Here is a 56936-nt window from a genome sequence, read left to right as displayed (position 1 = left end):
GACCGGGTAGGCGCGCATCAGGCCCGGCGGGGGCGGGGCGAGGAGATCGCGCAGGTCGTCGAGGTCGGTGCGGGAGGGGTCGAGCCAGGAGTCCCAGCGGTCAGGCGTCAGCATCAGCGGCATCCGGGGGTGGATCTCGGCGAGCGCGTGCGGTCCCTCGGCGGGGGCCACGGCGAGGGGGCTCGTCTCGGCCTCCGTGGTGATGACGGAGCAGGTCACCCACCAGGACTGCGGGTGGTCGTCCGGCAGGGTCTTGTCCCGCCAGAACTCGTACAGCCCGGCCATCGCGAAGACCGACCCGTCGGCGGGCAGCACGAAGTAGGGCTGCTTGCGGGGCCGCTTCTTCTTCCCCTCGACCTCCAGGTCCCGCTCGCCCTTGCCGGTGACCCACTCGTAGTAGCCGTCGGCGGGGATGATGCAGCGCCTCGACATGAAGGCCTTCTTGTACGACGGCTTCTCGTGGACGGTCTCCGCGCGGGCGTTGATCATCCGCGCCCCGCCCTCGGGGGTCTTCGACCAGCTCGGCACGAGCCCCCACTTCAGCTTCCGCAGCTGCCGAACCGGTCGCGGGTCCGCCACGTCCTTAAGAGGGCGGTCGAGGACGGCGTAGACCTCCTTGGTCGGGGCCACGTTGTAGTCGGGCGCCAGGGTCTCCTCCGGCTCCCACTTCTCGATCTCAAAGATTCCTGCGAGATCCTCTGGCCCACGACTTGCTGCATACCGTCCGCACATACGTGCCACACTGCCAGATTCGACGAGACCTACGGGAGCCACCGCCGACAATGGACAGCACCGCTATCGCCTCGCTCTCCTCCCTCTGGGACAGGGTCTTCGGCACCCAGCCCGACCCCGACATGTGGGTGGTGATCGCGACCCTCGTCGCCGCGCTCGCCGTGATCGTCCCGCAGGGTCTGTGGCGCCTCTTCCGCAACGCCATCACCATCGCCCACGAGGGCGGCCACGGCCTGGTCGCGCTCCTCACCGGCCGCCGGCTCACGGGCATACGCCTGCACTCCGACACCAGCGGCCTCACCGTCAGCCGCGGCAAGCCGCACGGCCTCGGCATGATCCTCACCGCGGCCGCCGGTTACACCGCTCCCCCACTCCTCGGCCTCGGCGGTGCGGCCCTGCTCGCCGCGGGCCACATCACCCTGCTGCTGTGGCTGGCGACGGCCCTGCTGGTGGCCATGCTGGTGATGATCCGCAACGCGTACGGCGCCCTGACGGTGGTGCTGACGGGCGGCACGTTCCTGCTGGTGTCGTGGCTGGCGGGACCGCAGGTGCAGGCGGCGTTCGCGTATGCGGTGGTGTGGTTCCTGTTGGTGGGCGGGGTGCGACCGGCGTTCGAGCTGCAGGCGAAGAGGATGCGGGGCGGAGCCGGGGACTCGGACGCGGACCAGCTGTCGCGACTCACACACGTACCGGCGGGACTCTGGCTGTTCCTGTTCCACGCGGTGAGCTTGTGCTCGCTCATAGGTGGGGGACGTTGGTTGCTGGCGGTATGACCAGCTGCCTTCAGAGGCGCGGGACTGTGAATTTGCGGCTCCGCCGCGGCGCGCGACCAGCCACGATGGCGCCGCACCCGTACGACGGCCTGTACAACCCCCTGCTACTAAAGTGAACCCATGGCCCAAAACCCCGCCGCACAAACCGCCCTCTGGCCCGCCCCCCACGCGAGCGGAGCCGTCGACGCGACGGTCCACGTGCCGGGGTCCAAGTCGGTCACCAACCGCGCCCTCGTCCTTGCCGCCCTGGCGAGCGAACCGGGCTGGCTGCGCCGCCCCCTCCGCTCCCGCGACACCCTGCTGATGGCCGGCGCCCTGCGCGCCATGGGCGTCGCCATCGAGGAGGGCGTGGGCCCCGACGGCACCGGCGAGACCTGGCGCGTCCTCCCCACCGGCCTGCACGGCCCGGCCACGGTCGACGTCGGCAACGCCGGCACCGTGATGCGCTTCCTGCCCCCCGTCGCCGCCCTCGCCGACGGCGAAATCCGCTTCGACGGCGACCCGAGGTCGTACGAGCGCCCCCTGAACGGCGTCATCGACGCCCTGCGCGTCCTCGGCGCCCGTATCGACGACGACGCCCGCGGCACGCTGCCGCTGACCGTGCACGGGGGCGGGGCGCTGGACGGCGGCCCCGTGGAGATCGACGCGTCCTCGTCCTCCCAGTTCGTGAGCGCCCTCCTGCTGTCCGGCCCGCGCTTCAACCAGGGCGTGGAGGTCCGTCACGTCGGCTCCTCGCTGCCCTCCCTGCCGCACATCCGTATGACCGTGGACATGCTGCGCGCGGTCGGCGCCCAGGTGGACACCCCGGAGTCGGGCGGCGAGCCCAACGTGTGGCGGGTGACGCCGGGTGCGCTGCTCGGCCGGGACCTGACCATCGAGCCCGACCTGTCCAACGCGCAGCCCTTCCTCGCCGCCGCCCTGGTCACCGGCGGCAAGGTCGTGATCCCCGACTGGCCGGCCCGTACCACCCAGCCCGGCGACAAGCTGCGGGAGATCTTCACCGAAATGGGCGGTTCCTGCGAACTCACCGAGTACGGGCTGGAGTTCACCGGTTCGGGTGCGATCCACGGTATCGACGTGGACCTGGGCGAGGTCGGCGAGCTGACCCCGGGCATCGCGGCGGTCGCCGCCCTCGCGGACTCACCGTCCACCCTCCGGGGCGTGGCCCACCTGCGGCTGCACGAGACGGACCGGCTGGCCGCGCTCACCAAGGAGATCAACGAGCTCGGCGGTGACGTCACCGAGACCGCCGACGGCCTGCACATCCGCCCGCGCAAGCTGCACGGCGGGATCTTCCACACGTACGAGGACCACCGCATGGCGACGGCCGGCGCGATCATCGGTCTCGCGGTCGAGGGCGTGCAGATCGAGAACGTGGCGACGACGGCGAAGACCCTGCCGGACTTCCCCGACCTGTGGACCGGGATGCTCGGGGCGTAGGGACTTCCGCCATGCGCCGCTACGGCAAGCACACCGACGAGGACGACATCCGCTCCCGCCCGAACCGCAAGGGCAACCGGCCCCGTACGAACATCCGGCCCAAGCACGAGGACGCCGCCGAGGGCATGGTCCTCACCGTCGACCGGGGCCGCCTGACCTGCCTGGTCGACGATCGGATCGTACTGGCGATGAAGGCCCGCGAACTGGGCCGCAAGGCGGCGGTGGTCGGCGACCGGGTGGCCCTGGTCGGCGATCTGTCCGGCAACAAGGACACGCTCGCGAGGATCGTCCGCATCGAGGAGCGCACCTCGCTGCTGCGCCGCACGGCGGACGACGACGACCCGTACGAGCGCGTGGTCGTGGCGAACGCCGACCAGCTGGCGATCGTCACCGCCCTCGCCGATCCCGAGCCGCGCCCGCGCCTGATCGACCGCTGCCTGGTCGCGGCGTACGACGGCGGGCTCACCCCGCTGCTGGTCCTCACCAAGTCGGATCTGGCCTCCCCCGACGAACTCCTGGAGCTGTACGGGACGCTGGGTGTGCCCTACGTCGTGACCAGCCGCGAGGAACTGGAGAGCGGAGACGCGGTGGAGCGCGTACGCAAGCAACTGGACGGCAAGATCACGGCGTTCGTCGGCCACTCCGGCGTGGGCAAGACGACCCTGGTCAACGCGCTCGTGTCGCAGGAGCGGCGGCGCAGCACCGGCCATGTCAACGCCGTGACGGGCCGCGGCCGGCACACCACGACGTCTGCGCGCGCGATCCCCCTGCCGGACACCAGCGGCTGGGTGGTCGACACCCCGGGCGTACGGTCCTTCGGTCTGCACCACATCGACCCGTCCCGTGTCATCCACGCCTTCCCGGACCTCGAACCCGGCACGGAGGGCTGCCCCCGCGCCTGCAGTCACGACGAGCCGGACTGCGCGCTGGACGAGTGGGTGGCCGAGGGCCACGCGGATCCGGCGCGCCTGTACTCGCTGCGCCGGCTGCTGGCGACGAGGGAGCGCAAGGAGGGCGACTGACCTCCGCGTTGTTTGTGGGGCCGCGAGTCCGGTAAGTGCATAATCGCACCGAGCCGGACATACGGGAGGACAGCACATGGCGTGGCTGCTGGTGGTGGTGGCCGGGTTGCTCGAAACGGGTTTCGCCGTGTGCCTCAAGCTCTCCCACGGCTTCACCCGCCTGTGGCCGACGATCGCGTTCTGCATCTTCGCCCTGGGCAGCTTCGGCCTCCTGACCCTCTCCCTGAAGAAACTCGACGTCGGCCCCGCCTACGCGGTGTGGACCGGTATCGGCGCTGCGGGCACGGCGATCTACGGCATGATCTTCCTCGGCGACCTGGTGTCGACCCTGAAGATCGTCTCGATCAGCCTGGTCATCGTGGGCGTCATCGGCCTGCAGCTCTCCGGTTCCTCCCACTAGACGACCTGGCGTACGCGCGAGAAGTGGCACGCCACCCCGTCCCCGTCGAACTCCGGCACCTCATGGGCACACCGATTTCCGCTCCTCCTCGGCGAGCGTGGCGTACAGCGGGCAGCGCGCATGGAAGCGGCAGGCCGTCGCAGCGGAGGGTCGGGCTCGGTGGATCGCCGGGCAGCAGGCTCCGCGTCCGCTGCCGCCCTCGTTCCCGCTTCGGGTCGGGCTGGGGTACTGCGGAGAGCAGGGCCTGGGTGTAGGGGTGGCGGGGGCGTTCGAAGACCTCGTCGACGGGGCCCGCCTCGACCGTACGGCCGAGGCCGAGTTCCTCCTTGAGGCGCTGCAGCAGCTCCAGCACCCCTGCCTGGGCGGAGACGTCCAGCGCCGAGGCCGGCTCGTCGAGGACGAGGAGTTCCGGTTCGACGGACAGGGCGCGGGCGATGCCGATGCGCTGGCGCTGCGGTGGAGGGCGTGGACGCGGCCAGCGGGTCCTGGAAAACCATGGCCGCGGTTGCCGCGGATCCGGGTCAACTCCCGTTACCCGGCGCCGACGCGCTCCTGCCCGTCGAGCCGTACGGAGCCTCGTCCGACGGCGTTGCACGGCAGCAGATCGAACGCGGCGGGCGCGGTCGCCGACTTGTCGGACCCCGACTCCCCGACCGGGCCCAGGACTTCGCCCCGCTCCAGTGCGAGGCCGACCCCCCGCACGGCCGGTCTGGCGTCGAAGTCGACGTCCGGACCGCTCACTTCGAGCAGTGGACGCAGCAAACTCATCGGGACGCCCCTTCGAGGTCGGGTCGAGCGCGTCCCGCAGCTGGGCCCTCGGCCACTCCATCCCGCTCTACCAGCGGCCGGAGATCTCGCCGAACGTTCCGACCTGGAGAACTCCGACTGGCGGACCGCGACTACCCGAAGGTGAGCCGCCTGAAGTGGCCGACCGGCTCACGTAGTTGGTCGGATCGGGCAGCCGTCACACCATCTGCCGCGGCAGCGCCGTCCGCACCAGCTCCCCCACCCCGCCCTCACCCGGCGGCGCCGCCACGCACGACAGCGCCAGCCGGACGACCAGTTCGCAGGAGCGGGCCAGGTCCGCGGCGTCCGACTTGGGCGTCCCGGGCCCGGCCAGCACCGCCACGGCCCGGTCGCGGACGATCGCCACGAAGTCGCTGGGCGAGGGCAGCGGGCCGTCCGCCCGCCGCTGCGCCGGCACGGCCGAGGAGGACGGCACCGCGGACAGCGTCGGCGAGGGCAGGCGCTCGCTCCAGCAGCCGGTGAGCATGGCCCGTACGAGCCCGTTCTCGCGGGCCGTGGCCGCGGTCCACTCGGCGGTGGCGGTCAGCCGTTCGCGGGCGTCGCCGTGCGTGGCGAGCGCACGCTCGACGCCGGCGAGATAGCCGTCCGCCTCCCTTCTCACCAGCGCCCGGGCAAGGCCCTCCTTGCTGCCGAACTCGTTGTAGAGGGTCTGCCGGGACACTCCGGCCGCCGCGGCCACGTCCACCATCCGTACGGCGGACCACGGTCGGCGCGCCAGCGCCGTGTACGCGGCGTCCAGTAGGGATTCCCGCGCTGCAGGCATCATCGCCTCCCTGGGGCGAGCGGCTCTGCGCCCAGATTTGACGCGCACGGGGGCACTGTCAAGGGTTCGCGAGCGCACTCGGGGGCGCCCTTCGGGCACCGTGTGCCGCCACCCCGTCGATCACCGTGTGCCGCCAAGTGCGGCCAAACCGTGAGCAAGGCCCGGTGGCCCCGTGCCGACCTCGCCGGATAGCGTTCGTTCCATGCCGGACTACCTCGACGATCTCCGTTTCGCCCACGTCCTCGCGGACGCCGCCGACGCGGCAACGATGTCGCGCTTCAAGGCCCTCGACCTCAAGGTCGAGACGAAGCCGGACATGACTCCAGTGAGCGAAGCGGACAAGGCGGCGGAAGAAATCATCCGCGGCCACCTCCAGCGCTCCCGCCCCCGGGACGCGATCCTCGGCGAGGAGTACGGCGTCCAGGGCACCGGCCCCCGCCGCTGGGTGGTCGACCCGATCGACGGCACCAAGAACTACGTACGGGGCGTCCCCGTCTGGGCCACGCTCATCTCCCTGACGGAGGCCGCCGAGGGCGGCTACCAGCCCGTCATCGGCGTGGTCTCCGCCCCCGCGCTGGGCCGCCGCTGGTGGGCCGCCAAGGGTCACGGCGCGTTCACCGGCCGCAGCCTCACCTCGGCCTCCCGCCTGCACGTCTCCCGTGTCTCGAAGCTGCAGGACGCCTCCTTCGCGTACTCCTCGCTCTCCGGCTGGGAGGAGCGGGGCCGCCTGAACGGCTTCCTGGACCTGACCCGGGAGGTGTGGCGCACGCGCGCGTACGGCGACTTCTGGCCCTACATGCTGGTCGCCGAGGGCGCGGTCGACATCTGCGCCGAGCCGGAGCTCTCCCTGTGGGACATGGCCGCCAACGCGATCGTCGTGACCGAGGCGGGCGGCTCCTTCACCGGCCTCGACGGCCGCCCGGGCCCGCACAGCGGCAACGCGGCCGCGTCGAACGGCCTGCTCCACGACGAGCTGCTGGGGTATCTCAACCAGCGCTACTGATCCACCCGGCGCTACTGAGCAGTACCCGTAAAGACACAGATGAGCGCGTGCGCCCTCAATTGGCCGCACGCGCCCTCTTGTTGACCCCCGCTTTACCTGCGACTCTGAGAGTCCCCCCACTTGTGAACTTGTGAATCCCTGAACAAAGTGGATTCCTTTGGAGGTGGCTCCGTCCATGCTCGTCCGCGACGCCATGAGCACGGTGGTTCTGACCATCGGCCCCGACCACACCCTCCGCCAGGCCGCCGCCCTGATGTCCGCACGCAGGGTCGGCGCGGCCGTGGTCCTCGACCCCGACGCCGGCGGCATCGGCATCCTCACCGAACGCGACATCCTCAACTCGGTCGGCCTCGGCCAGGACCCGGACTCCGAACGCGCCCACGCCCACACCACCAACGACGTCGTCTTCGCCGCCCCGTCCTGGACGCTGGAGGAGGCGGCACACGCCATGGCCCACGGCGGCTTCCGCCACCTCATCGTCCTCGACCGCGGCGAGCCCGCGGGCATCGTCTCGGTCCGCGACATCATCCGCTGCTGGGCGCCGGCCCGACAGCACGTGCCCGCCTGAGCACGCAGGGGGACCAGAAAACTACATTGGACTTGATCCAAGTCGAGCAGGCATCCAAACTCACACCTGTTCGGAAAATGGTCCCCCTGCTGTTAGGCTGGGCTTCATGAGCGACCTTCTGGAACGACTGCGCGGCCGCGGATGGCGGATGACCGCGCAGCGGCGTGTCGTGGCCGAGGTCCTCGACGGCGAACACGTCCATCTGACGGCCGACGAGGTCCACTCCCGGGCCGTCGCCAAGCTGCCGGAGATCTCCCGGGCCACCGTGTACAACACCCTCGGCGAGCTGGTCTCCCTCGGCGAGGTGCTCGAGGTCTCCACGGACAAGCGCGCCAAGCGGTACGACCCGAACGCGCACCGGCCGCACCACCACCTGGTCTGCGCCCAGTGCGGCGCGATCCGCGACGTCCACCCGAGCGGCAACCCGCTCGCCGACCTCCCCGACTCGGAGCGCTTCGGCTTCAAGGTCTCCGACGTCGAGGTCACCTACCGCGGCATCTGCCCGAACTGCGCGGCGGCGTAGCACTTCCACCGAAGCCCCGGCCCCTTCTGGGCGCCGGGGCTTCGTGCTGTCTACAGGCTTCCCGAATCTGACGGTCCGTCATATCGTCGTGCGGCACCCCCCTCTCCGTACCGAACTCCGCAAGGAGCAACCGTGGGAGATCCGCACCCAAAACTCCACGCCACCGATCTGACCCGTACCTTCGGCCGTCCACCCCACACCGTCGACGCCCTCGGCCCGCTCGATCTCACCGTCGCCCCGGGCGAGTTCGTCTGCCTGGTCGGCCCGTCGGGCTGCGGCAAGTCGACGCTGCTGCGCATCGCCGCGGGCCTGCTCCGCCCGAGCACGGGCACCCTGACGATCCGCACCGACAGCCCGCGTCCGGCGGCCATGATCTTCCAGGACTACGGCATCTACGACTGGAAGTCGGTCCGCGCCAACGTCCGTTTCGGCCTGGACATCGGCCGCGTCCCGCGCCGCGAGGCGAACGCACGCGCCGACACCTGGCTGGCCCGTATGGGCCTGTCCGACTTCGCCCACGCCTACCCGGCGACCCTGTCGGGCGGCATGCGCCAGCGTGTGGCGATAGCCCGTGCGCTCGCCGTCGAGCCCGAACTCCTGCTGATGGACGAGCCGTTCGCGGCGCTCGACGCCCAACTCCGCACGATCCTCCAGGACGAACTCCTGGAGCTCACCCAAACGACCCGCACCACAACGCTGTTCATCACGCACAGCCTGGAGGAGGCCATCGTCCTCGGCGACCGCGTTCTCGTGATGTCCGCCCGCCCGGGCCGGATCATCGCCGAACACCGCCCGCCGTACCCGCGGCCGCGCACCGGCGACATACGCACCATGCCCTCGTTCACGGCCCTGAAGAGCGAGCTGTGGGACCTGCTGCGGAAGGAGGCTGCACCGGCATGACCACCATTGCCCCGGACCGGGAATCGGTCCTGGTACGCCGCCCGGGCCCGGAGGAACTCCACCCCGTACGCGCCCACCGCCGCAGGCGGGCCCTGGAGGTGTCCCTGGCGGCAGCCGTCCCGGTCCTCCTGGTCCTCCTGTGGCAGCTGGCCGCCGCCCGGGCCTGGATCGACAGCCGCGTCTACCCGGCCCCGTCCACGATCCTCGCCGACGGCTGGGACCGGGCCGCGGCCGGCGAGTTGTGGCCGGACGTGTGGGCGACGCTCAAGCGCGTCCTGGCGGGCTATGCGATCGGTACGGTGGCGGGCTACGCGCTCGGCCTCCTGATGGGCTCCCTGTCCCTGGTCCGCGCGGCCCTCGAGCCCCTCCTGGACGCCCTGTACGTCGTCCCGAAGCTGGCCCTGCTGCCGATCTTCCTCAACATGTTCGGCCTGGGCGAGGGTCCGCAGGTGGCCCTGGTGGCGGCGACGGTCTTCTTCTTCGTCTGGATCTCCACGATGTCGGCGGTGATCGCGGTCCCGTCCGGCCACCGCGACGCGGGCCGCGTCTTCGGGGCCTCCCCCTGGCAGATGTTCCGGCACGTCCTGCTGCCCGCCTCGCTCCCCTCCGTCCTGGTCGGCGCGCGGATTGCGGCGGGCGTGGCGGTACTGGTGATCGTCGCCTCGGAACAGATCGCCGCGACCAACGGCCTGGGCCACCTGATCTTCGACTCCCGCGCACTGTTCCAGAACGACGTGATGTTCGTCGGCATCGTCTGCGTGGCCGTACTCGGGGTGCTCTTCTCCGAACTGGTGCGGATCGCGGGCCGCTTGCTGACCCCATGGGCACCACGCGACCGCGGAAGGGGCCAGTCATGAGAAGGCGCACGTACGGCGGTGCGGTCGCCATGGTCGCCGCGCTGCTCGCGTCGGCGGCCTGCTCCTCGTCACCGTACTCGGACGACACCGGAGCGAAGGCAGGCGCCGGAGCCCGCACGATCCGCCCGGTCGACGGCTGCGGCAAGACGTCCTGGACAAACCCCGCCGACCTCTCGGCGGACCGCGTACCGGCCCGCTGCGAGGCGCTCGCCCCCGCCGCACAGCCCCTCCCCAGGACACGGAAGCTGACGATCGCGACGGGAACACTGAGCGCCGAGTACGTGGCCCCGCTCGAAGTCGCGCTGGACAAGGGCGAGTTCAAGGCGGAGGGCCTGGACGTCACGCTCAAGGTGCTGCCGACGCCGGACGCACTGCCGCTGTTGGCCAAGGGCGACATCGACGCGCTCTGGGCGGCCCCGGAGGCGGCGGTCATGAACGGCATCAAGGGCGGCTTCGACATCAAGTGGGTCGCGGGGAACTTCTCACCGGACCCGAAGTCGAAGAGCGGCCTGTGGGCACGGCTGAAGAAGGGCGAGACCGCGACGCAGGTCCCGATGGCGGGCCGCACGCTCGGCACGATGATCGGCAAGGGTTCCGTGATCGCGTACCCCATGCAGAAGGCCCTCGCCCGGCACGGCGGCGGCCTGGACAAGATCCAGTACCGGCAGCTGGGCTCCGCGGACGTCCTCACCGCGCTGCAGAACGGCGGCGTCGACTCGGCCTGGCTCCTGGACCCGGTCTGGCGCAAGGTCGACGGCAAGGCGGGCTACGCCTTCCTCGGCGGCCAGCCGCCGGGCGAACCACTGGGCGGCATGCTGTACGGCCGCACGCTGCTGAACGACGACGTGGACGCGGGCGTGGCCCTGCTCAGGGCCTACATCCGCACGGTGAACACGTACTTCGCGTCGAACTACAAACAGGACGCGAGCTTCGTCACATATCTGTCCAAGCTCCTGAAAATCGACAAGTCGATCCTGAAGTCCACCCCGCCCCTCCGCATGGACTGGGAGATCCGCAAGAACACCACGACCCGCCTGCAGTCCGCCTACGCGGCCCAGGGCGCCGAGCAGGGAGACCCGGTCCCGGAGTCGAAGACGGTGAACCGCGCCTTGTACGAAGAAGCGGTGGGACACATCCCGTAGTTCCGCGAATACACCAAGGGCCGGAGTCCAGTGACTGGACTCCGGCCCTTGGCCTTGAGTAGCGGGGACAGGATTTGAACCTGCGACCTCTGGGTTATGAGCCCAGCGAGCTACCGAGCTGCTCCACCCCGCGTCGGTGAACTGAACGTTACGTGAAGGACGCGGCCAGAAGCAAATCGCTTTCCGGGGCCTCGACGGCCCCGGCTGCAGGCAGTCTGCCACCGCTTACGCAGTCAGCTCCTGCCGCAGAGCGTCCCGCAGCCGCGTGGCCCGCTCGGACACCGCCGCCGGCCCCAGCGTCACCGCCCGGTCCGCCCACCGCTGTCCTTCCGCCAGTTCTCCCCGACGCGCGTAGACCAGGGCCAGCCGGAGCGCCGCCCGCCCGTGCCCCGCGTCGGCGGCCCGCGTCCACCACACCGCGGCCTCGGGCTCACTCCCCTCCCGGGCCAGCAGCAGTCCGAGATTGAAGGCGCCGTTGCGGGACCCGGCCTCGGCCGCCGTCCGGTACCACCGGGCCGCCTCCACCACGTCCCCCCGGGCCGCCGCCATCATTCCCACCCGCACCTGCGCACGCCGATGCCCCTGGGAAGCAGCCCGCTCGTACCACTCCTCGCACTCGCTCTTCTCGTGCGCGGGCTCCCCGAGCTCATGGGCGGGCTCCGGCGGCCGGCGCGCATCGAGCACGGTCGCCAGCCGGTACGCCGCCTCCGCGCTGCCGCCTCCGGCCGCACACCGCAGATGCCGCTCGGCCGCCGGCTCGTCCCCGTCCCGCAGCCGGGCGATGCCGACCTGCAGCGCCGCCTCCGTGTGCCCGGCGGCAGCGGCGCGCTCGTACCACCGCAGCGCGTCCGCGTCCTCACCGCGCCCGGCGTTCAGAATCCCCAGGTTGAACGCGGCGTCGACGCTCCCCGCCTCGGCGGCCTTGGAGAACCACGGCTCGGCGCCCGTGGCGTCACCGCCCTGCAGCAGCAGAATGGCGAGCGCGTTCGCCGCCTCCCGGTGCCCGGCGTATGCGGCCCGCCGGTACCACTGCTCGGCCTGCGCGGTCCGGCTCTGCTCGGCGCAGAGCAGCCCCAGGTTGTACGCGCCGTTGTCGTCGCCGGCGTCCATCGCCGCCCGGTACCACCGCTCGGCGGTCTGCGTCTCGCCGCGCTCGGCGTGCAGCGCGCCCAGCGCGTTGGCCGCGTTGCCGTCGCCGTCCTGCGCGGCCCTGAGCCACCACACGGCGGCGCTCTCGGTGTCCCCGGCGTCGCGCAGCAGGAAGCCCAGCGCGCACGCGGCCCGTGCCTCGCCGTCCTTCGCGGAGGTCAGGTACCAGCGCCCGGCCTCCTTGAGCTCCCCGCGCTTCTCCAGGATCGCCCCGAGGTGCAGCGCGGCCCTGCGGTGCCCGCGCGCGGCGGCCTGCCGGTAGAACTGCTCGGCCTGGGCCAGCAGTTCGACACCGTTGTCAGACCCGCCCTCGCCCTCAGCCACGGCCCGGCGATCAAGCACGCGCGCCAGCCGGTACGCCGCCTCCCGGTGCCCCCGCTCCGCGGCGGCCCGCATCCAGTCCTCGGCCCCGCCGCCCCCGCGGTGCTCCAGCAGATCGGCGAGTGCGTACGCCCCCAGGGCGTGCCCCTGCTCGGCGGACTGCCGCAGCCAGTACTCGGCGGCAGGCTCGTCCCCGCGCTCGCGGTGGTGCCGCCCCAGCGCATGCGCGGCCGCGGCGGACCCGGCGACGGCGGCGATCCGCCACCATCCGGCGGCCTCGTCGGCGTATCCGCGCTGATGAAGAAGAACCCCCAGGTTGTTGGCGGCGGCGCGGTCGCCCGCGGCGGTGGCGGCACGCAGATGGGGCTCGGCTCCGTCGAGATCACCGCGGCGCAGCAGCATGGCCCCGAGGACACTCATCGCCTCGACGTCGCCGGCCTCGGCGGCGAGCCGCTGACGAACTTCCTCGACGGCCTCCTCAGCCACCTCCCCGGCTTCGCCCGGTTCGGAAGGCTGCACAAATCGCCCCGTCTCGAACAGAGTTGCCTTGTCCCCCATAACGTCCATCGTCGCACCACCTGCAACCTGGGTACACCTGGTATACCGCAGCCAGTGAGGTCACTTCAGCGTTTTGTCGACATGCCCACAGAGAGACAAGTCAAACACAGTTCGCCCAACTCCCCACGGCGGCACGTCCATCCCCCGGGTCGGCACATGCGTTCGCACACGTCGAAGGCCCGGATCCTTGAGGATCCGGGCCTTCGACTGCAGTAGCGGGGACAGGATTTGAACCTGCGACCTCTGGGTTATGAGCCCAGCGAGCTACCGAGCTGCTCCACCCCGCGTCGTTGTTCGGCAACCGTATCACGACGCGGGGTGGGCCCTTGATCAGCCGCTGCCGGAGCTCTTGCTCGGGCTCGGACTGCTGCTCGGCTTACTGCTGGGACTGCTGCTCGGGCTCGGGCTGCTGCTGCCCGTGCCGCTGGTCTTGTCGGCCTTGGCCTGCGCCTCCTCGGCCCGCTTGAGCGCGGCCTCGAGGTCCTTCTGCGCCTCGCCGTAGGCCTCCCAGTCGTTCTTCTTCAGGGCTTCCTGGCCGGCGTCGAAGGCCTTCTGGGCGTCCTTCAGCGCCTGTTGCACCGTGGGATTGGTGGACGTCGGCGGTTTGGTGGTCCCCTCGTCCGGTGGCGTGGTGGTCGAACCCTCGGCTCCGAAGACCTTGTTGAGGGCCTGCCCGAGCGTGTCCTCGAAGGCGTAGCTGGTGCCGTAACTCACCAGGACCTTCCGCAGGAGCGGGTACTTGAGTCCACCACCGCGTACGTAGACCGGCTCCACGTAGAGCAGTCCTCCGTCGAGTGGCACCGCCAGCAGGTTGCCGTACTCGACGTCCGAATGGCCTCTGCTCAGCAGGCTGATGGTCTCGGCGATGTCCTGTTCGGAGTTGAACTGACTCTGAACCTGTTTGGGCCCGTTGACCGTTGTGTCCGTCGGCAGTTTCAGGAGTCTGATCTTGCCGTAGTCGGGTGTGCCCGCCTCGGAGTCGACCGCCATGAACGCGCTGAGGTTGTCACGGCCGTTGGGCGTGAAGGTGGTCGTCAGCGAGAACGCCTGCGCCGGCTGGTCGGGCATCTTCATGCTCAGGTAGTACGGCGGCACCGCGTTGCCCGACTTGTTGGTCGGGTCGTCCGGCACCTGCCACACCTCCGAACCGCTCAGGAACGTCTGCGCGTTGGTGACGTGGTAGCGGCTGAGCAGCTCGCGCTGGACCTTGAACAGGTCCTGCGGGTACCGCAGATGGGCCATCAGGTCGTTCGAGATGGCGGTCCGCGGCTTCACCGTGCCCGGGAAGGCCTTCATCCAGGTCTTCAGGACCGGGTCCTCGGTGTCCCACTGGTAGAGGTTGACCTGGCCGGTGTACGCGTCGACGGTCGCCTTCACCGAGTTGCGGATGTAGTTGACCTGGTTCTGCTGGGCCACCACCGCGCGCGAGGTGTTCGTCGCGGTCAGCGAGTCGGCCGTCGTGTCACCGAGGGTCGTACGAGAGGCGTACGGGTATCCGTTGGTCGTCGTGTACGCGTCGACGATCCACTGGATGCGGTGGTTCACCACCGCCGGGTAGGCGTCGCCGTCGATGGTCAGCCAGGGCGCCACCGCCTCGACGCGCTCCTTGGGGGTGCGGTTGTACAGGATCCGCGAACCCTCGCCGATCGCACCGGAGTAGAGGATCTGCGGCTCGTTGAACGCCACCGCGTACGCGGCCCGGTTGATCGGGTTGGCGAGGTTGACGCCGCTCTTGGCGGTGTAGCTGGTGGTCTTCTCGCCGTTGTCGTCGGAGTAGTCGATCTCCTTCTGGGGACCGCCGACGATGGAGTAGGTGGTGGTCTTCTCGCCGTAGTAGACCCGCTGCTGGTACGTGCCCAGGTCGCCCTTGGACGGCAGGTTGTACTCGGTGAAGACCGGGCGGCCCTCGGAGTCGGCCTCGGTGCCCTTGGCGGCGACCACGCCGTATCCGTGGGTGTAGCGGAAGTGGTCGTTGATCCAGTTGTTCTTCGGGATGCCGTTGAGGTTCAGCTCCCGCAGACCGATGACCGTGTCCTGGTCCTTGCCGTCCTTGGAGTACCGGTCGACGTCGAGGTTGGTCGGGAACGCGTAGTAGTTGCGCATCTGCTGGAGCTGCTGGAACGTCGGTGAGACGACGTTCGGGTCCATGATCCGGATGCTTGCCGCGGCATCGACGTCGTCACGCAGCTTGGTCTTGTCCTTGGTCGTACTCGTCCCCGAGTACTCCGTGACCTTCGTGTCGTCGATGCCGTACGCCTCACGCGTCGCCTTCAGGTTCTTCTGGACGTACGGCGCTTCCTTGGCCTGCTCGTTGGGCTGGACCTGGAACTTCTGGACGATCGCCGGGTAGAGCCCGCCGATCAGGATCGCCGAGAGCACCATCAGGCCGAAGCCGATCACGGGCAGCTGCCAGGTGCGCCGCCACAGGGTGGCGAAGAACAGCAGCGCGCAGATGACGGCGATGCAGAAGAGGATGGTCTTGGCCGGCAGGTAGGCGTTCGCGTCGACGTACCTGAGGCCCGTCCAGTTGTCCGTGGCCTTGAAGTCGCTGGACTTGACCGCGAGTCCGTACCGGTCGAGCCAGTACGCGACGGCCTTCAGGGCGACGAAGATGCCGAGCAGCACCGAGAGATGACCGGTGGCGGCGGCGGTGGCACGCGCGCCCGGGGAGGTGATCCTGAGGCCGCCGTACAGGTAGTGGGTGAGCGCGGCGGCGATCAGGGAGAGGATCGCGGCGGCGAAGCCGAAGCCGACCAGGAAGCGGTACCAGGGCAGGTCGAAGGTGTAGAAGGAGATGTCGAGGTGGAACTGCGGGTCCTTCTGGTGGAAGGGCACGCCGTTGACCCACATCAGCCAGGTGCGCCACTGGCTCGACGCCGAGGCGCCGGCGATCAGCCCGACGAGCGAGGTGAGCCCGAGCAGCAGCCACTTCTTGTACGGCGCGATGCCCATCCGGTAGCGGTCGAGGCTCTGCTGCTCCATCGACATGGCGCTCAGCGGCGGCCGCAGGCGGTGCGCCAGCCAGATGTTGAAGCCGACCGCGAGAGCCATCAGCAGGCCGAAGACGAAGAACAGTCCGATCTTCGTCCACAGCGTGGTCGTGAAGACGGACGAGTACTTCACGGAGCGGTACCAGAGCCAGTCCGTCCAGAAGCCCGCGAACATGGTGAACGCCATACCGAGCACGGCAAGGACGCCCAGTGTCATGAGCAGGGTCCGGACGCGCCGGGACGGGCGGCCCACTCTGATCCGTGGCCCCGTCGGGCCTCCGCCGCGGTCCGGCATCTGGAAAGCCAAGGTGCGCACCTCGAAGTCGCTGTCGGTTCGTCAGGCCCGCGTGTTCGTGGACCTTCCGTGGCCCCCCGTGATCGTGGGCCCACACCTATGCAACTTACTCACCGTTTACTCGGTTCCCGATTCCGGCCATGAACGAGGCAGGATTGTGACCATGTCCAACACACCCATGGCAGCGAGCCCGCTCACCCGGGCCGTACTCGAGATCGACGAGTACGCCTCCGGCCTCGGCTGGGACCAGCCCGCCCGCCTCTTCGCCCTCGTAGACACCGCTCGGCTGCGGGCCCAGGAACCCGCGCTCGCGGCCCAGCTCGGTCTGGAGGACGAGTCCGAGAGCGCCGGTCTCACCCCGATCGAGCAGGAGGAGATCCCGGCCGGCAAGGCGCTGGACGAGTTCCTCGCCACGATCGCCTGGCCCGACGCGGTGGCCGGCTGCGCGCTCACGGTGGAGCGGCTGATGCTGCCGCCGTCCGCCGAGGCGTCCGTCCCTCAGGGCCTGGACGAGGCCCGGCTGGCGAAGTGGGTGGCCGAGCATCCGGACCGTCAGGAGGTCCGGATGACGGTGGCGGTCCTGCGGGACGGTGCCCGTGACTCGGCGCTGCGCCTGCGCGAGAAGGACACCCCGACGGAGGTCCTCACGGGCGGGGACCTGGTGCCGGGTCTGGCCCAGGCGCTGGCGGCGACGTTCGAGGAGTAGCCGGTCCGGCTACTTCGCCGTGCACTTCGGCAGGTCGGCGGTGTTGCCGCTGCGGATGTCCTTGAGCGCGCCGAGGGCGTCGTCGATGGTGCTCACCTTGACGAGCCTGAGGCCACTCGGGGTGTCCTTGGCGGCGGCCGCGCAGTTCTCGGCGGGGGTCAGGAAGTACCGGGCGCCCTTGTTGCGGGCGCCGACCGTCTTCATCTCGATGCCGCCGATGGGGCCGACCTTGCCGTCGTCGTCGATCGTCCCGGTGCCGGCGACGAACCTGCCGCCGGTGAGGCTGCCCGGCGTGAGCTTGTCGTAGATGCCGAGCGAGAACATCAGGCCGGCGCTCGGTCCGCCGACGTCGGCGAGCTTGATGTCGATGGTGAACGGGAACGTGTGGTCCGTCCCGGCGGAGATCCCGACGATGGCGCGCTTCTTGCCGCTGTCGTGAGAGGTCGTCGACGTCATGGTGATGTTCTGGGTCTTGGTCGCCGTCTTGTTCTTCTTCTCGGCGGCGGCCTGCTCCTTGGCCGGCACGACCGTGAAGACGACGTCCTCGCCGGGCTTGTGCTTGGTCACGAGCTTCGCCACGTCGCCCGGTTCCTTCACGGCGGTGCCGTCGACGGCCTTGATCACGTCTCCGGCGTGCAGCTTGCCCTCGGCCGGCGAGTCCTTCACCACGGTCGAGACGATCACGAAGGACTTCACCGGGATGCCGAGTTCCTTCAGGGCGGCGACCTTGGCGCTCTCCTGGGACTGGCTGAACTCCTCGGCGTTCTCCTGGGTCGACTGTTCCTCGGTCTTGCCGTCGGGGTAGAGGGTGTCGTGCGGCACGACCTTGTAGTCGTGCGCGAGCCACCCGTAGACGGCCTCGACCAGGTTCATGTTGTAGTCGGCGCTGGTGACCCGCACGGTGGTCATGTTCAGGTTGCCGCTGGTCGCATAGGTCTTGTGCCCGGAGATCTGCAGCACCGGCTCGCCGTCGTGGTCGCCGAGCGTGTTCACGGTCGGCCCGGGGGACATCTCCGAGTACGGCACGGTGATGAACACTCCCGCGCACAGGAGCGCGATCAGCATCAGGGTGGAGGCGAGCATCGTCGCGGTGCGGCGTGGCATGCCAAGACAGTACGGGACGGGTCTGTCAGCGCACCGTCAGCCCCACCTCTGTCATGTACCGGTGTGGGACTTCTCCATGGCTTCGCGGAAGCGTGCGTACCCGTCGAGCTCGGGTCCGTCGCTGCGCATCTTGCGGGTGCGGTTGGCCCAACTGCCCCACACACCGGCGCCTATCGCAGCGAGGAGAGGAATCAACAACCAGACGAGCGCCCCCATGCCGACCTCCGACCCCAGCGGGCAACCGCAAAGAACTGACTGATCAGCAGATTAACCAGCCACACTGACAACGCTCGCGTCAGGGGTGCGGTTACGCAACCGGAAACATGCGGAGGTCACGCAGGCGGGGGCAGGCGCCGGGGATCAGCAGGCTCCGACCCACTCCTCGGTGCCGTCGGAAAACGTCTGGTGCTTCCAGATGGGCACTTCGTGCTTCAGATCGTCGATCAGCTTCCGGCACGCCTCGAAGGCCTCTCCCCGGTGCGGACACGAGACGGCGACGACGACGGCGAGATCTCCGACGGCGAGGTCACCGATGCGGTGCACGGCGGCCAGGGCCCGCACCGGGTACTCGGCGACGACCTTCTCGGCGATCCGTCGCATCTCGGCCTCGGCGCTGGGGTGGCACGAGTAGCCGAGCCGGTCGACGTCGGCACCGCTGTCGTGGTTGCGCACGGTCCCCACGAACAGCGCGGTCCCGCCGGCGGCGTCGTCCCCGACGGCCCGGAAGACCTCGTCCACGGACAGGGGCGTCTCACGGATGCCGATCAACTTGATCGGGTCCTGGGCGACCTGCTCACCGGGGTGATCGTTCATGGATGCCATGCCTCCATCGTGCCCCACCCCTGGGAACACGGGGAATAGCGTTTTCACCCGGCACACGCGCGTGCGGGTTTGGAGCGTCCTACAGGGCGCGGCCCCGCAGAAGGGAAGGATCCCGGCCGCTCAGATCCGTCGCCGCGCCTTCCGCGCCCGCCGCACCACGGCAGCCGCGCCCAGCAGCGCCACCGTCGCCCCTGCGGCTCCGGCCGCGGTCGCGTCCTTGCGGCCCAGCCGCCGGCCGGCGACCGTGTGCCTGCCGGAGACCTCTTCCAGCAGCTCCGCGAGCACTTCCTCGTTGGTCCACTGGGGCCGCCATCCCGCGTCGTGCAGCCGGCTCCCGCTGACCACCCACGGGTACATCGTGTACGCCAGGTCCCCGGCCGGGGACGGTGTCAGCCCGATCCGGTGCAGCCGGGCCGCCGCGCCCAGCGCGACGGCGGACGGCAGTTCCATCCGCCGGATCCCGCTGAGCTCCTCGACCTCCTCCTGCTCCAGCCACCCGTCGCACCCGACGGCGAGTTCCCCGTCGACCTTCTCCAGGACGGCGTACTCCAGAGCGCTGCACAGATCCTCGACGTGGCAGAACTGCCAGGCGGGCCGCGACCCGGCGACGACAAGCAGCCGCGGTGATTCGAAGTACCTGGTCAGCGCGGTGTCGGTGCCTCCGACCAGCACCGCGGGGCGTACGACCGTGACGTTGAGCCCGGGGTGCGCGCGCGGGGCGCGCCGCGCGAGCCGTTCGATCTCCAGCAGGTCACCCACACCGGTGGCCTCCGCGGTCGCCCGCAGTTCGGCGTCCTCGGACAGGGGCAGCTCGTTGTCCGGCAGTGCGCCGTACACCATGGCGGACGTGCACAGCACGACGCGGTGGATCCCGGCCGCGGCGGCAGCCGTCAGCACGGTCTGCGTCCCCCGGACGTTGTAGGCCGTTCGGGCGGCGGCGTCGGTCTCCAGGTCGAGATCGAGCGCCAGGTGCACCACCACGTCCGCGCCCCGCAGCTTGTCCGCGATGGCCGGATCCCGCACGTCCAGGATGTGCCACTGCGCCGCCGCGCACTCCCCGCGCCGCTCGTCGATGGCGATGACCTGCTTGATCTCGTCCGAGGCGACGAGCCGCTCGGTGAGCAGCGCGCCGATGCCGGACGCGGCGCCGGTGACCGCGACGACGGGCCCGCGCGTGGCGGAATTGGTTGACTCGTTTCGCGCTGCGCGAACCTGCGGATCTGGGGAACTCACCGGGCGTCTCCAGCGGTTGTCTTCAGTACGAGCGCGAGTGACGCGTACGTACCAGGTGGCATCCATCCTGCCGCAGGCCAAGAGTCGGCGAAGCACCGAGGCCCGAACCGCCCATGGTGTCTACGCTGGGTGGTGTTATCGGGCAGCCGTGCCGTCGGAGACAACCGGCGGCCTTACCAGCCGAGGAATCCCGTGAGTGACACCCCATTCGGATTCGGCCTTCCGCCGGAGGAGCCGGAAGACGGCGACGAGGGCAAGAAGAAGGACCAGCAGAGCGGTGGTGGTCAGGGCCCGGCCAACCCGTTCGGTTTTGGCGGGCTGCCCGGCGCCGGGGGCTTTGGCGGCCCCGGTGCGGACAACCCGCTCGCTGCCATGTTCGGTTCGCTGAACCCCACCGACCTGGGCGCGGCCTTCCAGCAGCTGGGCCAGATGCTCTCGTACGAGGGCGGTCCGGTGAACTGGGACATGGCCAAGCAGATCGCCCGCCAGACGGTCTCCCAGGGCACGCCTGACGGCACCAAGGACGCGAGCGTGGGCCCCGCCGAGCGCTCCGCGGTCCAGGAGGCCGTCCGCCTGGCCGACCTGTGGCTGGACGACGCGACATCCCTGCCGTCCGGCGCCGGCACCGCCGTGGCGTGGTCGCGCGCGGAGTGGGTCGAGGCGACCCTGCCCGCGTGGCAGGAGCTCGTCGACCCGGTCGCCGAGCGCGTCGGGGCGGCGATGGGCGACGTCCTGCCGGAGGAGATGCAGGCCATGGCGGGCCCGCTGATCGGCATGATGCGCTCCATGGGCGGCGCCATGTTCGGCACGCAGATCGGGCAGGCCGTGGGCGTGCTCGCGGGCGAGGTCGTCGGCTCGACCGACATCGGCCTGCCGCTCGGGCCGGTCGGCAAGGCCGCGCTGCTGCCGGTGAACATCGAGGGCTTCGGCAAGGACCTGGGCGTGCCGAAGGAGGAGGTGCGGCTGTATCTCGCCCTGCGCGAGGCCGCCCACCAGCGCCTGTTCGCGCATGTGCCGTGGCTGCGCTCGCACCTGTTCGGTGCGGTCGACGGCTACGCGCGCGGGATCAAGGTCGACACGGCCAAGCTGGAGGACGTGGTCGGCCAGTTCGACCCGCAGAACCCGGAGCAGCTGCAGGACGCCCTCCAGCAGGGCATGTTCCAGCCGGAGGACACGCCCGAGCAGAAGGCCGCCCTGGCCCGTCTGGAGACGGCTCTGGCGCTCGTCGAGGGCTGGGTGGACGCGGTGGTGCACGCAGCGGCGAAGCCGCGTCTGTCGTCCGCGGACGCGCTGCGCGAGACGCTGCGCCGCCGCCGTGCGACGGGCGGCCCGGCGGAGCAGACGTTCGCCACGCTGATCGGTCTGGAGCTGCGCCCGCGCCGCCTGCGCGACGCCTCCCGTCTGTGGGCCTCGCTCACGGACGCGCGCGGGGTCGACGGCCGCGACGCCCTGTGGTCCCACCCGGACATGCTGCCGACGGCCTCCGACCTGGACGACCCGGACGGCTTCGTGCACCGCGAGCAGCTGGACTTCTCCGAGCTGGACAGGATCCTCGGCGAGGCGGCGGGCGGCTCCGCCGAGAAGCCGAACCTGAAGAAGGACGACGCCCCCGAGGACGACAAGGGCGACGACACCGAGTGAGCCTGTACGACGACGCGGTCCTCGTGCTCAAGGGGTACGAGGACCAGGAAGAGCTGCGTCAGGCTTATCTGGACCATCTGGCGGCCCACCCGGACGGCATGTGGAAGGCCTGCCACGCGGGCCACGTCACGGCGAGCGCCCTGGTGATCGATCCGTCACGGGACCGCGTTCTGCTGACCCTCCACAGGAAGCTGCAGATGTGGCTGCAGATGGGCGGCCACTGCGAGCCGGAGGACACCTCCCTGGAGGCGGCGGCCCTGCGCGAGGCCACGGAGGAGTCGGGCATCTCCGGGCTGACGCTGCTGCCGGGCGGCCCGGTGCGCCTCGACCGGCACCCGATCCCGGCACCGTGCCACTGGCACTTCGATGTCCAGTACGCGGTCGTGGCCCCGCCCGGGGCGGTCCAGGAGATCAGCGACGAGTCCCTCGACCTGCGCTGGTTCGCGTACGAAGAGGTGGCGGACGTGGCGGACGAGTCGGTCGTACGACTGCTGGAAGCGACGCGCGGCAGGCTGTGAGCCTCGGCAACGTGTAAGGGGCGCCCGCAACCGCAGGCGCCCCTTACGTTGGATTACTGGACCCTCAGCTCCAGACGTTGCCCTGGTTCTGCGCCCGCGCCCCGTGCTGCCCCATGCCGTACTGCGCGGCGAGGCCCTGTCCGATCTGGGCGTTCTGCGGCGGCAGCAGCTCGCTGGGCTGGACCAGAGCGAAGCCGCTGCCCATGAAGCTGAGCTCCCAGCCCTCACCGGTGTTGCCGCGGCGCCGCCACACTCCGGAGGAGTGCGTCTGGGCCTGCATCTGGACGCGCAGCCCGGTCGACCAGGCGACGATCGCGTCGGCGTCGCAGTTGACGTACTTGTCGGGCGTCACCTGCATCATCAGCGGCGCGCCAGAGGTCATCAGGGCGACCTTGCCGCGGCCGGTGATGTTGAGCTGGTACTTCCCCGAGCCGGAGATGCCGTACTGGCTGTCGACGGCAATGACCTCGTGGTGCAGCGAGGAGTCCATCGCGAGGACGTAGCTGCTGTCGACGGTCAGGCCGTCCTGCTCCACCTCGACCACATGGATGTGCTGGGCGAGGTTGGCGAAGTAGACCGTGCCCTGCCCGTGGCAGCGCATCAGGCTGAGGCCCTCGCCGGTGTACGCACGCGCGCGTGCCTGCTGGTTGCTCTGGTACTCGGCGTCGAACTCGACGAGGCCCTGGTAGGCGACCATGGTGCCCTTGCGGGCGAGAATGTCGTCGTGGCCCTCCAGGGTGACGCGCAGCATCTGCTTGTTCTGCAGGCTGTAGCGCTCCTGGGACTGCGAGTCGTTGAAGGCGAAAAGCGGACTCTGCATGGCGTTTCTGGCTCCCCCTCAGCCCCGGACCCGGAGGCGGTCGGTGCTGTCCTCGCTGGGCTGGACGACGACGATGCCCTGACCGGAGAAGGCCATCTGGTAGGCCTCGCCGCTGCCACGGCCGATCAGCGACTGCGCCTTGAAGCTGCGCTTGCCCTTCACCTTGAGGTTCGGGGACCAGGCGACGAGCGCGTCCGGGTCGACGTAGGTCTCGTCCTCGCCACCACCGCAGTCGACGACGATCGGCTTGCCCCGGGAGGTCAGCGCGACCCAGCCGTTCCCGGAGATCTTGGTGTTCCACAGGCCCTGTCCGGCGAACTTGGCCAGACCCTTGACCCGCTCCACGCCCCAGGTGAGGGACGCGTCGAAGGCGAGCAGGTTGGTGGCGTTGACGGAGATGCCGTCGCCGTTGAGGTTGATGACGACGACGTCGGCGCCGTAGTCGGCGAGGTAGAGCAGTCCGTCGCCGGAGCACTTCATCAGGGGCGCCCCCTCGCCGGTCATCCAGTCGCGGGCGATCTGGCGCACGGCCGGCGGGTTGGGCTCGTACTGGATGAAGCCCTCGTAGGCGATCATCGACCCCACGCGCGCGAGGAGGTCGTTTCCGGTCTGCATGGCGACCTTCAGCATGTGGCTGCCGTGGTTCTCCATGCGGGCGGTGACGGGTGCGGGGGCGTAGCCCGCTAGCGGCTGGTTCATGACGGGCTCCCTCAGACCTCGTAGGGCTGGACGACGACGAAGTTGCCGGGGGCTGCCCGGAACTGCAGGTTGACGCTCTCCCCGGTGTCGCCCGGATAGGCGTTGCGGCGCATCCGCACCTGGCTGGAGACGATCACCTGGGCCGCGGCCGACCAGGCGACGACGGCGTTGCAGTCGGCGAAGGTGGTGGGCGTGACCGGCAGGACCACGGGCGTGCCGTGCGTCTTGACGACGATCGTGCCGGTGCCCTGGAACTGCATCGTGAACAGCGCGCCCCCGGGGATGCCGTGTCCCTCGATGCGGCGGACCTCGTACTGGAGGCCCTCGTCGAAGGCGAGGACGTTCTCGGCGGAGACGCAGATCGCGTCGCCCTGCAGCTCGATCGGGTGCAGATGGGTGGAGTTCTCGGCGAGGAACACCTGGCCCTGGCCGCTGCAGCGCATCAGCTGCATCTCCTGGCCGGTCGCGTTGCCCACGAGCCGCCCGGCGAACCCGGCGCCCTTGTAGCTGAAGTCGACCTTGCCCTGGTAGAGCACCATGCTGCCCTGGCGGGCCAGCACTGACCCACCGCCGATGCCGAGATCGACACGGACGAGCTTCTTGTTCTGCTGCGTCCAGCGCTGCCCGGTGGGCGTCTCCTTGAACTTCTGGAGCGCGGCGGACACACCGGCGCCCTGGGGCGCGCCCTGGGGGACGCCCTGCGGTGCGCCGTAGGGGGCCTGCTGGCCGGGGACCTGGCCGAACGGGGGCTGCTGGCCGTAGCCGGGAGGCGGCGTCGGCTGCCCGTAGCCGGGCGGCGGAGCCGGGGCCTGAGGGGCCTGGGGCTGGCCGTATCCGGGCGGCGGCGGGGCGGTCTGGCCGGGGGGCTGACCGTACGGCTGCTGCTGGGGCGGCTGGCCGTAGGGCGCGGGTGCCGGGGCCGGCGGGTGCACCTGGCCGCCGCCGGGCGGGGTCATGGGCGCGATGATGGTGGGCGCGGCGTGCACATTCGGTGCGGGCGCCGGCGCCGGAGCCGGGGGCGGAGTCGCTCCCGGGGGCGGCGCGAAGCCCTGCGGGGCGGGGGCCGGGGCGGGCGCCGGTGCCGCCGGGGCGCCGAACGCAGGCGGGGCGAATCCGGGGGCGGCGCCGCTCTGAGGCTGTTGCGGGGCAGGTGCCGCGGGCGCCTCCTCCTCCATGACCTCGCCGCCGAAGTTCTTCAGCAGCGCCTCGAGGCCGCCGTCGAAGCCCTGGCCGACGGCCGCGAACCGCCACACGTCCTTGAGGTAGAAGTCGCCCAGCATCACGGCCCGTTCGGTGGAGAACTCCGAGCCGTTGAACGAGTAGCGGGCCACCTCCTCGCCGCCCGCGACGATGCGGATGTATCCGGGGGCGATCTGCGACATCTGCCCGTTGCCGTCGAGCGTCGCCGTGAACGACAGCTTCTGGATCTGCGACGGGATCCTGTCGAGGGTGATCCGGAAGGACTCCGTATCGCCCGCCTGGGTGCCCAGGAGCTGAATGGACTCCTCGGGAGACTTCGGCTGGTTGAAGAAGACGAAGTAGCGGTCGTCCGAGAGCCGTTCGTCGGCGTCGAGACCGAAGCAGCTGATGTCGAAGGTCAGTCCGGGGCCGCTGATCTGCACACCTACGTACAGATCGGTGCCCGCGGTGAGGTCACTGATCCTGGCCTTGTGGCCGCGTTGGAATTCCCTGGCCATGCGTAACGACCGTCCCCCATCCCGAATGTGAGTGCGTCGCGCCAGGCTAACGGCAAACTCCGACATCGGATGAAGCCGGTACAGACCCGGTACACAACACCCCCGGACACCCGGGAGCGGCCGTCACTCGTCGCGCGCGCCCGGCAGGTGCGGCAACCGCTCGGCCGCGACCACGCCTTCGAGGTAACCCCGGGCCCGCTCGGTGCGCGGATACGCCTCCAGGAGCCGCCAGAACCGGGGCCCGTGCCCGGGCACCAGCAGATGCGCCAGCTCGTGGACGAGGACGTAGTCGACGACGTACTCGGGCATGCCCTGCAGCCGGTGCGACAGCCTGATGCTGCCCTCCGCCGGGGTGCACGAGCCCCAGCGCGTGTTCTGGTTGGTCACCCAGCGCACCGAGCTGGGCCGGGCACGGCCGTCGAAGTACTGGGCCGACAGCCGTTCGGCGCGCTCCGCCAGCTCGTCGTCGCCGAGGACCCGTTTGCTCTCCTGGGCGGCCAGCTTGTCGAGCATGACGGTGACCCAGCGCTGCTCCTCCGCCTCGGACATCCGGGCAGGGATGAGTACGACGGTGCGATCGCCCTCGCGGTACGCGGAGACCGTCCGGCGGCGCCGGGCGCTCCTGCGGACCTCGATCGCGCTCGCCCCCGAGCCGCTCGGCGGCTGGCTCGTCGTGCTGCGCTGTGGCGTTCCGGCGCGGTGCAGTGGGTCGGCGGGCACGCCCCGACGTTACCCGCTGCACACGGGGGAAGTCCCGAGTCCGGGACGGTTCCGTGCCGATCCCCCTCCGAGCGTCTGATTTGTACGACGAATACCCGCAGCTTGTGGACAACTTTCGGCACCCGGGCACCAGGTCCGGGCATGCTGGATCCCGCCGGAGGCACCGCGACGCACCGTCGACCGACCATCGACGGGTCACCGCCGCCCGTCACCGGCGGACGGGGACGTTCTACGAGGGCTACGGGGGCCTGTCATGGATGCGATGGAAACGATGGTTCCGGTCGTTCCGATGGTGAAGCCCGCGCTCAGGCGCGGCTGGCGCGATCTCCACACCGTGCAGTTCGGAATGGCACCGGCGCACGCGATGACGCTGGGTCCGATGGACACGGCGACGGGCAGCTTTCTCGACCTGCTCAACGGCACCCGCGGCCTGCCGCTCCTGCGCGAGGAGGGACGCCGCATGGACCTGCCGGACGGTCATGTCGACGGGCTGGTGGAGCAGCTGGCGCGGTCCGGTCTCCTGGACGACGCGAAGGGAGGCGGACCGGCCGCCGACGCCCTGCGCGGCAAGAAGGAAGTCCTCGACCGGCTGCGCCCGGACCTCGGCTCGCTGACCCTGGTGACCAGTGAACCGGGCGACGCGATGCGGCTCCTGGCCGCGCGCCGCTCACTGCGCGTGCAGGTGCGGGGTGCGGGCCGGGTGGGTGCGGTCCTGGCCTCGCTGCTGGCGGGCGCCGGGATCGGCGAGGTCGATGTGCGCGACGTCGGCCGGGTCGAGCGATGGGACGTGGCGCCGGGCGGACTGCCCGCCGAGTCCGTCGGCGACCGCAGGGACGAGGCCGCCCGGCAGGCCGCCCGCCGGTCCGCGCCGGACCGCCCACCACGCCGGGACCGCGGGACATCGTCCTCGGACGGCGACCCGGGCTTCTCCCTGGTGATCCTGGCCCCGCGCGACGACGTCGCCGTCCACGCACCCCCGCCGACCGCCGCCGAACCCCTGATCGCCTCGGGCACACCGCATCTGTACGCCGGCGTCGTGGAGGCCACGGGCGTCGTCGGCCCCCTCGTCCTGCCCGGCGAGACGGGCTGTGCAGGCTGCCTGCACGAGGCGCGGACCGACCGCGACCCGGCCTGGCCCCGCCTCGTCGCCCAGTGGCGCTCGGGGTCGGGAAAGTCACGGCATGTGCGGCCCTGCGACCTGACGCTGGCCACTACGGTGGCAGGACTGGCGGCCGCGCACGCGCTCGCGTTCCTGGACGGCCGGGTTCCGACGAGCGCCGGCGCGCGCTGGGAGGTCTCCCTGCCTGGCCTGACCTGGCATGCTCGACCGGTCTGGGCGCACCCCGCATGCCCCTGCGGAGCAGCGGAGAAGGTAAGTAAGGGAGAACACACCTCTGAGGACGCGGAGTCGCACGAGACAATGACAGGGCAACGGTCGCCGAAGGAGTCATGCCGTAAGGCAGACACGGCGCGGCCGGCAGGGACCTGGAGGGCGCATGTCTGATCTTCCCCGCAAGGCGGTCACCCGGACCGCCAAGCTCGCCGCGCTCCCGCTCGGCTTCGCCGGGCGGGCGACCTGGGGACTGGGCAAGCGGATCGTCGGCGAGTCCGCGGAGATCGTCGGCCGCGAGCTGCAACAGCGCACGGCGGAGCAGCTGTTCAAGGTGCTCGGTGAGCTCAAGGGCGGCGCGATGAAGTTCGGCCAGGCGCTGTCCGTCTTCGAGTCGGCGCTGCCCGAGGAGGTCGCCGGTCCCTACCGTGCGGCGCTGACGAAGCTGCAGGAAGCTGCACCGCCGATGCCGACGCGCACGGTGCACACGGTGCTCGCCGCGCGGCTCGGCGAGGACTGGCACGACCTGTTCCTCGAGTTCGAGGACAAGCCCTCCGCGGCAGCCTCGATCGGCCAGGTGCACCGCGGGGTCTGGCACGACGGCCGCGAGGTCGCGGTCAAGGTGCAGTACCCCGGAGCCGGCGAGGCCCTGCTGTCCGACCTGAACCAACTGAGCCGTTTCGCCCGGCTGTTGGGCCCGCTGATCCCCGGCATGGACATCAAGCCCCTGATCGCGGAGCTCAAGGACCGGGTCTCGGAGGAGCTGGACTACGCCCTGGAGGCCCAGGCCCAGCAGGCGCACGCCGACGAGTTCGCGGACGACCCGGACGTCCTGGTGCCGGGTGTGGTCCACCAGTGCGACCAGGTGCTGGTCACCGAGTGGATCGACGGCGTCCCGCTGTCGGAGATCATCGCGGACGGCACCCAGGAACAGCGCGACCGCGCCGGACAGCTGCTGGCCCGCTTCCTCTTCTCCGGCCCGGCCCGCACCGGCCTCCTGCACGCCGACCCGCACCCGGGCAACTTCCGCCTGCTGCCCGGCGGTCCGGCCGGCGAGGACGACTGGCGCCTGGGCGTCCTGGACTTCGGCACGGTGGACCGCCTGCCGGGCGGCCTGCCGACCCCCATCGGCGACTCCCTGCGCATGACCATCGACGGCGACGCGGAGGCGGTCTACGAACTGCTCTGCGCGGAGGGCTTCGTCAAGGAATCAATAGAGCTGGACCCGAACGCAGTGCTCGACTACCTCCTGCCGATCATCGAACCGGCCCGGGCGGACGAGTTCACCTTCACCCGCGGCTGGATGCGCAGCCAGGCGGCCCGCATCGCCGATCCCCGCTCCCCCGCCTACCAGTTGGGCAAGCAGCTCAACCTGCCCCCGGCGTACCTCCTGATACACCGAGTGACATTGAGCACAATCGGCGTGCTGTGCCAACTGGGCTCGACGGTACGGCTGCGCGAGGAACTGGAGGAGTGGCTGCCGGGATTCGTCCTGGAGGCAGAGGAGGAGCCGGCGGCGGAGGCGTGACGCGAGCTGCTGTGCTGCGTGGCTGAGGGGTGGGGAGGGGCTGGGGGGAGGGGGCGGGGGGAGGCCCCCAGAGAAGCGGACTCACCACCAGGCCGAGTCCAACCGCCCCTCGATCGCCCTGAGGTTCTCGCGGGAGCACGCGTCGCAGAAGTACTGCCGGATGCCTTTCTCCACGGAGAAGGTCCAGGTGGGCTGAGGCCCCTCGGCTCGGGTGCCGCAGCGGGCGCATACCAGGGACTCGGGCTCCGCTCGGGAGCCTCCCTCGTCGCTGCCTTCGGGACGACTCGTCACCCGGTGACGATAACGCCGCGGTCGGCGATCGGCGGGCACAACGCACCGCGGGGGCCGGTCCGTTCGGACGGACCGGCCCCCGCGGGGAGCTATCGCCTCCCGTGGTCGGGAGGCCACCGCTTCAGGTGTGTCGGATTACTGCATGACGGCCATGGCGAGCGCCCGGCGGGCACGCAGCGAGGCGCGCTCGGCCCGGCGCTGCATCCGGCGGGCGGTCGCCAGGCGCACGGCCCGGCGTTCCCGCTCTGCCTCATGCAGCCGGTCGTGCATATGCGCACGAGCCAGGGCTTCTGGGATGAGTTGCATCTCTCGGGTCCTGTTCTGACGCGAACCGGTCGCGCCGGTGGTGGTGAAATCTTCGATCGCGGAGCCGGCGGGCTCGTTGGTGGACGGCTTCATCGGGGCCTGCTTCTTGGGGTCGTGCGTGAGGGGGCGGTCGATCGTTCCTGTGATGTTCATGCCGTGACCGGGTTCTTGCGCGGGCGGCCACGCGGCCGCTTCCGGGCGACGACGACACCCTGGACGAACAGCTCGCCACCCCAGACGCCCCAGGGCTCACGCCGCTCCTTGGCGCCGGCGAGGCAGGCCTCGATCAGCGGGCAGGTGCGGCAGAGGGACTTGGCGTACTCGACATCGGCCGGCGACTCGGCGAAGAAGAACTCCGGGTCGTAGGAACGGCAGGGGACGGGTACGCCGAGGTTCTCGATGGCGTCGTCGAGCGCGGTGAGCGCAGTGAGCGGGGTCAAGGTGGAGTCCTCCGTGAGGCCGGGCGGGGGGATCGTTTCGGAAGGCGGTACGGACGGGGCGTGCGCTTCGAGTTGCACGGTTCGTCTTCCTCGTCTGGTCGGTCCGGCCCTGTTGGACCGGTAGTCGGCTGGTACCGGGTTCTTTTCTTGTCCCGAGGCCCCTTCGCTCCGTCGTCCCCGTTCGGGGAAAACAGAAGGGCCGCGGATCCCGGATGGGGTTCCGCGGCCCTGAAGGCGCCGGCCTGATCGGCGATCAGGCTGGATCACTCCAGGGTTCTGGCCCACGGAAGGCCCACATCAGGTGGTGCTGCGTCGTCTGCTTCCGGCCTCCGGCACCGGCCGCCGTAAAGGCATAGGCCTGCGCCTGTGCCACTACTGCTTCCAGTGCCTTCGTCGGTCGCTCATTGCGCTCACGGACGGGAAGGCCCGCGAGAGACACGGAGGACGCCGGACGACCGGCAGGAATGCCGGACAGACCGGTGCCCTGGTTCGAGACGTCGAGCATGCACAGGGAGGCGACGACCGAGCGATCGGTCATTTTGACGATGCTGGTGGAGCTGCTCTTGATGCTGATCACTGGACTCGCCTCCTCTCGGCGTCTCGGGGGATTGGGATGAACCAATCCGACGGGTATGCAAGTAGAACACGGAATCGGGGCCTCCGAGAAGGCCTCCGTCCCCGTGGCTAAGAACCTATGGGGATTGCTGGGGCATGCGCAAACTATTTTTTCGACGAGTTTGAATCAGTCCTTCTCGTCGTCTTCTCCAGGCTCGCGGCCTGCGCAGAGGGCCAGTACATCGGCTCCGTAGCGGTTGAGCTTGCGCACGCCGACGCCGGGGATCCGCGCCAGTTCACCCTCGTCGTCGGGGGCGGTCTCGGCGATCGCCATGAGGGTCTTGTCGGTGAAGACGCAGAAGGCGGGTTGTCCGCTGCGCTGCGCCTGGTCCGCGCGCCATTCCCGCAGCCGCTCGTAGAGGCCCTCGTCCATGTCGGAGGGGCAGTCCTCGCAGCGCATCAGCTTCATCTCGCCGGCGTCGGTGAGCGTGCGGCCGCACACCCGGCAGCGGGCGGGGGTGCGCTGTTTGCGCCGCGGTACGGCCTCCGGTCTGCTGGTGAGTCCGCGCTCGAGGCCGCCGGCGCCGCCCGCAGGGGTTCGGCCGGCGGTGGTGGTGGAGCCCGGGCGCAGTCCGTCCAGGAAGCGGCTGGGGCGGCGGTTGGGGCGGCCGCCGGGTGAGCGGGAGAGGGACCAGGAGACGTGGAGGCGTTCCCGGGCGCGGGTGACGCCGACGTAGAGGAGGCGGCGCTCCTCCTCGATCTGCTCGTCGGTCTTCGCGTAGGTGATCGGCATCATGCCCTCGGCGACACCGACCAGGAAGACGACGTCCCATTCGAGGCCCTTGGCCGAGTGGAGGGAGGCCAGGGTGACGCCTTGGACGGTCGGGGCGTGCTGGGCGCTTGCCCGCTCGTCGAGTTCGGCGACGAGGTCGGCGAGGGTGGCGCCCGGTTTGGCGGCGGCGAAGTCCTGCGCGAGGTTGACCAGGGCGGCGAGGGATTCCCAGCGCTCTCTGACCGCTCCGGAGCCGGCCGGGGGTTGCGGTGTCCATCCCTCCCCGGACAGCACGGCTCGCACCTGGGAGGGCAGGTCCACGGCGTCGTCGAGGAGGGAGTCGTTGCCGCCGAATCGGGCCGCGCCACGCAGGGCGACGCCCGCCTTGCGTACCTCGGGGCGGTCGAAGAACCGCTCGGCGCCGCGCAGTTGGTAGGGCACCGCGGCGTCGGCGAGGGCCTGCTCGTAGGTCTCGGACTGGGAGTTCGTACGGAACAGGATGGCGATCTCGCCGGCCGGGACGCCCGCGTCGATGAGGTCGCGGATGCGGCGGGCGGCGCCCTCGGCCTCGGCTGGCTCGTCGGTGTACTCGGTGTAGGCGGGTTCGGGGCCGGCCGAGCGCTGGGAGATCAGCTCCAGGCGGTGGTCGGCGGCGCGGCCGCGGGCCTGGGCGAGGAGGCCGTTGGCGAGGTGGACGACCTGGGGGGTGGAGCGGTAGTCGCGGACCAGTTTGACGACGGTGGCTCCGGGGTGGCGGGTGCGGAAGTCGAGGAGGTGGTCCGGGGTTGCTCCGGTGAACGAGTAGATCGTCTGGCTGGCGTCGCCCACGACGCACAGGTTGTCCCGCTCGCCGAGCCACAGTTCCAGGAGGCGCTGCTGGAGGGGGCTGACGTCCTGGTACTCGTCGACGACGAAGTGCTGGTACTGGGAGCGGACTTGCTCGGCGATGTCGTGCCGGTCCTGGAGGATGGCGACGGTCAGCAGCAGGACGTCCTCGAAGTCGATGACGGAGCGGTCCCGCTTGAGGTCCTCGTAGACGGAGTAGATCTGGGCGATCTCGGCCGGGTCGCGGGGGGTGTCACGGCCGGCCTTGGCGGCTGCGGGCGCGTAGTCGGCGGGGACGGTCTGGGTGACCTTTGACCACTCGATCTCGGCGGTGACGTCCCGCAGTTCGCCGCGGTCGAGGCGGATGCGGCAGGCGGCGGCCGCGTCGGCGACGAGCTGGATCTTGCGGTCGGCGAGCCGGGGCATGGAGCCGCCGATGGCTTTCGGCCAGAAGTACTGGAGCTGGCGCAGGGCTGCCGAGTGGAAGGTGCGGGCCTGGACTCCGGTGGCGCCGAGTTGGCGGAGCCGGCCGCGCATCTCGCCGGCGGCCCGGTTGGTGAAGGTGACGGCGAGGACGCTGGAGGGCTGGAGGATCCCGGCGCGGACTCCGTAGGCGATGCGGTGGGTGATCGCCCGGGTCTTGCCGGTGCCGGCGCCGGCCAGCACGCACACCGGGCCACACAGGGCGGTGGCCACCTCGCGCTGCTCGGGGTCGAGCCCTTCGAGCACCGCGTCGGCCGAGTCGGGGGCCTGCGGGAAGAGCGTGGAGTGCGTTGCTGCTGTCACACGGCCATGCTGCCAGGTCGGCGGAGACGGGTGCGGCGGTTGTCCACAGGCAGGTACCTGCAGTCGTACTAATGCGGCAGGCGTCACGTCCGGCGCGGGACCGGATGTGGGAATGGTGGCCCTTTCAAGTACGTTCCATGACTGCGACCACCCATCTCCGAGCAGCTGAGGAGCGCGAGAGACATGCCGGGCACTGTGACGATGTACAGCACGACGTGGTGCGGCTACTGCCGTCGGCTGAAGAGCCAGATGGACCGCGAGGGCATCACGTACAACGAGATCAACATCGAGCAGGACCCGGATTCCGCGGCGTTCGTGGAGAAGGCGAATGGCGGAAACCAGACGGTTCCGACTGTGCTGTTCCCGGACGGCTCGACGCTCACGAATCCGTCGCTGGCGCAGGTGAAGCAGAAGATCGGCGCCTAGTCGCTCCCCCGCTGCGGCGCTGCGGAAGGCGGTCCCTGAGGAGCTTCAGGGGCCGCCTTCTTGTGGTTTGTCCCACATCACCGTGTAGCGCCACAGCAGTCGGCGTCGGAACTCGCAGCCGGGCAGCAGGCGGCGTGCGGCCCGGCGCGCCTCGCCCCAGCTCATGGACGAGTCCTTGACGGGCATGCCGGACGGGCCCCGCTTGCCGCCGCGCAGCCGTCGGTACAGCAGGCTCGGTGGCACACCGCAGCCGCTGATCACCCAGTCCAGGGCCGTCTTGTTGTACGCCATGCCGACGATCATCAGGCGGCCGCCGGGGGCCAGCAGCCGCACCAGGCTGGTGACCGCGTCCTCGAAGCGCGCGTGGTGGACCACGGCGACCGCGCTGACGAAGTCGTACTTGCCCTCGGCGAGCGATGGGGAGTCGTCGAGGTAGTCGCCTTCCAGGAAGGTGATGTTCGCCGGCGTCTTCGTGCGTGCCTGGCGGATCATCTCCGTCGAGCGGTCCACGCCCGTCACGGATGCCGCCTTCGCCGCGAGCTTGCGCGCGAGCAGCCCGTCGCCGCAGCCGACGTCCAGAGCCGCCTCGCAGCCGTCCGGGACGGCTGCGAGCACCTCGGGGTGGTAGTGGACGTTGTGGTTCCAGTACGGGGCGGTCATTGCGGCGCCCGGGTCAGACGAAGCTCCTCGTCGGCAGCGGTTTGCCGTACCACATCTCGATCAGGCGGGCCGCGATGGAGATGCCGTAGGGCGGCAGCACCTCGCCGGACTCGAAGGCGGCGCCGAGTTCGTCGCGGGAGAACCAGCGGGCCTCGTGGATCTCGTCGCCGTCGACGTTGACCTCGGTCGAGGTGGCGCGGGCCATGAAGCCGAGCATGAGGCTGGAGGGGAAGGGCCAGGGCTGGCTGGCGACGTACTCGACGCCGCCGATGCTGATGCCGGCCTCCTCGAAGACCTCGCGGCGCACCGCCTGCTCGATGGACTCGCCGGGTTCGACGAAGCCGGCGAGGGTGGAGAAGCGGCCCTCGGGCCAGTGGACCTGCCGGCCGAGGAGAATGCGGTCGTCCTCGTCGGTGACGGCCATGATCACGGCGGGGTCGGTGCGGGGGTAGTGCTCGGCGCCGCAGGCGGGGCAGCGGCGGATGTGGCCGGCCGCCGCGATGACGGTGCGTTCGCCGCAGCGGGAGCAGAAGCGGTGGGTGCGCTGCCAGTTCTCCAGGCCGACCGCGTGCACCATCAGGCCCGCGTCGCGGGGCGACAGGAGCAGGCCGGCCTCGCGCAGGCCCGCCGGGCGGGCGGACTGGTCGATGCGGCCGGGCAGCGCGTCCTTCTGGAGGGCGAAGTAGCTGACGCCTTCCTCGTCGGTGCCCAGGAAGTAGCGGTGCGCCTCGGTGAGGGGGGCTTCGAAGGAGGGGGTCATGACGAGTTCGGTGCGGCCGTCGGCCGTCTCGTCGATGAGGACCTGGCCGCCGGAGACCACGAAGCAGCGGGTCGTGGGGTGGCTCCATGCCGCCGCGAGCCAGGCCTCGTCGAGCCGGTGGTGGGCGGCGCGGTCGATGCCGCTGGGGGCGGTGAGCGAGATGGGTCGTTCGGCGGTGTGGTCGGTCCAGGTGGTCACGGGTGCTTCCAACTCCCCCAGTGGAACGGGTTGTTCGGGCGGGCGGTTCGGCGGGACGTACGGCGGGAGGCGACCTGATCCGGTGGGGCTGGGCGGTGCGGGACGGTTGTTCCAGTGTGCCCCGCGCGCGATGCCGCTGCGGACGGCGCTGGACGCTCAGGGCGCACGACGCCATGTCTCGGCGAGGTCGCCCCACAGGTACGCGGTGGTCTCGACGCCCTTGAGGAGAAGGCCGAGGTCGACCTTCTCGTTGGGTGCGTGCCAGCCGTCGGACGGGACGGAGATGCCCAGGAAGAGCACCGGTGCGTCCAGGACTTCCTGGAGGTCGGCGGCGGGTCCGGAGCCGCCCTCGCGCGTGAACAGGACCGGCTTGTCGAAGGCGCGGCCCATCGCACGGGCGACGGACTGCAGGGCGGGGTGGTCCAGCGGCGTCAGACACGGGCGCGTGGCTGCGGCGAACGTGATCTCGTACCGGATCCCGGCGGGTACCTGCTCGGCGGCCCATGCGCGGACGGACTTCTCGATGTGGCCGGGGTCCTGGCCCGCGACCAGGCGGAAGGAGAGCTTCACCATGGCCGAGGACGGGATGATCGTCTTGCTGCCGGGGCCTTGGTAGCCGCCGCCGATGCCGTTGACCTCGGCGGTGGGGCGGGCCCAGATGCGCTCCAGGGTGGTGTGCCCGGCCTCGCCCCGGGTGGCGTACGACTTGGCGGTGCGCAGCCACTGCTGTTCGTCGAAGGGCAGCTGGGCGAAGAGTTCGCGCTCGCGGTCGGTGAGTTCGACGATGCCGTCGTAGAAGCCGGGGATCGCCACGCGTGCGTGCTCGTCGTGCAGGGCGGCGACCAGGCGGGCGGCGGCGGTGGCCGGGTTGGGCACGGCGCCGCCGAAGGAGCCGGAGTGGATGTCCTGGTCGGGGCCGGAGAAGTGGATCTCGCACTCGGCGAGGCCGCGCATACCGGTGCACACCGTGGGGGTGTCCTCGGACCACATGCCGGTGTCGGAGACGATCACGGTGTCGGCGGCGAGGCGGTCCGCGTGCTCCTCGACGAGCGTGCGGAAGTGCGGCGAGCCGGACTCCTCCTCTCCCTCGATCAGCAGCTTGAGGTTGACGGCGGGGGCCGTGCGGCCGGTGGCGGCGAGGTGGGCGCGGACGCCGAGTGTGTGGAAGAACACCTGGCCCTTGTCGTCGGCCGCCCCGCGCGCGTAGAGGCGGTTTTCGCGGACGACGGGCTCGAAGGGCTCGCTGTCCCAGCCGTCCTCGCGGGCGGCGGGCTGCACGTCGTGATGGCCGTAGACGAGGACGGTGGGCGCCTCGGGGTCGGTGGCGGGCCACTCGGCGAAGACGGCCGGGGCGCCCGGCGTCTCCCAGACCTCGGCGGTCGTGAAGCCGGTCTCCCGGAGCTTGGCGGCGAGCCAGTCGGCGCTGCGGCGTACGTCGGGCGCGTGGTCGGGCTGGGCCGACACGGAGGGGATGCGCAGCCACTCGGCGAGGTCGTCGAGGAAGGCGGCGCGGTGCTGCTCGATGTACGTACGGACGGCGCTGTCCGGGGTCTGGCTCATGGTCACGAGCCTATCGGCCCGCACCGACATCCTCGTTGGGCGGTTCCTCACAGTTTGCTTCCGCGGCCGGGTCGTCGAGGAGCAGCCTCTCCAGGGCGGACCGGTCCGGCAGGTCCTCCGGTCGTACGACCTCACCGGTGCGTACGTACAGGAACGCCGCGTTGACGGACTCCAGGGGAACGCCCTGTTGCTCGGCCCAGGCCAGCCGGTAGAGGGCGAGCTGGAGCGGGTCCGCGGTGCGTGTGCGGTTCGTCTTCCAGTCGACGATCTCGTACGTCGCCCCGTCGCCGTCGCCCTCCTTGTAGACGGCGTCGATGCGGCCCCGGACGACGCGGCCGGCGATGGCGAGCTGGAAGGGGGCCTCGACGCGGTGGGGTGTGCGGTGGGCGTATTCGGTGCGTTCGAAGGCGTCCTTGAGGGCTTCCAGGTCGCGTTCGTCGGCGATCTCGGCCTCGCTGCCGGGCAGTTCCTCGGGCTCCAGCACGGGCAGGGTCAACTCTTCGAAGCGGGCCTCGACCCAGGCGTGGAAGCGGGTGCCCCGGCGCGCGGCGGGTTGCGGCGGGCGCGGCATGGGGCGCGCGAGTTCCTGCGCGAAACCGTCCGGGTCGGCGGCCAGGCGCAGCACCTGGGACGCGGTGAGCGAGGCGGGCAGGGGGACGTCGGTGACGGCTTCACGCGCGCGTAGGAGTTCGCCGGTGAGGGCGTCGAGGTCCCGGTCCCAGGAGGCGAGGGTGCGGGCTTCCTCCGGGGTGAGGCGGGGGCGGGCGGGGGCAGGACGGGTGTGCTCGGGGTCGGATTCGCGCGCGTTGCGCTCCGGGTGGGCACGTGCGCTGTCCGGTGCGTCTTGGTGTACGGCGCTCTCCGGGGCCGCCGCCTGGTGCGGGACGGTCGGGCGGTCGGCGGACCAGGTGTCCCAGTCGCCGGGGTCCTCCTCGAAGTCGTCGTCCCCGTAGAAAGCCTCGTCGTAGGAGGCTTCGTCGTAGGAGGCTTCGTCGTAGAGGGTTTCGTCTTCGGGTGGCGGCGGCCAGTCCGGGTCCTCGTGGCTGTCGGGGTCGTGCGTGGCAGCGGGGTGGTCGTCCTCGTGGGACGCGAGGTCCTCCAGGTGGGCCAGCACCGTTTCGGCGGCGGCGCGGCGGCGGGCGAGGGCGGCGTCGTCCAGGGGCAGTGGCCAGACCTGGTCGGTGCTCGCCGCGTGCAGGGCCGGGTTCTCCTCGCCCTCGGCGGGCTCGTCCGCCCAGGCCTCGATCTCGCCGTGGCCGACCGCGCAGTGGTCGTGGAGGGCCTGCAGGAAGTCGGACGGGCCGCGCGGCTTCTTCTGGGTGGGCCCCCACCAGTGGCCGGAGCCGAGGAGCAGGGAGCGGGGGCGGGTGAAGGTGACGTAGCCGAGGCGGAGTTCCTCAGTGTGCTGGTGCTCCTTCATGGCCTGCTGGAAGGACTTCAGGCCGCGGGAGTCCCATGTCTCGATGTCGGGCAGGGTGGCGGCGTCGCCGCGCAGTTCGTGCGGAAGCACCTTGCCCTGGGCGGTCCACTTCTCGCGGCCCTGGGTACTGGGGAAGGTGCCGGTGACCAGGCCGGGGACGGCGACGACGTCCCACTCCAGGCCCTTGGACTTGTGGGCGGTGAGGACCTTCACGGTGTTCTCGCCCCCGGGGAGGGCGTTGTCGAGGCCCTTCTCGTACTGGGCGGCGGTACGCAGGAAGCCCAGGAAGGCGAGCAAGGTCGCCTCGCCGTCGCCCGCGGCGAACGAGGCGGCGATGTCCAGGAAGTTGGAGAGGGTCTCGCGGCGTCGGGCGGCCAGGGCGTGCGGGGACGCCGACAGCTCCACCTCGAGGCCGGTGACGGCGAGGACGCGGTGCAGCACGTCCATGAGCGGATCGGCCAACGACCGTCGCAGGTCGCGCAGTTCGGCGGCCATGCGGGCGAACCGCACGCGCGCGTCCGGCGAGAAGGGCAGCCCGTCGTCCTCCTGCTCGGCGTCGAGCGGCATCTCCAGGAAGGTGTCGAGGGCGTCCGCGAGCGATATCACCTCGAACGGGTCGACGCCCTCGACGGCCTCGGCGAGCTTGCGGTCCCGGTCGTCGTCGTCCGCCACGCGCGCGTGGGCGACCAGACGGCGGGCGCGGCGCCCCAGGAGGGCGAGGTCGCGGGGGCCGATGCGCCAGCGCGGGCCGGTGAGCAGGCGGACCAGGGAGGCGTTGGCGCCGGGGTCCTGGAGGACTTCGCAGACGGCGACCAGGTCGGCGATCTCGGGCAGGTGAAGCAGCCCGGACAGGCCGACCACCTCGACGGGGACGTCCCGGGCGACGAGCGCGCCCTGGATCTCGGCGAAGTCGGTCGCCGTACGGCACAGGACGGCGATCTCGCCGGGTGCCTTGCCGGTGTTCACGAGGTGGGCGATCGAGTCGGCGATCCAGTCGATCTCCTCGGCGTGGGTGGGCAGCAGCGCGCAGCGCACCGTGCCGTCGCGTTCGGCGCCGGGGGCCGGGCGGAGGGCCTCCACGCCCGCGTGCATGGCGCGCAGGGGCTCCGCGAGGCCGTTGGCGAGGTCGAGGAGGCGGCCGCCGCTGCGGCGGTTCTCGCTGAGCGCCTGGCGGGTGGCGGGGCGGCCGTCGGGGTGCGCGAAATGGTCCGGGAAGTCGTCCAGGTTGGCGACGGAGGCGCCGCGCCAGCCGTAGATCGCCTGGCAGGGGTCGCCGACGGCGGTGACCGGGTGGCCGGTGCCGTCGCCGAACAGGCCCGCCAGGAGGATGCGTTGGGCCACCGAGGTGTCCTGGTACTCGTCGAGCAGGACCACACGGAACTCGTCGCGCAGGATGCGGCCCACTTCGGGGATCTGGGCGAGCTGCGCGGACAGGGCGATCTGGTCGCCGAAGTCGAGCAGGTCGCGCTCGCGCTTCGCGGCCCGGTAACGCACCACCAGATCGGCCAGCTCGCGGCGCGCGGCAGCCGCCTCGGGGACCTTGCGCAGATCGGCGTTGGTGAGCTTGGCGCCTTCCAGGGTGCGCAGCAGCCCGGCGTCGTAAGCACGCAGTTCCTGGGGCCGTACGAGGTGTTCGGCGAGTTCGGCGTCGAGGGCGAGCAGGTCGCTGACCAGGTCCGCGAAGGAGCGGGTGAGGGCCGGGTAGGGACCCGGGGCCTCGCGCAGCACGCGCGCGGCGAGCTGGTAGCGGGTGGCGTCGGCAAGGAGGCGGGAGGTCGGCTCGAGCCCGATGCGCAGGCCGTGGTCGGTCAGGAGGCGGCCGGCGAAGGCGTGGTACGTCGAGATCACGGGCTCGCCCGGCGGGTTGTCCGGGTCGATGACGTCCGGGTCGGTCACGCCGGCCTTGATGAGGGCCTTGCGGACGCGCTCGGCGAGTTCTCCGGCGGCCTTGTTGGTGAAGGTGAGGCCGAGGACCTGTTCGGGCGCGACCTGGCCGGTGCCGACCAGCCACACCACGCGCGCCGCCATCACCGTCGTCTTGCCGGACCCGGCTCCGGCCACGATCACCTGCGGGGCGGGCGGCGCGACGATGCAGGCCGTCTGCTCCGGGGTGAACGGAATCCCGAGGAGCTCCTTGAGCTGATCGGGATCGGTGATACGGGGCGGCACGTCAGAGAGGCTAGCGGTGGCCACTGACAGTGGATGACGCATCGGCCTCGGGGCTGGAAGAAGCGCAGGTCAGCACGCGTGGTGCGGTCGATCACAGAGAGCCCCGAAGATCACCGGCGTCACTCGACCACGTGCCGCCCTTCGGGCCGCGCGCTGCAGGACGCCTGGAAGGCGCAGTGCGTGCAGTGCTGGCCGGCGCTCGGCGTGAACCGTTCGTCGAGGACCTTGCCGGCGGCGTTGGCCAGCAGTTCGCCGACCCACTCCCCCTCCAACGGTTCCTGGGCCTGCACCTTGGGCAGGGTCTCGCCGCCGTCGCGCTGGGCGGCGCCCTGGCGCAGCTGGACCAGTTCGGCGCCGCGGGGTTCGGGGCGCACGCCGTCGAAGGCCTCGTCGACGGCGCCCTCGCTGACGGCGAGCTGGTAGACGGCGAGCTGAGGGTGGCGCTCCATCTCGCGCGCGGTGGGCGCCTGTTTTCCGGTCTTGAAGTCGACGACGTAGGCGCGTCCCTCGCCGTCGGCCTCGACGCGGTCCATGGAGCCGCGGATGCGCACCTCGTAGTCGCCCGCTTCGAGGGTGACGTCGAAGCCGTGCTCGCTGGCCACCGGGGTGCGGCCGGTGCGGTCCATGACGTGCCACTTCAGGAAGCGTTCGAGCGCCACGCGCGCGTTCTCCTTCTCCTGCGCCGACTTCCACGGCGCGTCGAAGGCGAGCGCGTTCCACACGGAGTCGAGGCGCTCCATGAGGACGGCGAGATCGGCCGGGGTGTGTCCGGAGGCGACCTCGTCGGCGAGGACGTGCACGACGTTCCCGAAGCCCTGGGCGACGGTCGCGGGTGCGTCGGCCTTCACCTCACGGCCCAGGAACCACTGCAGGGCGCAGGTGTTGGCGAGTTGGTCGAGCGCACTGCCCGAGAGGACGACGGGCTGGTCGCGGTTGCGCAGCGGCACCTTGCTCTCGGTCGGCTCGAACATGCCCCACCAGCGGTACGGGTGGGCGGCCGGGACGAGGGGGCGGCCGTCCTCGTCTGCGAGCGCGGCGAGCCGGGCCAGCCGGTGGGCGGCGGCTTCCCTGAGGGTGTCGGAGACGCGCGGGTCGACCGTGGTGGCACGCAGTTCGGCGACGAGCGCCGCGACGGACAGCGGGCGGCGGGGGCGGCCCGTGACATCCCGTGGTTCGACGCCGAGTTCGGTCAGGAAGCGGGAGGGCTGGTCGCCGTCGTCGGCCGGGGCCTTCACCGCCGTGACGACGAGGCGTTCACGCGCGCGTGTGGCGGCGACGTAGAACAGGCGGCGCTCCTCGGCGAGCAGCGCACCCGGGGTGAGCGGTTCGGCGAGGCCGTCGCGACCGATGCGGTCGGCCTCCAGGAGCGAGCCGCGGCGCCGCAGGTCCGGCCACAGGCCCTCCTGGACGCCCGCGACGACGACCAGGCGCCACTCCAGGCCCTTGGATCGGTGCGCGGTCATCAGGCGTACGGCGTCGGGGCGTACGGCACGCCGTGTGAGGGTGTCGGCGGCGATGTCCTCGGCCTCGATCTCCTCCAGGAAGTTGAGGGCGCCCCGGCCTCCGGTGCGCTCCTCCGCGCGCGCGGCGGTCGCGAACAGCGCACACACGGCGTCCAGGTCACGGTCGGCGTTGCGCCCGGCCGCGCCGCCGCGGCGCGCCGACCGCTCCAGGCGCGCGGGCCACGGCGTGCCCTCCCAGAGGTCCCACAGGGCCTCCTCGGCCGTGCCGCCGCCCGCCAGGCGCTCACGGGCCTTGCGCAGCAGCGCACCGAGCCGCTGGGCGCCACGCGCGTACGTGGGGTCGTGCGCGACCAGACGCTCCGGCTCCGCCAGAGCACGGGCGAGCAGTTCGTCCGAGGGGGGCGGCAGGGCGTTGCCCGCGGCCCTCTCCTCGTCGCGCAGGGCACGGCCGAGACGGCGCAGATCGGCGGCGTCCATGCCCGCGAGGGGGGAGGCGAGAAGGGTGAGGGTGGTTTCGGTGTCGAGCCAGCAGGGCTCCCCCCCGGATGAAGCCGCCTCCTCGGACGAAGGCTCCGCTGAAGTGCCTTCCGCCGAGGCACCGTCTCCCTCGGGGCGCACCGCCGCCTCCGCCTCGGCCACCGCCCGCAGCGCCGTCAACAGCGGTGCCACGGCCGGTTCGTGGCGCAGGGCAAGGTCGTCGCCGTCGATGTCCAGGGGGACGCCCGCGGCCGTGAGCGCGCGGCGCACCGTCGGGATCGTGCGGGACCCGGCGCGCACCAGTACGGCCATCTCGCGCCACGGGACACCGTCCTCCAGGTGTGCCCGGCGCAGGATGTCGGCAATGTTGTCCAGCTCGGTGCCGGGCGTCGGGTAGGTGAAGACCTCGACGCGGCCGCCGTCCCGCACCGGGGCGAGGGCGCGGTGCGCGCGTACCTTGTCCGCCGGGAGCCGGGTCAGCGGCATGCGCTGGGTCAGCAGCCGGGTCGCGGTGAGCAGGGCGCCGCCGGAACGGCGGGAGGTGCGCAGGACTTCGACGGGCGCCGGGCGGCCGTCCGCGCGCGGGAAGTCCGCCGGGAACTCGAGGATGCCGTTCACGTCGGCGCCCCGGAACGCGTAGATCGACTGGTCGGGGTCGCCGAAGGCGACAAGGGTGCGGCCGCCGCCCGCGAGGGCGTGCAGCAGCCGCACCTGAGCCGCGTCCGTGTCCTGGTACTCGTCGACGAACACGGCGTCGTACTGCGCGGCGAGCCGCTCGGCGGCCTCGGGGCGGCGGGCGAGAAGCACCGCGCGGTGGACCAGTTCCGCGTAGTCGAGCACGCCCTGCATGTCGAGCACATCGAGGTATTCGGCGAGGAAGGCGGCCGCCGCGCGCCAGTCGGGGCGGCCGATACGGCGGGCGAAGGCGTCCAGGGCGCCCGGCCCCAGGCCCAGCTCGCGGCTGCGGGCGAGGACCGCGCGGACCTCGTCGGCGAAGCCGCGGGTGGTCAGACAGGCCCGCAGCTCCTCAGGCCAGCGCACATGCGCGAGACCGAGCCGCTCCAGGTCGGGCTGGCCCGCGAGCAGTTCGCGTACGGCGACGTCCTGCTCGGGGCCGGACAGCAGGCGCAGCGGCTCCACGAACAGTTCGCTGTCCTGGTGGGCGCGGACCAGGGCGTAGCAGAACGAGTGGAAGGTGGTCGCCCGGGGCGCGTGTGCCGCTCCCATGCGCAGCGCCATGCGGTCGCGCAGTTCGACGGCCGCCTTGCGGCTGAACGTCAGCACCAGGATGCGCTCGGGGTCCCCGCCCCGGGCGATTCGCGCGGCCACCGACTCGACGAGCGTGGTGGTCTTGCCGGTGCCCGGACCTGCGAGGACGAGCAGCGGACCGGACGCGTGGTCAACCACGGAGCGCTGTGACGCGTCCAGACGAGGGGGATCCGGAAGGGCCGGCGGGGTACGGACCAGTCGGTAAGCGCCACGGTTCCCCTGCCGCACCCGGGGGTGCGGCAGGCGCCTGGTGGAGGAAGAGGAGCTCACGTGGTTCGCCGGTCCTGGTGGTCGTACTGGTTGTCGGACCACCGCGCGTGCAGGACGGTGATCGGGGGATGAGGGGGGCACGCGCAGCCGACGCTACGCCGACGGGCAGGTCGGAAGCAGGGCTTCCGCTTCTTCCCTCACGGCACTCGCGACTCGCAGGTCCCTCCTCCCACGAACGTACGGCATGCCACGGACGTGCCCCTGTTCCCCCGTACGGAGCACGGGTCACACACCGGGCTGCCGTATGGCGGAAGCTGTCAGGTGTGACCTTCGTGTTCGCCGCCGTCCCACCGCGCGCGCTTCATGTCGAGGCGCGGCAGGTGACCCTCGGCGGACCTGCTCGCCTCCTTCAGGGGGGTGCCCTCGGCGCGATAGTGGTCGAGGGCCTCCAGTTCGTGTCCCGGGAGCAGGACGCCGCCCGCGCTCACGACGCGCCACCACGGAACGGCTCCCCCGTAGAGGGCCATCACACGGCCGACCTGGCGGGGGCCGCCCTCCTCCAGCCACTCGGCCACGTCCCCGTACGTCATGACGCGCCCGCGCGGAATCAGCTCGGCGACCTCGAGGACGCGCTCGGCGTACTCCGGCAGCGCGTCCGGGTGCTCCGGCCGACCGGCCCGCGGAAGGCTCTTCTCGCTCATCCGGCCCATCCTGCCCCATCCCACCGACAGTGTGACCCGCTCGCCACTGTGCGTATCCCTCGCCCCAAGACGGCGCTTCCGGCAGACTGTGCGCCCCGCGTCTGCACCCTGATGCCCCCGCGTGTCGGTGGGGCATGCCACCATCGTGCGGGCGGTGACTGGTGATACGAGATCAAGAAGAGACGATGAAGCAGCAGGGTGCGCACCCAGAGGATGCGGAGAGCACCTCTGACGCTTCGTTGCGCCCGGACACCGACACCGAAGGCGAGGACACGGCCGCGCGCCCCCTGAACAAGGACGCCGGGGACGACACCGACCTCGTGGACGAGGCGCACGCCGACGAGGTCGAGGGCGACGAACCGCTGCTCCCCGCGCGCGTGCACCGCCCGTCCGACCTGATGCGTCTCCTGGTGGGCGTCCTGGCCGTCGTCGTCCTGCTCGCCATCGCCGCGTTCGCGCACGGCACCACCTCGGGGCTCGAACAGGACATCAACAAGGGCACCGGACAGGCACCCGACCTGCTCATCAAGATCGCGGGACTGGCCTCCAGCATCGCGATCCTCCTGGTACCCGTCGCGTTCGCGATCGAGCGGCTGATCAAGCGTGACGGGCTGCGCATCGCCGACGGAGTGCTCGCCGCGGTCCTCGCGCACGGTGTGACTCTCGCCACTGACCTGTGGGTCGCCAAGGCCGCCCCCGACTCCATCCAGGAGGCGCTCACCCAGCCCTCCCCCGGCGACATCCACGCCCTGACCGACCCCGTGCACGGCTATCTCGCGCCGGTCATCGCGTACATGACCGCCGTCGGCATGTCGCGGCGGCCGCGCTGGCGCGCGGTGCTGTGGATGGTGCTGCTCCTGGACGCCTTCTCGATGCTCGTCACCGGCTACACGACGCCGTTCTCGATCATCCTGACGGTGCTGATCGGCTGGACCATTGCCTACGGAACGCTCTACGCCGTCGGCTCGCCCAACGTCCGCCCCACCGGACGGACGCTGATGGCGGGCCTCAGGCACGTCGGCTTCCGCCCCGTGAGCGCCTCCCGCGAGGAGGTCGTGGATACCCCGGAGACCGGCGACCGCGGCCGGCGCTACTTCGTCACGCTCGAGGACGGCCCGCCGCTGGACGTCACGGTGGTCGACCGGGAGCAGCAGGCGCAGGGCTTCTTCTACCGCGCATGGCGCAATCTGACGCTGCGCGGCTTCGCCACCCGCAGCAGCCTCCAGTCGCTGCGCCAGGCCCTGGAGCAGGAGGCGCTGCTCGCGTACGCGGCCATCGCGGCGGGCGCCAACGCGCCCAAGCTGATCGCCACTTCCGAGCTCGGCCCCGACGCCGTGATGCTCGTCTACGAGCACACCGGCGGGCGCACGCTCGACACCCTGGCGGACGAGGAGATCACCGACGATCTGCTGCGCGACACCTGGCACCAGGTACGGGCGCTGCAGTCCCGGCGCATCGCGCACCGCAGGCTGGTGGGTGACGCGATTCTGGTGGATCGTTCCGGCACGGTCATCCTCACCGACCTGCGCGTGGGCGAGATCGCGGCCGGTGAGCTGCTGCTCCGTATGGACGTCTCGCAGCTCCTGGTGACGCTCGGCCTGCGGGTGGGCGCCGAGCGCGCGGTGGCGTCGGCGGTGGGCGTGCTCGGCCCGGACGCCGTGGCCGACTGCCTGCCGATGCTGCAGCCCATCGCGCTCAGCCGCACCTCCCGCGCGACCCTGCGCAAGCTCGCCCGGGAGCGGGCCCAGCGTGAGCGCGAGGCGGTCCTGGAGGCGTCCCGGCAGGCCAAGCAGGCCCGTCTGGAGGCCGGCGACGAGGACACCGGGCCCGTACTCGAAAAGCCCGACAAGAAGGCCGTACGAGCGGAGCAGCGGGCCGAGAAGCGGGCGATCGACGAGGCCATCGACGAGGCGCGCGAGGAGGATCTGCTCACCCAGATCCGGCATCAGGTGCTGTTGATCAGGCCGCAGGCGCCGGTCGAGCCCGCCCGGCTGGAGCGGGTGCGGCCGCGGACGCTGATCAGTTTCATCGCCGGCGCCATCGGTGCGTACTTCCTGCTGACGCAGCTCACCCACATCGAGTTCGGTCCGCTGGTAGCCAACGCCGAATGGGGCTGGGTCGTCGCGGCCGTCCTGTTCTCGGCGCTCAGCTACGTCGCGGCGGCGATGGCGCTGCTGGGGTTCGTGCCCGAGCGGGTCCCGTTCCTGCGGACCGTGGCGGCGCAGGTCGCCGGATCCTTCGTCAAGATCGTCGCGCCGGCCGCGGTGGGCGGTGTCGCCCTCAACACGCGCTTCCTGCAACGCGCGGGCGTACGGCCCGGACTCGCGGTCGCGAGCGTCGGCGCCTCGCAGCTGTTCGGACTCGGCTGCCACATCCTGATGCTGCTGTCCTTCGGCTACCTCACGGGCACCGAGAAGACACCGTCGCTGTCGCCGTCCCGGACGGTCATCGCGGGCCTGCTGACGGTCGCGGTGCTCGTCCTCGTGGTCACCTCGGTGCCGTTCCTGCGGAAATTCGTCGCCACGCGCGTGCGGTCGCTTTTCGCCGGTGTCGTGCCGCGCATGCTGGACGTGCTGCAGCGGCCGCAGAAGCTCGTCACCGGCATCGGCGGCATGCTGCTGCTGACCGCCTGCTTCGTGATGTGCCTGGACGCCTCGATCCGCGCCTTCGGCCAGGAGGGCGCCTCGCTCAGCATCGCCAGCGTCGCCGTCGTCTTCCTCGCCGGCAACGCGCTGGGATCCGCGGCCCCGACCCCGGGCGGCGTGGGCGCGGTGGAGGCGACCCTGACGGTCGGTCTGATCGCCGTCGGCCTCCCCAAGGAGGTCGCCGCACCGGCCGTACTGCTGTTCCGGCTGCTGACCCTGTGGCTGCCGGTGCTGCCGGGCTGGCTGGCCTTCAACCAGCTGTCACGCAAGGGCGCGCTGTAGTAGTACGACGACCGTATACGGCGTACCTCTTACGGCTCGCGTCCCGAGCGGCCCCCCGCGCGCGAGCGCAGGATGGAGACATGCCGAACCCTCCCCGTCTGCGCGCCGTCGCCCTGACTGCCGCCGCGGTGCTGCTCGCCTCCGGGCTGGCGGGCTGCAGCGACGACGCCAAGAAGGACGAGGACCTGCCGTCCCAGAAACTGAACTGGGAGGACTGCCCTGCCCCCTCCGCGGCGGAGGGCGACGGCGACGCCCCGTCGCCGCTGCCGAACGGCGGCCGGTGGCAGTGCGCGACCATGAAGGCGCCCCTCGACTGGGCCGAGCCCCACGGCGACACCATCGGCATCGCACTGATCCGCGCGAAGGCGAGCGGCGACAAGAGCAGCCGCATCGGCTCGCTCGTCTTCAACTTCGGCGGGCCCGGCGCCTCGGGCGTCGCCGAACTGCCGTCCTTCAGCCAGGACTACGCGAAGCTGCGCACCCGCTACGACCTGGTCAGCTTCGACCCTCGCGGGGTCGGCCGCAGTGCCCCTGTGAAGTGCGAGGACGACCAGCAGCTCGACGCGTACTTCCAGCAGGATTCGACTCCCGACGACGCCCGCGAGCGCACCGAGCTCCTGGACAGCACGAAGGAGTTCAACGCGGCCTGCGAGAAGAACTCCAAGAAGACGCTGCCGCATGTGCGCACCACCGACGCGGCCCGCGACTTGGACCTGATGCGGCAGGTACTCGGCGACGCCAAGCTGTACTACTTCGGCATCTCGTACGGCACCGAACTCGGCGGTGTCTACGCCCACTTGTTCCCGAAGCACGTCGGCCGCGCGGTCTTCGACGGGGTCGTCGACCCGACGCAGAACTCCGAGCAGGGCTCGCTCGCGCAGGCCGCGGGCTTCCAGCTCGCGCTCGACAACTTCGCCGCGGACTGCACGTCGAAGACCACGCAGTGCCCGATCGGCGACACCGCGCAGGACGTCGAGGACCGCATCGCCACGTTGCTGAAGGACCTCGACAGCAAGCCGATCTCCGGCATCTTCCCTCGTCAGCTGACCGAGAGCACCGCGACCAGCGGCATCGCGCAGGCCCTGTACTCGAAGGACTTCTGGCCGTACCTCACCCAGGGCCTGCAGCAGGCGTACAAGGGCGACGGCAGGATCCTGATGGCGCTGTCCGACTCGAGTAACGGGCGCAGCCGGAACGGCGAGTACAGCAACATCACCGCCGCGAACATCTCCATCAACTGCGCCGACGACAAGCCCCGTTACAACCCCGACTACGTGCAGCAGAAGCTGCCCGAGTTCCGGGCCGCCTCGCCCCTGTTCGGCGACTTCCTCGCGTGGGGCATGCTCGGCTGCACCGACTGGGCCGTGGCGGGCGCCGCCGACCATCCGGACGTGAGCGCGGCCGGCGCCGCACCGATCCTCGTCGTGGGCAACACCGGCGACCCGGCCACGCCGTACCAGGGCGCGAAGAGGATGGTGGACGCACTGGGCAAGGGCGTCGGCGTCGAGCTGACGTACAAGGGGCAGGGGCACGGCGCGTACGACAGCAAGAACCAGTGCGTGCAGTCCGTGGTGAACGGCTATCTGCTGGACGGGAAGGTACCGGCGGCCGGCACAGTCTGCTCCTGACCGCCGAGACCGATTCTCCATGAAACCGCAGGTCAGAAGGTTATCCACAGGCTCGGGCAGATGTGGCGCGGATCTGCCTACTATGGCCCGACCGCCGTTTGCTGCTCGGTGCGGACGGCCTGTGTGGGGGGAATGTGCATGGCGCGATTCGTACGGTGCGCGGCTCTGGGGGCCGCCGCCGCACTCCTGGTGGCCGGTTGCAGCAGCGGCTCGTCGTCCGACGACAAGAGCGGTGACGAGACGAGCGCGGCAGCCTCGCCGTCGTCCGGCTCCTCCGGTACGACCGCCGCGCTGCCCTCCTCGCTGACCGGGCAGAAGCTCGACTGGGGACGCTGCAAGGCCACCTCGGACTCCCCCGCGCCGGGCAATGACTGGCAGTGCGCGACGCTCAAGGTGCCGCTGGACTGGTCGAAGCCGGAGGGCGGGACGATCGGCCTCGCGCTGATCCGCGAGAAGGCCCGCGGAGGCAAGCGCATCGGCTCGCTCGTGTTCAACTTCGGCGGCCCCGGCGGCTCGGGCGTGTCCATGATGCCGTCGTACGCCGCCACGGTGTCCCAGCTGCGCGAACGCTACGACCTGGTGAGCTGGGACCCGCGCGGCGTCGCCGCCAGCGAGGGCGTGCGCTGCCGCAGCGACAAGGCCATCCAGGCCACCGAGGACGTGGACGCCACCCCCGACACACCGGCCGAGGAGAAGGCCTACTTCCAGGACTCCGCCGACTTCGGCAAGGGCTGCGAGAAGGCCGCCGGAAAGCTGATGGCGCATGTGTCGACGACGGACACCGCGCGCGACATGGACCTGATGCGCCAGGTGCTGGGCGACGCGAAGATGCACTACTTCGGCATTTCGTACGGCACCGAACTCGGCGGCGTGTACGCCCACTTGTTCCCGAAGAACGTCGGGCGGCTGATCCTCGACGCGGTCGTCGATCCGAGCGCCGACACCGTGGGCCACGCGGAGAACCAGACCAAGGGCTTCCAGCGCGCCCTGGACGACTACCTCCAGTCGACCGGCCAGGACCCCGAGCAGGGCACCCAGAAGATCGCGAACCTGGTGAAGCGGCTCGACGCGAACCCGCTGCCGACATCGTCCGGACGCAAGCTGACGCAGACGCTCGCGCTCACCGGCATCGTCCTGCCGCTGTACAGCAAGGCCGGCTGGCCGACGCTGACCAGCGCCCTGAAGTCGGCCGAGCAGGGCGACGGTTCGGAGCTGCTGGCGCTCGCCGACGGCTACAACGAACGCAGCGCGTCGGGGCACTACGGCACGACGACCCACTCGCAACGGGTCATATCGTGTTTGGACGACAAGCAGCGACCGACCGCCGAGGAGACGAAGAAGCTGCTGCCGGCCTTCGAGAAGATCTCGCCCGTGTTCGGGGACTTCCTCGGCTGGGACACGGCCGGCTGGTGCCACGACTGGCCGGTGGCCGGGCAGTACGACACCCCGCAGGTGAGCGCGCCCGGTGCTGCGCCGATCCTGGTGGTCGGCAACACCGGCGACCCGGCGACCCCGTACGAGGGTGCCCGGAAGATGGCCGACGAGCTGGGCAAGGGTGTCGGCGTGGAGCTCACCTGGAAGGGCGAGGGACACGGTGCGTACGGGAGCGGGAGCGACTGCGTCGACTCGACGGTGAACGCGTATCTGCTGAACGGGACGGTGCCGAGGGACGGCAAGGTCTGCGCCCAGTAGCCCGGGCAGCGGAAAGGGGCCGGGCACGCGTGGTGCCGAGCCCCTTCCGGAAAGGCGTGTGCCTAGTAGACCGGCTTGTCCGGCTCGATCTGGTTGACCCAGCCGATGACGCCGCCGCCGACGTGCACGGCGTCGGCGAAGCCCGCGGACTTCAGGACCGCGAGGACTTCCGCACTGCGGACACCCGTCTTGCAGTGCAGGACGATCTTCTTGTCCTGCGGGAGGCTCTCCAGGGCGGTGCCCATGAGGAACTCGTTCTTCGGGATCAGCTTGGCGCCCGGGATGCTGACGATCTCGTACTCGTTGATCTCGCGGACGTCGATGATCTCGATGTTCTCGCCGTCGTCGATCCACTCCTTGAGCTGCTTGGGAGTGATCGTCGAGCCGGCGGCCGCCTCCTGGGCCTCCTCGGAGACGACGCCGCAGAAGGCCTCGTAGTCGATGAGCTCGGTGACGGTCGGGTTCGGGCCGCAGACCGCGCAGTTGGGGTCCTTGCGGACCTTGACCTGGCGGTACTGCATCTCCAGGGCGTCGTAGATCATCAGACGGCCGACGAGGGGCTCGCCGGTGCCGGTGAGGACCTTGATGGCCTCGGTGACCTGGATGGAGCCGATGGACGCGCACAGCACGCCCAGCACGCCGCCCTCGGCGCAGGAGGGGACCATGCCCGGCGGCGGGGGCTCCGGGTAGAGGCAGCGGTAGCAGGGGCCGTGCTCGGACCAGAACACGGAGGCCTGGCCGTCGAAGCGGTAGATCGAGCCCCACACGTACGGCTTGTTCAGCAGCACGGCCGCGTCGTTGACCAGGTAACGGGTCGCGAAGTTGTCCGTGCCGTCGACGATGAGGTCGTACTGGCTGAAGATGTCCATCACGTTGTCGGCCTCGAGCCGCTCCTCGTGAAGGATCACGTTCACGTACGGGTTGATGCCGAGGACGGAGTCACGGGCGGACTCGGCCTTGGAGCGACCGATGTCGGCCTGGCTGTGGATGATCTGGCGCTGCAGGTTCGACTCGTCGACCTCGTCGAACTCCACAATGCCGAGCGTGCCGACGCCCGCCGCGGCCAGGTACATCAACGCCGGCGAGCCCAGGCCGCCGGCGCCCACACAGAGCACCTTGGCGTTCTTCAGCCGCTTCTGCCCGTCCATCCCCACGTCGGGGATGATCAGGTGGCGGGAGTACCTGCGGACCTCGTCTACGGTGAGCTCAGAGGCTGGCTCGACCAGGGGTGGCAGCGACACGGGGACTCCGTTGATCGGTCAATCACTACAGTTGTTCTCCGTGTAACAGTGCCACGGCCTTCTTCATTCCGAGACACCCGTTCCGATCCGCGAGACGATTTCGTCCCAGTAGCCGGGCATGGTCTCCCAGGGGTCGCAGCGTCCACCGCGGTCCGTGCGGTCGGTGAAGTAGATGGTCGACGCACCCTGCCAGCGGGCGATGCGCAGCGCCTCCTCCAGATGGGGCCGAGGCACTCCGTGGACGAAGTGGCAGAAGCGCTCGGGCGGATGGTCGGCGGTCCACTCGGCCACCTGCGACCAGCGGTAGTCGCTCCAGGAGCCGGAGAAGGTGACCAGCTGGTCGGCGCTCTCGGCGTAGCCCGGGTACGGGTGGGTGCCGTGCCCGAGGACGATGTGGGCGCCGTCGCGCATCGTGCGGAGCGCGGTGACGGTACGGCGCACTCCGGGCAGCGAGGCGCGCTCGGTCGGGCAGCGGTCCAGGAGGAAGCCGTCGACCTGGTACCAGTCGACGTACCGGTTGGCGTCGGAGATCACCTCGCCGTGGCCGCGGACTCCGTACGCCGCGGAGAGGAGGCCGAGGACGCGGATACCCGCGTTGCGCAGTCGGCCCGCCGCTTCCAGGCAGTGCGGGTCGGGGCGGGCGCCGGGGCCGTCGGCGACATTCAGGACGACCCAGTGCAAGGGGGTTCCCGGGCGGGTGAGTTCGCCCCACTCGGCGGGGGCGACCAGGGGGTGTGCGTAGCCGGGGATGCCGAGGCCGGTGCGGACGTCGGTGCTCGCGACGGCCGGTTTGATGCTGGTCAGATACGGCATGCCGCCTCCATCCAGATGTCGGCGAGGGACTCTTCGAGGTTGATCCGGGGCCGCCAGCCGAGCCGGTCGCGTGCGGTGCGCACATCGGCCTGCTGCCAGCTGCCGCAGCCGTCGGGGTACGGGTACGCGACCGGGGCCGCGTGGTCGGATTCGCCGCGGGGGTGCCCGATGGTTGCGCGCAGCGGGCCGGGCGAGCCGTCGAGTTCGTGGAGGGCGCCGCCGTATCCGGCGACGCGGGCGAGCGTGGCGGCGGCGTCGCGCAGGCGGACGGCGCGGCCGGAGCCGATGTTGATGACGCCCTGCGCGGCGGAGAGCGAGGCGGCGTGCACGGCTCGGGCCACGTCGCGTACGTCGATGAAGTCGCGCTGCACGCCGAGCCCGCCGAGCTTGAGCTCGCCGTCGCCGGACTGCATGGCACGGCGCATGGCCTCCGCGAGGCGGCCGAGCGGGGAGCCGGCGGGCGTGCCGGGGCCGGCCGGGGAGAAGACCCGGAGGACGACCGCGTCCAGGCCGGAGCCGAGGACGAGTTCGGTGGCGGCGAGCTTGCTCACGCCGTACGGGCCGCCGGGGCGCGGCACGGCGTCCTCGGCCGTGGAGGAGCCGGGCTGGCTGGGGCCGTACTCGGCGCCGCAGCCGATCTGCACCAGACGTGCCCCGCAGCCGCTGCGGCGCAGGGCCTCGCAGACGGTGGCGACGGCGACGGTGTTGTGGCGGGTGAGTTCTCGGGCGCCGCCCCGGGTGGCGCCGGCGCAGTTGACGACGACGCCGGGGTGGACCGCGTCGAGGAAGCGGGTGAGGGCGCCGGGGCTGCCCGACGCGAGGTCGAAGCGGACGTCGGCGTCGTCGCCGCGGCCGAGCGCGGTGAGCTGGACGGCCGGGTCGGCGAGCAGGCGGTCGGCGACGAAGCGGCCGAGGTAGCCGTTGGCTCCGATCAGCAGGACTCTCATCGGGCGGCTCCCGGTGCCGAGGCGTCTGGTCGGGAGGTGATCATCTGGGGTTCTCCTTCAGAGGGGGTGGTGCGGTTGCCTCGGGCGGCGGGACCGGGCGCCTGCGGCGGGGTGGGGGCCGACATGGGCCGGCGTTCGTGCGACTTCTGGAGGTGTCCCGGGGACGGCCGTCGCGTCAGCACGGCCGGTCCACGGGTGCGTGGGCCGAGGCCCGGGTGAGGGTGCGGGTCGCGTGGATCAACAGGGTCAGGGCGGCCGCCGAGCAGATGAGGGCCGGGACGCTGCCGGGGCCCCGGGTGTCGACGAGGGCCCGCACGGGAGTCGCGAGGAAGCCGCAGCCGGGGAGGCGGCCCGCGAGGACCGTGGCCAGGGCGGTCGCCTCGGCCGTGGCCGCGGCGGTGAGGACGATCGCGGAGGCGTGGGTGAAGCCGTGGACGGTGAGGAGGCGGGCGAGGAGCAGCAGGGCGCCCAGGGTGACGGCCTGGGCGTAGGTCGCGCTCTCGCCCAGGGCCGCGCCGCACAGGGCGAGCAGGGCCGTCAGGGCGCACAGGAACAGGGCGAACGTGCCGAGCAGCAGCGGCCGTACGGAGGCGGCGAAGTCCTGCAGGCCGCGGCTGGCGGTCAGTCTGCGGCGGGCGCGCACGGCGAAGAGGTGGGCGGTCCAGGCCGCGGGGGCGCAGGCCAGGGTGAGGGCCAGGACGGGCGTGGTGGCGAGCGGCCACGGGCCGTGGGCGGTGCCGTTCGGCAGGGTGTCGGGGCCGCCGGCCACGGCCGCGCGCAGGAGGCCGTCGCCGAGGAGGGCGTAGGCGATGAGCCAGTACGTCCAGATGCGGGTGGCGGAGCCCGGGGGCGTGCGGTGCGGTGTGCCGAGCGGGCCGCGGGAGAGTGCCGCGCGCAGGCCGAGGGCCACGGCGAGGACGCCGGCGACGGCCACGATCACGCGGGCCTGTCCGTGGGTGAGGTGCAGGGCGGCGACGGTCGCGGTGCACAGCGTTCCGGGGAGGAGGGTGAGCAGGGCCCAGTCGGCACGTGCCCGGGGGGCCGGGAGGTCGGCGGGGCGAGCCGGGGAGTCGTCGCGGGGTACGCGCGCGTACAGCTCCTCCGCGAGGGAGAAGACGTCCCGGTGCCGGAAGCGTGCCGCGGTGCGGTCGGTGACGCCGTGGGCCTCCAGGCCCGCCGCGATCTCCAGGGGGTCCACGGCCCGTTCGCACAGCTCGCGGTGACGGTGCATCAGCGCCTTCACGGGGTCGGCGGCGGTGCGGCGGGCGGAGGTCTGGCGGCGGGCAGCGGGGGCGCTGTCACTGCGCGGGACAGTCAGGGCGTCGTCACCGCGGCTTGCTCCGGCAGGGCCCCCCGATGCCTCCGGCTCGCCCGCCGCCCACTCCTCCGAGCGCTCGTCCCAGGCCCCGGGGCTGTCCGGTGTCCCGGGCCGGTCCAGTTCTCCCAGTCCGCTCATCGCGCCCCCTCGGCGGCCGGTTGCGGAGAGGTCGCCCGCGCCGGTGCGCCCGTCGCCCACCCTGGTCCGCCGCGGGCCACGACGCGGGCGTCCGGCCCGGTCCAGCGGCCGGGGACGTGCGCCTCGGCGGGGACGGCGAAGGGCAGGGGCTCTCCCGTGTCGTCGAGGACGACGCGGCGTACCGGGGTGCGCGAGACGATCTCCAGGTAAATGCCGTGAAATGCCGTGGTGTTCTGCTCGACGGTGAACAGTTCGAGCGCACGCGCGCGTGCCGCGGCGCCCAGGCGCTCACAGCGCTCGGGGTCGCGCAACAGCGCCAGGCACGCCTCGGCGAGCGCCCGCGGGTTGCGCGGCGGTACGACGAGCCCCGTGCCGCCGATGACCTCCACGACCGCGCCGACGTCCGTGGACACCGTCGCGCGGCCGCAGAACATGGCCTCGACCAGGCTGATCGGGAAGCCCTCGACGACGCTGGACAGCACGGTCACGCCCCCGGCGGCGTACGCGTCGGCAAGGCTCGGCAGCTCCGGTCCGCCGATCTCCTCGAAGGAGACGGGGTTGTCGCCGACGGAGTGCAGCCCTTCGGCCTCGTCGGGGAAGAGCTGCGCCGCCAGCGCCTTGCAGTGCCCGAGGTAGGCCTCGCCCTCGGGGCCCGCCGGTGCACCGACGATCCGCAGGAGGGTCTTCGGCTCCTCCTTGCGGATCTCCGCGAAGGCGTGCAGCAGCGACACCAGGTCCTTGGTGGGTTCGACGCGGCCGACCCAGACCAGCGTGTCGGGATCCGCGCACTCCGGGGACTCGCCCACCTCGGCGAAGTGGGCGGCCTCCATGCCCGGGTAGACCGTGCGGAGCTTCGCCCGGTCCGCGCCGCAGCGCTCCTGCCAGCGGCGCGCGTGTGCGTTGCCGGGCGTGACGATCGCGGCCCGCCTGTAGATCTCGGCGGCCAGTCGGCTGTGGAACGCGGCGAGCAGGGACCGTACGGCGGGCGGGGCGTCGGTGGCGGCCAGGTAGTGCGTGCGCAGCCGCACCCCGTACTCGGTCAGCAGCAGGGGTACACCGAAGAAGTGGCCGGCGAGCAGCCCGGGCAGGGCTGCGGAGCCGCCGGACGTCGCATGGCAGAGGTCGACCGAGCCGAGCCCGTCCTCCTCGTACCAGTCGAGCGAGAGGGGGCGCAGGGTGCGTTCCAGGTGTGCGGCGACGGCGAGCAGATCCGGTACGCGTGCCTCACGCGCCGTCCGCAGGGTGCCGGCCGCACGACAGGCGCGCTCCAGGGCGCGTACGGCGGCCTCGGAGCGGAGCGCTCCCACCAGCCCGCCCTCGTCGCGGGCGAGTTCGGCGAGCCCGTACAGCGCACTGCCGAAACGGTCCGCCTCAACGGCGGAGCCCTCCCCCGAAGCGCCGGACGGATTCCCTGCGCTCCGCGTGCACAGTGCGGCCGCCAACTCCCCGTAGCACTCGGCGAACCGCCGGCGCGCCCGGCGCCCGTAGACCACTCCGTCGTCCTCGGCGGTCCATAACGGCGCCGTGTGCACCCGGCCGACCTGGGGCGGCAGCGGGACCCAGCCCTCGTCCTCCTGGCGCTCGCTGCGGCTGAGCGCGTAGACGTCGAACTCGTGCTGCCCGAGCCCGCGCACGAGCCGGTCGCACCAGAGCCTGGCGTCACCGCTCACATACGGATAGCCACCCTCCGTAAGCAGTCCGATGCGCACGTACGCACCCCCGATCTCCCGTTTGGGGAGCCGTCGTTGACCCGGCGGCTCGCAGCGGGAAGAACGTATGCGGACAAGGCGGTGGGGGGGGGGGGGGGGGCGGGGTGGGGGCCGGACGCTAGGGCGGGCGGCCACGGAAGAGAAAAGACGAGGGCGACGAGCGAGAGACGGAGA

At 71.3% G+C, this 56936-nt stretch carries 48 protein-coding genes and 2 tRNA genes (1 of these 50 running past the window's edge); 19 read left to right on the top strand and 31 right to left on the bottom strand.

What is annotated here, in order from left to right; genetic code table 11:
* On the bottom strand, positions 1–732 hold the 5' portion of the coding sequence (locus tag ABZ880_RS20035) for an SOS response-associated peptidase (protein ID WP_361264435.1). The gene continues 84 nt to the left of window position 1, outside the view; 732 of the gene's 816 nt are visible here — the first part of the coding sequence; its start codon is at positions 730–732; its stop codon lies off the left edge, out of view.
* A gap of 50 nt (positions 733–782) precedes the next feature.
* Between ABZ880_RS20035 and ABZ880_RS20030 the strand changes: the two genes are divergently transcribed.
* From ABZ880_RS20030 to ABZ880_RS20015, 4 genes are all read left to right on the top strand, one after another.
* On the top strand, positions 783–1505 hold the full coding sequence (locus ABZ880_RS20030; protein WP_361264432.1) for a M50 family metallopeptidase: 723 nt from the start codon (positions 783–785) through the stop codon (positions 1503–1505).
* Positions 1506–1625: 120 nt separating this feature from the next.
* Positions 1626–2945 carry a 3-phosphoshikimate 1-carboxyvinyltransferase gene (gene aroA / locus ABZ880_RS20025; protein ID WP_361264430.1) on the top strand — a complete coding sequence of 440 codons (1320 nt, stop codon included), beginning with the start codon at positions 1626–1628 and terminating at the stop codon, positions 2943–2945.
* 11 nt (positions 2946–2956) lie between these two features.
* On the top strand, positions 2957–3967 hold the full coding sequence (rsgA, locus tag ABZ880_RS20020; protein ID WP_361264427.1) for a ribosome small subunit-dependent GTPase A: 1011 nt from the start codon (positions 2957–2959) through the stop codon (positions 3965–3967).
* A 76-nt stretch (positions 3968–4043) separates the two neighbouring features.
* Complete coding sequence (locus ABZ880_RS20015) at positions 4044–4367, top strand: multidrug efflux SMR transporter (RefSeq protein WP_361264425.1); 324 nt, start codon at positions 4044–4046, stop codon at positions 4365–4367.
* On the opposite strand, the gene ABZ880_RS20010 is transcribed toward ABZ880_RS20015, so the two are convergent.
* The 3 genes from ABZ880_RS20010 to ABZ880_RS20000 all read right to left on the bottom strand — a co-directional run bounded on the left by ABZ880_RS20010 (position 4333) and on the right by ABZ880_RS20000 (position 5940).
* Complete coding sequence (locus ABZ880_RS20010; protein ID WP_361264422.1) at positions 4333–4719, bottom strand: oligopeptide/dipeptide ABC transporter ATP-binding protein; 387 nt, start codon at positions 4717–4719, stop codon at positions 4333–4335. The genes ABZ880_RS20015 and ABZ880_RS20010 overlap by 35 nt on opposite strands.
* A gap of 179 nt (positions 4720–4898) precedes the next feature.
* Positions 4899–5135, bottom strand: coding sequence for a hypothetical protein (locus tag ABZ880_RS20005; protein WP_361264419.1), 237 nt, complete (start codon positions 5133–5135; stop codon positions 4899–4901).
* A 196-nt stretch (positions 5136–5331) separates the two neighbouring features.
* A complete protein-coding gene (locus ABZ880_RS20000; RefSeq protein ID WP_361264417.1) occupies positions 5332–5940 on the bottom strand; it encodes a TetR/AcrR family transcriptional regulator in 609 nt (202 codons plus the stop codon).
* A gap of 199 nt (positions 5941–6139) precedes the next feature.
* Between ABZ880_RS20000 and hisN the strand changes: the two genes are divergently transcribed.
* The 6 genes from hisN to ABZ880_RS19970 all read left to right on the top strand — a co-directional run bounded on the left by hisN (position 6140) and on the right by ABZ880_RS19970 (position 10930).
* Positions 6140–6940, top strand: coding sequence for a histidinol-phosphatase (gene hisN, locus ABZ880_RS19995; protein WP_361264414.1), 801 nt, complete (start codon positions 6140–6142; stop codon positions 6938–6940).
* A 175-nt stretch (positions 6941–7115) separates the two neighbouring features.
* A complete protein-coding gene (locus ABZ880_RS19990; protein ID WP_361264411.1) occupies positions 7116–7508 on the top strand; it encodes a CBS domain-containing protein in 393 nt (130 codons plus the stop codon).
* Between the two features lie 106 nt (positions 7509–7614).
* Positions 7615–8031 carry a Fur family transcriptional regulator gene (locus tag ABZ880_RS19985; protein ID WP_275781022.1) on the top strand — a complete coding sequence of 139 codons (417 nt, stop codon included), beginning with the start codon at positions 7615–7617 and terminating at the stop codon, positions 8029–8031.
* 132 nt (positions 8032–8163) lie between these two features.
* Positions 8164–8931, top strand: coding sequence for an ABC transporter ATP-binding protein (locus tag ABZ880_RS19980; RefSeq protein ID WP_361264407.1), 768 nt, complete (start codon positions 8164–8166; stop codon positions 8929–8931).
* On the top strand, positions 8928–9788 hold the full coding sequence (locus tag ABZ880_RS19975; RefSeq protein ID WP_361264404.1) for an ABC transporter permease: 861 nt from the start codon (positions 8928–8930) through the stop codon (positions 9786–9788). The genes ABZ880_RS19980 and ABZ880_RS19975 overlap by 4 nt, the downstream gene beginning before the upstream one ends.
* Positions 9785–10930: an ABC transporter substrate-binding protein gene (locus tag ABZ880_RS19970; RefSeq protein WP_361264401.1), complete on the top strand. Its 1146-nt coding sequence runs from the start codon at positions 9785–9787 to the stop codon at positions 10928–10930. The genes ABZ880_RS19975 and ABZ880_RS19970 overlap by 4 nt, the downstream gene beginning before the upstream one ends.
* Positions 10931–10989: 59 nt before the next feature.
* Here ABZ880_RS19970 and ABZ880_RS19965 read toward each other — a convergent pair.
* The 4 genes from ABZ880_RS19965 to ABZ880_RS19950 all read right to left on the bottom strand — a co-directional run bounded on the left by ABZ880_RS19965 (position 10990) and on the right by ABZ880_RS19950 (position 16243).
* Positions 10990–11063: transfer RNA gene (locus ABZ880_RS19965), tRNA-Met, on the bottom strand.
* A 92-nt stretch (positions 11064–11155) separates the two neighbouring features.
* Positions 11156–12967, bottom strand: coding sequence for a tetratricopeptide repeat protein (locus ABZ880_RS19960; RefSeq protein ID WP_361264398.1), 1812 nt, complete (start codon positions 12965–12967; stop codon positions 11156–11158).
* 204 nt (positions 12968–13171) lie between these two features.
* Positions 13172–13245 (bottom strand) — tRNA-Met (locus tag ABZ880_RS19955).
* 43 nt (positions 13246–13288) lie between these two features.
* Positions 13289–16243, bottom strand: coding sequence for a UPF0182 family protein (locus ABZ880_RS19950; RefSeq protein ID WP_361264972.1), 2955 nt, complete (start codon positions 16241–16243; stop codon positions 13289–13291).
* Between the two features lie 163 nt (positions 16244–16406).
* On the opposite strand from ABZ880_RS19950, the gene ABZ880_RS19945 reads away from it, so the two are divergent.
* Entirely contained in the window at positions 16407–16949 is a 543-nt protein-coding gene (locus tag ABZ880_RS19945) for a PPA1309 family protein (RefSeq protein WP_361264396.1), read from the top strand.
* 9 nt (positions 16950–16958) lie between these two features.
* Here the strand turns inward: ABZ880_RS19945 and ABZ880_RS19940 are convergent, their stop codons facing one another.
* The 3 genes from ABZ880_RS19940 to ABZ880_RS19930 form a co-directional block, all read right to left on the bottom strand.
* Entirely contained in the window at positions 16959–18053 is a 1095-nt protein-coding gene (locus ABZ880_RS19940; RefSeq protein WP_361264394.1) for a PDZ domain-containing protein, read from the bottom strand.
* A gap of 360 nt (positions 18054–18413) precedes the next feature.
* Positions 18414–18875: a molybdenum cofactor biosynthesis protein MoaE gene (locus ABZ880_RS19935; protein WP_361264392.1), complete on the bottom strand. Its 462-nt coding sequence runs from the start codon at positions 18873–18875 to the stop codon at positions 18414–18416.
* 120 nt (positions 18876–18995) lie between these two features.
* Positions 18996–20108, bottom strand: a complete 1113-nt coding sequence (locus ABZ880_RS19930) for an SDR family oxidoreductase (RefSeq protein WP_361264389.1) — start codon at positions 20106–20108, stop codon at positions 18996–18998.
* A gap of 192 nt (positions 20109–20300) precedes the next feature.
* Here ABZ880_RS19930 and ABZ880_RS19925 point away from each other — a divergent pair, with 192 nt between their 5' ends.
* Positions 20301–21749: a zinc-dependent metalloprotease gene (locus ABZ880_RS19925; RefSeq protein WP_361264386.1), complete on the top strand. Its 1449-nt coding sequence runs from the start codon at positions 20301–20303 to the stop codon at positions 21747–21749.
* Positions 21746–22267, top strand: a complete 522-nt coding sequence (locus ABZ880_RS19920) for an NUDIX hydrolase (protein ID WP_361264383.1) — start codon at positions 21746–21748, stop codon at positions 22265–22267. Before ABZ880_RS19925 ends, ABZ880_RS19920 begins: the two co-directional genes overlap by 4 nt.
* Before the next feature lie 64 nt (positions 22268–22331).
* Here ABZ880_RS19920 and ABZ880_RS19915 read toward each other — a convergent pair whose 3' ends face one another.
* The 4 genes from ABZ880_RS19915 to ABZ880_RS19900 form a co-directional block, all read right to left on the bottom strand.
* Complete coding sequence (locus ABZ880_RS19915) at positions 22332–23087, bottom strand: AIM24 family protein (RefSeq protein ID WP_361264381.1); 756 nt, start codon at positions 23085–23087, stop codon at positions 22332–22334.
* 18 nt (positions 23088–23105) lie between these two features.
* Positions 23106–23786 carry an AIM24 family protein gene (locus tag ABZ880_RS19910; RefSeq protein WP_361264378.1) on the bottom strand — a complete coding sequence of 227 codons (681 nt, stop codon included), beginning with the start codon at positions 23784–23786 and terminating at the stop codon, positions 23106–23108.
* Between the two features lie 11 nt (positions 23787–23797).
* Positions 23798–25483 carry a TerD family protein gene (locus tag ABZ880_RS19905; protein WP_361264376.1) on the bottom strand — a complete coding sequence of 562 codons (1686 nt, stop codon included), beginning with the start codon at positions 25481–25483 and terminating at the stop codon, positions 23798–23800.
* A 123-nt stretch (positions 25484–25606) separates the two neighbouring features.
* The gene (locus ABZ880_RS19900; protein WP_361264373.1) at positions 25607–26203 is read right to left on the bottom strand and encodes a M48 family metallopeptidase; all 597 of its coding nucleotides are present in this window, start codon (positions 26201–26203) and stop codon (positions 25607–25609) included.
* A gap of 262 nt (positions 26204–26465) precedes the next feature.
* Here ABZ880_RS19900 and ABZ880_RS19895 point away from each other — a divergent pair, with 262 nt between their 5' ends.
* Positions 26466–27707: a TOMM precursor leader peptide-binding protein gene (locus ABZ880_RS19895; RefSeq protein WP_361264370.1), complete on the top strand. Its 1242-nt coding sequence runs from the start codon at positions 26466–26468 to the stop codon at positions 27705–27707.
* Positions 27700–29061: an AarF/ABC1/UbiB kinase family protein gene (locus ABZ880_RS19890; protein ID WP_361264367.1), complete on the top strand. Its 1362-nt coding sequence runs from the start codon at positions 27700–27702 to the stop codon at positions 29059–29061. The genes ABZ880_RS19895 and ABZ880_RS19890 overlap by 8 nt, the downstream gene beginning before the upstream one ends.
* Before the next feature lie 81 nt (positions 29062–29142).
* Here the strand turns inward: ABZ880_RS19890 and ABZ880_RS19885 are convergent, their stop codons facing one another.
* From ABZ880_RS19885 to ABZ880_RS19865, 5 genes are all read right to left on the bottom strand, one after another.
* The gene (locus ABZ880_RS19885; protein WP_361264364.1) at positions 29143–29352 is read right to left on the bottom strand and encodes a hypothetical protein; all 210 of its coding nucleotides are present in this window, start codon (positions 29350–29352) and stop codon (positions 29143–29145) included.
* Between the two features lie 135 nt (positions 29353–29487).
* Complete coding sequence (locus ABZ880_RS19880; RefSeq protein WP_361264361.1) at positions 29488–29811, bottom strand: hypothetical protein; 324 nt, start codon at positions 29809–29811, stop codon at positions 29488–29490.
* Complete coding sequence (locus tag ABZ880_RS19875) at positions 29808–30176, bottom strand: WhiB family transcriptional regulator (RefSeq protein ID WP_361264358.1); 369 nt, start codon at positions 30174–30176, stop codon at positions 29808–29810. The genes ABZ880_RS19880 and ABZ880_RS19875 overlap by 4 nt, the downstream gene beginning before the upstream one ends.
* A 175-nt stretch (positions 30177–30351) precedes the next feature.
* A complete protein-coding gene (locus tag ABZ880_RS19870) occupies positions 30352–30675 on the bottom strand; it encodes a hypothetical protein (RefSeq protein ID WP_361264355.1) in 324 nt (107 codons plus the stop codon).
* Between the two features lie 165 nt (positions 30676–30840).
* Positions 30841–33036: an ATP-dependent DNA helicase UvrD2 gene (locus ABZ880_RS19865; protein WP_361264352.1), complete on the bottom strand. Its 2196-nt coding sequence runs from the start codon at positions 33034–33036 to the stop codon at positions 30841–30843.
* 183 nt (positions 33037–33219) lie between these two features.
* Between ABZ880_RS19865 and ABZ880_RS19860 the strand changes: the two genes are divergently transcribed.
* Positions 33220–33462: a mycoredoxin gene (locus tag ABZ880_RS19860; protein ID WP_030929162.1), complete on the top strand. Its 243-nt coding sequence runs from the start codon at positions 33220–33222 to the stop codon at positions 33460–33462.
* Positions 33463–33507: 45 nt separating this feature from the next.
* Here ABZ880_RS19860 and ABZ880_RS19855 read toward each other — a convergent pair whose 3' ends face one another.
* The 6 genes from ABZ880_RS19855 to ABZ880_RS19830 form a co-directional block, all read right to left on the bottom strand.
* Positions 33508–34122 (bottom strand): class I SAM-dependent methyltransferase, encoded by a 615-nt coding sequence (locus ABZ880_RS19855; RefSeq protein ID WP_361264349.1) that lies wholly within the window; start codon positions 34120–34122, stop codon positions 33508–33510.
* Between the two features lie 13 nt (positions 34123–34135).
* Entirely contained in the window at positions 34136–35080 is a 945-nt protein-coding gene (gene nudC / locus ABZ880_RS19850) for an NAD(+) diphosphatase (RefSeq protein ID WP_361264346.1), read from the bottom strand.
* Positions 35081–35236: 156 nt separating this feature from the next.
* Entirely contained in the window at positions 35237–36640 is a 1404-nt protein-coding gene (locus ABZ880_RS19845) for a dipeptidase (protein WP_361264343.1), read from the bottom strand.
* A gap of 10 nt (positions 36641–36650) precedes the next feature.
* Complete coding sequence (locus tag ABZ880_RS19840) at positions 36651–40229, bottom strand: ATP-dependent DNA helicase (RefSeq protein WP_361264340.1); 3579 nt, start codon at positions 40227–40229, stop codon at positions 36651–36653.
* A gap of 119 nt (positions 40230–40348) precedes the next feature.
* Entirely contained in the window at positions 40349–43708 is a 3360-nt protein-coding gene (locus ABZ880_RS19835; RefSeq protein WP_361264337.1) for an ATP-dependent DNA helicase, read from the bottom strand.
* A 257-nt stretch (positions 43709–43965) separates the two neighbouring features.
* Positions 43966–44349, bottom strand: coding sequence for an MGMT family protein (locus ABZ880_RS19830; protein ID WP_361264334.1), 384 nt, complete (start codon positions 44347–44349; stop codon positions 43966–43968).
* A gap of 185 nt (positions 44350–44534) precedes the next feature.
* Here ABZ880_RS19830 and ABZ880_RS19825 point away from each other — a divergent pair, with 185 nt between their 5' ends.
* From ABZ880_RS19825 to ABZ880_RS19815, 3 genes are all read left to right on the top strand, one after another.
* Positions 44535–47276 (top strand): lysylphosphatidylglycerol synthase domain-containing protein, encoded by a 2742-nt coding sequence (locus ABZ880_RS19825; protein WP_361264331.1) that lies wholly within the window; start codon positions 44535–44537, stop codon positions 47274–47276.
* Positions 47277–47356: 80 nt separating this feature from the next.
* Complete coding sequence (locus ABZ880_RS19820) at positions 47357–48904, top strand: alpha/beta hydrolase (protein ID WP_361264328.1); 1548 nt, start codon at positions 47357–47359, stop codon at positions 48902–48904.
* 138 nt (positions 48905–49042) lie between these two features.
* Positions 49043–50596 (top strand): alpha/beta hydrolase, encoded by a 1554-nt coding sequence (locus ABZ880_RS19815; RefSeq protein ID WP_361264325.1) that lies wholly within the window; start codon positions 49043–49045, stop codon positions 50594–50596.
* A gap of 62 nt (positions 50597–50658) precedes the next feature.
* On the opposite strand, the gene moeZ is transcribed toward ABZ880_RS19815, so the two are convergent.
* The 5 genes from moeZ to ABZ880_RS19790 all read right to left on the bottom strand — a co-directional run bounded on the left by moeZ (position 50659) and on the right by ABZ880_RS19790 (position 56762).
* Positions 50659–51837: an adenylyltransferase/sulfurtransferase MoeZ gene (gene moeZ / locus ABZ880_RS19810; protein ID WP_361264323.1), complete on the bottom strand. Its 1179-nt coding sequence runs from the start codon at positions 51835–51837 to the stop codon at positions 50659–50661.
* Positions 51838–51900: 63 nt separating this feature from the next.
* Positions 51901–52650, bottom strand: coding sequence for a spherulation-specific family 4 protein (locus ABZ880_RS19805; RefSeq protein ID WP_361264320.1), 750 nt, complete (start codon positions 52648–52650; stop codon positions 51901–51903).
* On the bottom strand, positions 52638–53597 hold the full coding sequence (locus ABZ880_RS19800; protein WP_361264317.1) for an NAD-dependent epimerase/dehydratase: 960 nt from the start codon (positions 53595–53597) through the stop codon (positions 52638–52640). The genes ABZ880_RS19805 and ABZ880_RS19800 overlap by 13 nt, the downstream gene beginning before the upstream one ends.
* Before the next feature lie 175 nt (positions 53598–53772).
* Positions 53773–55053 carry a hypothetical protein gene (locus ABZ880_RS19795; RefSeq protein ID WP_361264314.1) on the bottom strand — a complete coding sequence of 427 codons (1281 nt, stop codon included), beginning with the start codon at positions 55051–55053 and terminating at the stop codon, positions 53773–53775.
* A complete protein-coding gene (locus tag ABZ880_RS19790) occupies positions 55050–56762 on the bottom strand; it encodes a DUF3492 domain-containing protein (protein WP_361264311.1) in 1713 nt (570 codons plus the stop codon). The genes ABZ880_RS19795 and ABZ880_RS19790 overlap by 4 nt, the downstream gene beginning before the upstream one ends.
* Positions 56763–56936: the final 174 nt, after the last annotated feature.

The sequence above is a fragment of the Streptomyces sp. NPDC047043 genome, assembly GCF_040644055.1.
Classification (GTDB): Bacteria; Actinomycetota; Actinomycetes; order Streptomycetales; family Streptomycetaceae; genus Streptomyces.
The sequence above is the reverse complement of the archived record's forward strand: the minus strand, read 5'-3'. Positions and strand labels throughout refer to the sequence as shown.

Coding starts and splice junctions, on each gene's coding strand:
- ABZ880_RS20030 (WP_361264432.1), top strand. CDS start 783: ATGGACAGCACCGCTATCGCCTCGCTCTCCTCCCTCTGGGACAGGGTC.
- aroA (WP_361264430.1), top strand. CDS start 1,626: ATGGCCCAAAACCCCGCCGCACAAACCGCCCTCTGGCCCGCCCCCCAC.
- rsgA (WP_361264427.1), top strand. CDS start 2,957: ATGCGCCGCTACGGCAAGCACACCGACGAGGACGACATCCGCTCCCGC.
- ABZ880_RS20015 (WP_361264425.1), top strand. CDS start 4,044: ATGGCGTGGCTGCTGGTGGTGGTGGCCGGGTTGCTCGAAACGGGTTTC.
- ABZ880_RS20005 (WP_361264419.1), bottom strand. CDS start 5,135: ATGAGTTTGCTGCGTCCACTGCTCGAAGTGAGCGGTCCGGACGTCGAC.
- ABZ880_RS20000 (WP_361264417.1), bottom strand. CDS start 5,940: ATGATGCCTGCAGCGCGGGAATCCCTACTGGACGCCGCGTACACGGCG.
- hisN (WP_361264414.1), top strand. CDS start 6,140: ATGCCGGACTACCTCGACGATCTCCGTTTCGCCCACGTCCTCGCGGAC.
- ABZ880_RS19990 (WP_361264411.1), top strand. CDS start 7,116: ATGCTCGTCCGCGACGCCATGAGCACGGTGGTTCTGACCATCGGCCCC.
- ABZ880_RS19985 (WP_275781022.1), top strand. CDS start 7,615: ATGAGCGACCTTCTGGAACGACTGCGCGGCCGCGGATGGCGGATGACC.
- ABZ880_RS19975 (WP_361264404.1), top strand. CDS start 8,928: ATGACCACCATTGCCCCGGACCGGGAATCGGTCCTGGTACGCCGCCCG.
- ABZ880_RS19970 (WP_361264401.1), top strand. CDS start 9,785: ATGAGAAGGCGCACGTACGGCGGTGCGGTCGCCATGGTCGCCGCGCTG.
- ABZ880_RS19960 (WP_361264398.1), bottom strand. CDS start 12,967: ATGGACGTTATGGGGGACAAGGCAACTCTGTTCGAGACGGGGCGATTT.
- ABZ880_RS19950 (WP_361264972.1), bottom strand. CDS start 16,243: ATGCCGGACCGCGGCGGAGGCCCGACGGGGCCACGGATCAGAGTGGGC.
- ABZ880_RS19945 (WP_361264396.1), top strand. CDS start 16,407: ATGTCCAACACACCCATGGCAGCGAGCCCGCTCACCCGGGCCGTACTC.
- ABZ880_RS19940 (WP_361264394.1), bottom strand. CDS start 18,053: ATGCCACGCCGCACCGCGACGATGCTCGCCTCCACCCTGATGCTGATC.
- ABZ880_RS19935 (WP_361264392.1), bottom strand. CDS start 18,875: ATGGCATCCATGAACGATCACCCCGGTGAGCAGGTCGCCCAGGACCCG.
- ABZ880_RS19915 (WP_361264381.1), bottom strand. CDS start 23,087: ATGCAGAGTCCGCTTTTCGCCTTCAACGACTCGCAGTCCCAGGAGCGC.
- ABZ880_RS19910 (WP_361264378.1), bottom strand. CDS start 23,786: ATGAACCAGCCGCTAGCGGGCTACGCCCCCGCACCCGTCACCGCCCGC.
- ABZ880_RS19905 (WP_361264376.1), bottom strand. CDS start 25,483: ATGGCCAGGGAATTCCAACGCGGCCACAAGGCCAGGATCAGTGACCTC.
- ABZ880_RS19895 (WP_361264370.1), top strand. CDS start 26,466: ATGGAAACGATGGTTCCGGTCGTTCCGATGGTGAAGCCCGCGCTCAGG.
- ABZ880_RS19890 (WP_361264367.1), top strand. CDS start 27,700: ATGTCTGATCTTCCCCGCAAGGCGGTCACCCGGACCGCCAAGCTCGCC.
- ABZ880_RS19880 (WP_361264361.1), bottom strand. CDS start 29,811: ATGAACATCACAGGAACGATCGACCGCCCCCTCACGCACGACCCCAAG.
- ABZ880_RS19860 (WP_030929162.1), top strand. CDS start 33,220: ATGCCGGGCACTGTGACGATGTACAGCACGACGTGGTGCGGCTACTGC.
- ABZ880_RS19855 (WP_361264349.1), bottom strand. CDS start 34,122: ATGACCGCCCCGTACTGGAACCACAACGTCCACTACCACCCCGAGGTG.
- ABZ880_RS19845 (WP_361264343.1), bottom strand. CDS start 36,640: ATGAGCCAGACCCCGGACAGCGCCGTCCGTACGTACATCGAGCAGCAC.
- ABZ880_RS19830 (WP_361264334.1), bottom strand. CDS start 44,349: ATGAGCGAGAAGAGCCTTCCGCGGGCCGGTCGGCCGGAGCACCCGGAC.
- ABZ880_RS19825 (WP_361264331.1), top strand. CDS start 44,535: ATGAAGCAGCAGGGTGCGCACCCAGAGGATGCGGAGAGCACCTCTGAC.
- ABZ880_RS19820 (WP_361264328.1), top strand. CDS start 47,357: ATGCCGAACCCTCCCCGTCTGCGCGCCGTCGCCCTGACTGCCGCCGCG.
- ABZ880_RS19815 (WP_361264325.1), top strand. CDS start 49,043: ATGGCGCGATTCGTACGGTGCGCGGCTCTGGGGGCCGCCGCCGCACTC.
- ABZ880_RS19805 (WP_361264320.1), bottom strand. CDS start 52,650: ATGCCGTATCTGACCAGCATCAAACCGGCCGTCGCGAGCACCGACGTC.
- ABZ880_RS19800 (WP_361264317.1), bottom strand. CDS start 53,597: ATGAGAGTCCTGCTGATCGGAGCCAACGGCTACCTCGGCCGCTTCGTC.
- ABZ880_RS19795 (WP_361264314.1), bottom strand. CDS start 55,053: ATGAGCGGACTGGGAGAACTGGACCGGCCCGGGACACCGGACAGCCCC.